59 protein-coding genes, 1 tRNA gene and 1 other RNA gene (1 of these 61 only partly in view) are annotated in these 55,863 nt (G+C 57.7%); 35 read left to right on the forward strand and 26 right to left on the reverse strand.

Going from position 1 to position 55,863, the window contains the following annotated elements; translation table 11 throughout:
• Together atpD and B2P82_RS03905 are read left to right on the forward strand one after the other, a co-directional pair.
• Positions 1–852, forward strand: an 852-nt coding sequence (atpD, locus tag B2P82_RS03900; protein ID WP_290495268.1) for a F0F1 ATP synthase subunit beta, incomplete at its 5' end; no start/stop codon positions are given.
• A gap of 20 nt (positions 853–872) precedes the next feature.
• On the forward strand, positions 873–1,280 hold the full coding sequence (locus tag B2P82_RS03905; RefSeq protein ID WP_206990671.1) for a F0F1 ATP synthase subunit epsilon: 408 nt from the start codon (positions 873–875) through the stop codon (positions 1,278–1,280).
• A 79-nt stretch (positions 1,281–1,359) separates the two neighbouring features.
• Here the strand turns inward: B2P82_RS03905 and B2P82_RS03910 are convergent, their stop codons facing one another.
• The 4 genes from B2P82_RS03910 to B2P82_RS03925 form a co-directional block, all read right to left on the reverse strand.
• Entirely contained in the window at positions 1,360–2,028 is a 669-nt protein-coding gene (locus tag B2P82_RS03910) for a DsbA family oxidoreductase (RefSeq protein ID WP_290495270.1), read from the reverse strand.
• Between the two features lie 43 nt (positions 2,029–2,071).
• The gene (locus B2P82_RS03915) at positions 2,072–3,538 is read right to left on the reverse strand and encodes a pyridoxal phosphate-dependent decarboxylase family protein (RefSeq protein WP_290495272.1); all 1,467 of its coding nucleotides are present in this window, start codon (positions 3,536–3,538) and stop codon (positions 2,072–2,074) included.
• Positions 3,539–3,616: 78 nt separating this feature from the next.
• Positions 3,617–4,747 (reverse strand): 4-hydroxybenzoate octaprenyltransferase, encoded by a 1,131-nt coding sequence (ubiA, locus tag B2P82_RS03920; RefSeq protein ID WP_290495274.1) that lies wholly within the window; start codon positions 4,745–4,747, stop codon positions 3,617–3,619.
• 98 nt (positions 4,748–4,845) lie between these two features.
• Positions 4,846–6,219, reverse strand: coding sequence for an NAD-dependent succinate-semialdehyde dehydrogenase (locus B2P82_RS03925; RefSeq protein ID WP_290495276.1), 1,374 nt, complete (start codon positions 6,217–6,219; stop codon positions 4,846–4,848).
• 47 nt (positions 6,220–6,266) lie between these two features.
• On the opposite strand from B2P82_RS03925, the gene B2P82_RS03930 reads away from it, so the two are divergent.
• The gene (locus tag B2P82_RS03930) at positions 6,267–7,037 is read left to right on the forward strand and encodes a 16S rRNA (uracil(1498)-N(3))-methyltransferase (protein ID WP_290495278.1); all 771 of its coding nucleotides are present in this window, start codon (positions 6,267–6,269) and stop codon (positions 7,035–7,037) included.
• Here the strand turns inward: B2P82_RS03930 and B2P82_RS03935 are convergent.
• Positions 7,034–7,666: a DUF6891 domain-containing protein gene (locus tag B2P82_RS03935; protein ID WP_290495280.1), complete on the reverse strand. Its 633-nt coding sequence runs from the start codon at positions 7,664–7,666 to the stop codon at positions 7,034–7,036. The genes B2P82_RS03930 and B2P82_RS03935 overlap by 4 nt on opposite strands.
• A gap of 108 nt (positions 7,667–7,774) precedes the next feature.
• On the opposite strand from B2P82_RS03935, the gene B2P82_RS03940 reads away from it, so the two are divergent.
• Together B2P82_RS03940 and B2P82_RS03945 are read left to right on the forward strand one after the other, a co-directional pair.
• Complete coding sequence (locus B2P82_RS03940) at positions 7,775–9,154, forward strand: glutamate--cysteine ligase (RefSeq protein ID WP_290495282.1); 1,380 nt, start codon at positions 7,775–7,777, stop codon at positions 9,152–9,154.
• Between the two features lie 110 nt (positions 9,155–9,264).
• A complete protein-coding gene (locus tag B2P82_RS03945; RefSeq protein WP_290495284.1) occupies positions 9,265–11,061 on the forward strand; it encodes a peptide MFS transporter in 1,797 nt (598 codons plus the stop codon).
• Positions 11,062–11,137: 76 nt separating this feature from the next.
• On the opposite strand, the gene B2P82_RS03950 is transcribed toward B2P82_RS03945, so the two are convergent.
• From B2P82_RS03950 to B2P82_RS03960, 3 genes are all read right to left on the reverse strand, one after another.
• Positions 11,138–11,578: a rhodanese-like domain-containing protein gene (locus tag B2P82_RS03950; RefSeq protein WP_290495286.1), complete on the reverse strand. Its 441-nt coding sequence runs from the start codon at positions 11,576–11,578 to the stop codon at positions 11,138–11,140.
• 109 nt (positions 11,579–11,687) lie between these two features.
• Positions 11,688–13,091: a metalloprotease TldD gene (gene tldD, locus B2P82_RS03955; protein WP_290495288.1), complete on the reverse strand. Its 1,404-nt coding sequence runs from the start codon at positions 13,089–13,091 to the stop codon at positions 11,688–11,690.
• A gap of 63 nt (positions 13,092–13,154) precedes the next feature.
• The gene (locus B2P82_RS03960; RefSeq protein ID WP_290495290.1) at positions 13,155–13,709 is read right to left on the reverse strand and encodes a tetratricopeptide repeat protein; all 555 of its coding nucleotides are present in this window, start codon (positions 13,707–13,709) and stop codon (positions 13,155–13,157) included.
• A 165-nt stretch (positions 13,710–13,874) separates the two neighbouring features.
• On the opposite strand from B2P82_RS03960, the gene coxB reads away from it, so the two are divergent.
• The 10 genes from coxB (at position 13,875) to B2P82_RS04010 (ending at position 23,224) form a co-directional block, all read left to right on the forward strand.
• Entirely contained in the window at positions 13,875–14,873 is a 999-nt protein-coding gene (gene coxB / locus B2P82_RS03965) for a cytochrome c oxidase subunit II (protein WP_206990660.1), read from the forward strand.
• A gap of 20 nt (positions 14,874–14,893) precedes the next feature.
• Complete coding sequence (gene ctaD / locus B2P82_RS03970; RefSeq protein ID WP_206990659.1) at positions 14,894–16,558, forward strand: cytochrome c oxidase subunit I; 1,665 nt, start codon at positions 14,894–14,896, stop codon at positions 16,556–16,558.
• Between the two features lie 104 nt (positions 16,559–16,662).
• The gene (locus tag B2P82_RS03975) at positions 16,663–17,616 is read left to right on the forward strand and encodes a heme o synthase (protein ID WP_290495292.1); all 954 of its coding nucleotides are present in this window, start codon (positions 16,663–16,665) and stop codon (positions 17,614–17,616) included.
• A gap of 1 nt (position 17,617) precedes the next feature.
• On the forward strand, positions 17,618–17,932 hold the full coding sequence (locus tag B2P82_RS03980; RefSeq protein WP_290495294.1) for a cytochrome c oxidase system small membrane protein: 315 nt from the start codon (positions 17,618–17,620) through the stop codon (positions 17,930–17,932).
• Positions 17,929–18,507 carry a cytochrome c oxidase assembly protein gene (locus B2P82_RS03985; protein WP_290495299.1) on the forward strand — a complete coding sequence of 193 codons (579 nt, stop codon included), beginning with the start codon at positions 17,929–17,931 and terminating at the stop codon, positions 18,505–18,507. The genes B2P82_RS03980 and B2P82_RS03985 overlap by 4 nt, the downstream gene beginning before the upstream one ends.
• 77 nt (positions 18,508–18,584) lie before the next feature.
• A complete protein-coding gene (locus B2P82_RS03990) occupies positions 18,585–19,457 on the forward strand; it encodes a cytochrome c oxidase subunit 3 (RefSeq protein WP_206990654.1) in 873 nt (290 codons plus the stop codon).
• Between the two features lie 86 nt (positions 19,458–19,543).
• Complete coding sequence (locus B2P82_RS03995; RefSeq protein ID WP_206990653.1) at positions 19,544–20,236, forward strand: SURF1 family cytochrome oxidase biogenesis protein; 693 nt, start codon at positions 19,544–19,546, stop codon at positions 20,234–20,236.
• Positions 20,233–21,612 carry a threonine synthase gene (thrC, locus tag B2P82_RS04000; protein WP_290495301.1) on the forward strand — a complete coding sequence of 460 codons (1,380 nt, stop codon included), beginning with the start codon at positions 20,233–20,235 and terminating at the stop codon, positions 21,610–21,612. The genes B2P82_RS03995 and thrC overlap by 4 nt, the downstream gene beginning before the upstream one ends.
• 3 nt (positions 21,613–21,615) lie before the next feature.
• Positions 21,616–22,185 carry a GNAT family N-acetyltransferase gene (locus B2P82_RS04005; protein ID WP_290495303.1) on the forward strand — a complete coding sequence of 190 codons (570 nt, stop codon included), beginning with the start codon at positions 21,616–21,618 and terminating at the stop codon, positions 22,183–22,185.
• A gap of 10 nt (positions 22,186–22,195) precedes the next feature.
• Complete coding sequence (locus B2P82_RS04010) at positions 22,196–23,224, forward strand: EAL domain-containing protein (RefSeq protein ID WP_290495305.1); 1,029 nt, start codon at positions 22,196–22,198, stop codon at positions 23,222–23,224.
• Here B2P82_RS04010 and B2P82_RS04015 read toward each other — a convergent pair whose 3' ends face one another.
• The gene (locus B2P82_RS04015; RefSeq protein ID WP_206990649.1) at positions 23,225–23,785 is read right to left on the reverse strand and encodes a YqgE/AlgH family protein; all 561 of its coding nucleotides are present in this window, start codon (positions 23,783–23,785) and stop codon (positions 23,225–23,227) included.
• 119 nt (positions 23,786–23,904) lie between these two features.
• Between B2P82_RS04015 and B2P82_RS04020 the strand changes: the two genes are divergently transcribed.
• The 3 genes from B2P82_RS04020 to B2P82_RS04030 all read left to right on the forward strand — a co-directional run bounded on the left by B2P82_RS04020 (position 23,905) and on the right by B2P82_RS04030 (position 25,914).
• Positions 23,905–24,387 carry a peroxiredoxin gene (locus tag B2P82_RS04020; RefSeq protein ID WP_034815591.1) on the forward strand — a complete coding sequence of 161 codons (483 nt, stop codon included), beginning with the start codon at positions 23,905–23,907 and terminating at the stop codon, positions 24,385–24,387.
• A 140-nt stretch (positions 24,388–24,527) separates the two neighbouring features.
• Positions 24,528–25,439 (forward strand): SPFH domain-containing protein, encoded by a 912-nt coding sequence (locus tag B2P82_RS04025; protein WP_034815589.1) that lies wholly within the window; start codon positions 24,528–24,530, stop codon positions 25,437–25,439.
• Positions 25,440–25,443: 4 nt separating this feature from the next.
• Complete coding sequence (locus tag B2P82_RS04030; protein ID WP_290479572.1) at positions 25,444–25,914, forward strand: NfeD family protein; 471 nt, start codon at positions 25,444–25,446, stop codon at positions 25,912–25,914.
• Between the two features lie 75 nt (positions 25,915–25,989).
• Here B2P82_RS04030 and B2P82_RS04035 read toward each other — a convergent pair whose 3' ends face one another.
• The 3 genes from B2P82_RS04035 to B2P82_RS04045 form a co-directional block, all read right to left on the reverse strand.
• Positions 25,990–26,511, reverse strand: coding sequence for a bactofilin family protein (locus tag B2P82_RS04035; RefSeq protein ID WP_034815584.1), 522 nt, complete (start codon positions 26,509–26,511; stop codon positions 25,990–25,992).
• The gene (locus B2P82_RS04040) at positions 26,495–27,718 is read right to left on the reverse strand and encodes a peptidoglycan DD-metalloendopeptidase family protein (protein WP_290495307.1); all 1,224 of its coding nucleotides are present in this window, start codon (positions 27,716–27,718) and stop codon (positions 26,495–26,497) included. The genes B2P82_RS04035 and B2P82_RS04040 overlap by 17 nt, the downstream gene beginning before the upstream one ends.
• 180 nt (positions 27,719–27,898) lie before the next feature.
• Positions 27,899–28,390 (reverse strand): peroxiredoxin, encoded by a 492-nt coding sequence (locus tag B2P82_RS04045; protein ID WP_290495309.1) that lies wholly within the window; start codon positions 28,388–28,390, stop codon positions 27,899–27,901.
• An 86-nt stretch (positions 28,391–28,476) separates the two neighbouring features.
• Here B2P82_RS04045 and B2P82_RS04050 point away from each other — a divergent pair, with 86 nt between their 5' ends.
• Complete coding sequence (locus B2P82_RS04050; protein WP_290495311.1) at positions 28,477–31,857, forward strand: YhdP family protein; 3,381 nt, start codon at positions 28,477–28,479, stop codon at positions 31,855–31,857.
• Here the strand turns inward: B2P82_RS04050 and tyrS are convergent.
• Positions 31,854–33,104 carry a tyrosine--tRNA ligase gene (gene tyrS / locus B2P82_RS04055; protein WP_290495313.1) on the reverse strand — a complete coding sequence of 417 codons (1,251 nt, stop codon included), beginning with the start codon at positions 33,102–33,104 and terminating at the stop codon, positions 31,854–31,856. The two genes, B2P82_RS04050 and tyrS, sit on opposite strands and share 4 nt — an antisense overlap.
• Before the next feature lie 59 nt (positions 33,105–33,163).
• Here tyrS and B2P82_RS04060 point away from each other — a divergent pair, with 59 nt between their 5' ends.
• Positions 33,164–34,282, forward strand: coding sequence for an anhydro-N-acetylmuramic acid kinase (locus B2P82_RS04060; RefSeq protein WP_290495360.1), 1,119 nt, complete (start codon positions 33,164–33,166; stop codon positions 34,280–34,282).
• On the opposite strand, the gene B2P82_RS04065 is transcribed toward B2P82_RS04060, so the two are convergent.
• Positions 34,279–34,956, reverse strand: a complete 678-nt coding sequence (locus B2P82_RS04065) for an alpha/beta hydrolase (RefSeq protein WP_034815576.1) — start codon at positions 34,954–34,956, stop codon at positions 34,279–34,281. The genes B2P82_RS04060 and B2P82_RS04065 overlap by 4 nt on opposite strands.
• Positions 34,957–35,066: 110 nt before the next feature.
• Between B2P82_RS04065 and B2P82_RS04070 the strand changes: the two genes are divergently transcribed.
• The 9 genes from B2P82_RS04070 to B2P82_RS04110 all read left to right on the forward strand — a co-directional run bounded on the left by B2P82_RS04070 (position 35,067) and on the right by B2P82_RS04110 (position 43,023).
• Positions 35,067–36,212 (forward strand): cysteine desulfurase family protein, encoded by a 1,146-nt coding sequence (locus B2P82_RS04070; RefSeq protein WP_290495315.1) that lies wholly within the window; start codon positions 35,067–35,069, stop codon positions 36,210–36,212.
• Positions 36,213–36,466: 254 nt separating this feature from the next.
• Positions 36,467–38,011 carry a Fe-S cluster assembly protein SufB gene (gene sufB / locus B2P82_RS04075; RefSeq protein ID WP_206990642.1) on the forward strand — a complete coding sequence of 515 codons (1,545 nt, stop codon included), beginning with the start codon at positions 36,467–36,469 and terminating at the stop codon, positions 38,009–38,011.
• Positions 38,004–38,399: a nuclear transport factor 2 family protein gene (locus tag B2P82_RS04080; protein WP_290495317.1), complete on the forward strand. Its 396-nt coding sequence runs from the start codon at positions 38,004–38,006 to the stop codon at positions 38,397–38,399. The genes sufB and B2P82_RS04080 overlap by 8 nt, the downstream gene beginning before the upstream one ends.
• Before the next feature lie 125 nt (positions 38,400–38,524).
• On the forward strand, positions 38,525–39,286 hold the full coding sequence (sufC, locus tag B2P82_RS04085; protein WP_034815776.1) for a Fe-S cluster assembly ATPase SufC: 762 nt from the start codon (positions 38,525–38,527) through the stop codon (positions 39,284–39,286).
• Positions 39,283–40,509, forward strand: coding sequence for a SufB/SufD family protein (locus B2P82_RS04090; protein ID WP_290495318.1), 1,227 nt, complete (start codon positions 39,283–39,285; stop codon positions 40,507–40,509). The genes sufC and B2P82_RS04090 overlap by 4 nt, the downstream gene beginning before the upstream one ends.
• Entirely contained in the window at positions 40,506–41,729 is a 1,224-nt protein-coding gene (locus B2P82_RS04095) for an aminotransferase class V-fold PLP-dependent enzyme (protein WP_290495320.1), read from the forward strand. Before B2P82_RS04090 ends, B2P82_RS04095 begins: the two co-directional genes overlap by 4 nt.
• Positions 41,730–41,737: 8 nt before the next feature.
• Positions 41,738–42,121 carry an SUF system Fe-S cluster assembly protein gene (locus B2P82_RS04100; protein WP_206990638.1) on the forward strand — a complete coding sequence of 128 codons (384 nt, stop codon included), beginning with the start codon at positions 41,738–41,740 and terminating at the stop codon, positions 42,119–42,121.
• Positions 42,122–42,156: 35 nt separating this feature from the next.
• Positions 42,157–42,513, forward strand: a complete 357-nt coding sequence (locus B2P82_RS04105) for a HesB/IscA family protein (RefSeq protein ID WP_290495322.1) — start codon at positions 42,157–42,159, stop codon at positions 42,511–42,513.
• Positions 42,514–42,528: 15 nt separating this feature from the next.
• The gene (locus tag B2P82_RS04110; RefSeq protein WP_290495324.1) at positions 42,529–43,023 is read left to right on the forward strand and encodes a DNA-deoxyinosine glycosylase; all 495 of its coding nucleotides are present in this window, start codon (positions 42,529–42,531) and stop codon (positions 43,021–43,023) included.
• A 26-nt stretch (positions 43,024–43,049) separates the two neighbouring features.
• Here the strand turns inward: B2P82_RS04110 and B2P82_RS04115 are convergent, their stop codons facing one another.
• The 7 genes from B2P82_RS04115 to purC form a co-directional block, all read right to left on the reverse strand.
• Positions 43,050–43,685 (reverse strand): hypothetical protein, encoded by a 636-nt coding sequence (locus B2P82_RS04115; RefSeq protein ID WP_290495327.1) that lies wholly within the window; start codon positions 43,683–43,685, stop codon positions 43,050–43,052.
• A 46-nt stretch (positions 43,686–43,731) separates the two neighbouring features.
• Positions 43,732–44,337 carry a hypothetical protein gene (locus B2P82_RS04120; protein WP_290495329.1) on the reverse strand — a complete coding sequence of 202 codons (606 nt, stop codon included), beginning with the start codon at positions 44,335–44,337 and terminating at the stop codon, positions 43,732–43,734.
• 96 nt (positions 44,338–44,433) lie between these two features.
• Entirely contained in the window at positions 44,434–44,949 is a 516-nt protein-coding gene (locus tag B2P82_RS04125) for a hypothetical protein (RefSeq protein ID WP_290495331.1), read from the reverse strand.
• Between the two features lie 94 nt (positions 44,950–45,043).
• Positions 45,044–45,850 (reverse strand): lysophospholipid acyltransferase family protein, encoded by an 807-nt coding sequence (locus tag B2P82_RS04130; protein ID WP_290495333.1) that lies wholly within the window; start codon positions 45,848–45,850, stop codon positions 45,044–45,046.
• Between the two features lie 27 nt (positions 45,851–45,877).
• Positions 45,878–46,480 (reverse strand): TetR/AcrR family transcriptional regulator, encoded by a 603-nt coding sequence (locus B2P82_RS04135; RefSeq protein ID WP_290495335.1) that lies wholly within the window; start codon positions 46,478–46,480, stop codon positions 45,878–45,880.
• A 142-nt stretch (positions 46,481–46,622) separates the two neighbouring features.
• On the reverse strand, positions 46,623–46,868 hold the full coding sequence (purS, locus tag B2P82_RS04140; protein WP_290495337.1) for a phosphoribosylformylglycinamidine synthase subunit PurS: 246 nt from the start codon (positions 46,866–46,868) through the stop codon (positions 46,623–46,625).
• Between the two features lie 213 nt (positions 46,869–47,081).
• Positions 47,082–47,855, reverse strand: coding sequence for a phosphoribosylaminoimidazolesuccinocarboxamide synthase (gene purC, locus B2P82_RS04145; RefSeq protein WP_206990630.1), 774 nt, complete (start codon positions 47,853–47,855; stop codon positions 47,082–47,084).
• A 169-nt stretch (positions 47,856–48,024) separates the two neighbouring features.
• On the opposite strand from purC, the gene B2P82_RS04150 reads away from it, so the two are divergent.
• On the forward strand, positions 48,025–48,351 hold the full coding sequence (locus B2P82_RS04150) for a DUF1476 domain-containing protein (protein WP_034815548.1): 327 nt from the start codon (positions 48,025–48,027) through the stop codon (positions 48,349–48,351).
• Here B2P82_RS04150 and B2P82_RS04155 read toward each other — a convergent pair.
• From B2P82_RS04155 to B2P82_RS04165, 4 genes are all read right to left on the reverse strand, one after another.
• On the reverse strand, positions 48,335–49,351 hold the full coding sequence (locus B2P82_RS04155) for a family 16 glycosylhydrolase (RefSeq protein ID WP_290495339.1): 1,017 nt from the start codon (positions 49,349–49,351) through the stop codon (positions 48,335–48,337). The genes B2P82_RS04150 and B2P82_RS04155 overlap by 17 nt on opposite strands.
• A 52-nt stretch (positions 49,352–49,403) precedes the next feature.
• A complete protein-coding gene (locus tag B2P82_RS04160; RefSeq protein WP_290495341.1) occupies positions 49,404–50,006 on the reverse strand; it encodes a 5-formyltetrahydrofolate cyclo-ligase in 603 nt (200 codons plus the stop codon).
• A 59-nt stretch (positions 50,007–50,065) separates the two neighbouring features.
• A non-coding RNA gene (gene ssrS / locus B2P82_RS17085) (6S RNA) lies at positions 50,066–50,224 on the reverse strand.
• 72 nt (positions 50,225–50,296) lie between these two features.
• Complete coding sequence (locus B2P82_RS04165) at positions 50,297–51,394, reverse strand: esterase-like activity of phytase family protein (protein WP_290495343.1); 1,098 nt, start codon at positions 51,392–51,394, stop codon at positions 50,297–50,299.
• A gap of 106 nt (positions 51,395–51,500) precedes the next feature.
• Between B2P82_RS04165 and B2P82_RS04170 the strand changes: the two genes are divergently transcribed.
• The 3 genes from B2P82_RS04170 to B2P82_RS04180 all read left to right on the forward strand — a co-directional run bounded on the left by B2P82_RS04170 (position 51,501) and on the right by B2P82_RS04180 (position 52,722).
• Positions 51,501–51,965 (forward strand): winged helix-turn-helix transcriptional regulator, encoded by a 465-nt coding sequence (locus B2P82_RS04170; RefSeq protein WP_206990626.1) that lies wholly within the window; start codon positions 51,501–51,503, stop codon positions 51,963–51,965.
• Positions 51,966–52,094: 129 nt separating this feature from the next.
• Positions 52,095–52,169 (forward strand) — tRNA-Gly (locus tag B2P82_RS04175).
• Between the two features lie 58 nt (positions 52,170–52,227).
• Entirely contained in the window at positions 52,228–52,722 is a 495-nt protein-coding gene (locus tag B2P82_RS04180) for a YchJ family protein (RefSeq protein WP_290495345.1), read from the forward strand.
• A 76-nt stretch (positions 52,723–52,798) separates the two neighbouring features.
• On the opposite strand, the gene B2P82_RS04185 is transcribed toward B2P82_RS04180, so the two are convergent.
• Positions 52,799–54,163 carry a spinster family MFS transporter gene (locus B2P82_RS04185; protein WP_290495346.1) on the reverse strand — a complete coding sequence of 455 codons (1,365 nt, stop codon included), beginning with the start codon at positions 54,161–54,163 and terminating at the stop codon, positions 52,799–52,801.
• A gap of 144 nt (positions 54,164–54,307) precedes the next feature.
• Here B2P82_RS04185 and B2P82_RS04190 point away from each other — a divergent pair, with 144 nt between their 5' ends.
• Both B2P82_RS04190 and B2P82_RS04195 read left to right on the forward strand, forming a co-directional pair.
• On the forward strand, positions 54,308–55,498 hold the full coding sequence (locus B2P82_RS04190; RefSeq protein ID WP_290495350.1) for an epoxide hydrolase family protein: 1,191 nt from the start codon (positions 54,308–54,310) through the stop codon (positions 55,496–55,498).
• A gap of 5 nt (positions 55,499–55,503) precedes the next feature.
• Positions 55,504–55,863, forward strand: the beginning of a protein-coding gene (locus B2P82_RS04195) for an epoxide hydrolase family protein (protein ID WP_290495352.1). Its footprint extends 420 nt past the window's final position; 360 of the gene's 780 nt are visible here — the first part of the coding sequence; its start codon is at positions 55,504–55,506; its stop codon lies beyond the right edge, outside the window.

Raw genomic sequence — 55,863 nt, forward strand, 5'->3', positions numbered from 1 at the left:
AACGACCTTTACCACGAGATGATCGAATCCAAGGTTATCAACCTGGAAGGCGAAAGCCGGATCGCACTGGTCTACGGTCAGATGAACGAGCCTCCGGGCGCGCGTGCCCGTATCGCCCTCACGGGCCTCTGCCAAGCTGAATACTTCCGCGATGAAGAAGGCAAGGACGTTCTGTTCTTCGTCGACAACATCTTCCGCTTCACCCAGGCCGGTGCTGAGGTGTCCGCACTTCTGGGCCGTATTCCGTCCGCTGTGGGCTACCAGCCCACGCTGGCAACCGACATGGGTATGCTGCAGGAACGCATTACCTCGACGAACAAGGGGTCGATCACCTCGGTCCAGGCCGTGTACGTGCCGGCCGATGACCTTACCGACCCTGCGCCTGCCACATCGTTTGCCCACCTTGATGCGACCACGGTTCTGAACCGCGCGATCTCTGAAAAGGGCATCTACCCCGCTGTGGACCCACTGGACTCAACCAGCCGTATCCTTGACCCGATGGTCGTCGGCGAAGACCACTACAACGTGGCGCGCGGCGTGCAGGAAATCCTGCAGCGCTACAAGGAACTGCAGGACATCATCGCCATCCTCGGCATGGACGAACTGTCGGAAGACGACAAACTGGCCGTGGCTCGCGCCCGTAAGGTTGAGCGCTTCCTGTCGCAGCCGTTCGATGTGGCTGAAATCTTCACCGGTTCGCCGGGCGTGCAGGTGAAACTCGAAGACACGATCACGGCATTCAAAGGCTTGATAGCGGGCGAGTATGACCACCTGCCAGAGCAGGCCTTCTACATGGTCGGCAATATCGATGAGGCGAAAGCCAAAGCTGAAAAGATGCTGGCTGACGCCTAAGCGATAACGGACAGGGACGAATGGCCAACAAACTCCACTTCTCACTCGTATCCCCCGCCAGAGAACTTTTCTCCGGCGAGGTGGATCACGTGATTGCCCCCGGCTCGGAAGGTGAGTTCGGCGTGCTCGCAAACCATGCTCCGTTCATGACCACGCTCAAGAATGGTGTTGTTCGTGTTCTGGAAGGCGACACTGTCAAGATGCGCATCTTTGTGCGTGGTGGTTTTGCCGATGTGACGGCCGAAGGCCTCACCATTCTGGCGGAAGAAGCCCGCATGCTGGACAAGCTGAAAGTCGAGGATGTCCAGAAGGAGCTCGACGAGACGCTTCTGAAAATCCAGTCGCTGGATAAGGGCGACAGCGCCAAGCTCGCATTGCAAGAGCACTACGATTATCTCGAAAGCCTCAAGGCGGCGATGGTTCACTAACCGAACCAACAGTTAGGCAAACAGGAACGCCGCCCTTTCGGGGCGGCGTTCTGCGTTTTGGGAGTGGTAGATCGTCTGATTAGCCCTGGGCTGGGCGTTCTTCCGGTAACTGCGTTGCGGCGTGTTGGAGAAACTTCGCCAACTTTTCAGCGGTCTCGGCCCCCTGAACGGCGATACGTCGATGCGCGATGTATGTCGGCACACCGCTTATGCCCATTTGCTGGAACAGGGCTTCTTCGTTGCGGACATTCTCGACGTCGGCATCGGTGGGCATCAATTCAGCGACAATGGATGGGTCGAGATTGATCTCACGCGCAATGTCGACCAGTACCTCGGTCTCTCCAATGTCACGTCCATCGGAGAAGTATGCCTTGAAAAGCGCTTCCTTGGCTTCTGAACCTTTCTGTTGGCCCTGTGCCCAGCGCACAAGGCGGTGCGCATTGAAACTGTTCGGGCGGCGCGTGATCCGGTCGAACTGGTAAGGGATGCCTTCTTCCTGTCCGTACTGGATCAGGGCGTCACGCATGGTGTTGGCGCGATCCCTTCCGGAATCAGAGCCAAACTTCTCCTTCATATGTGCCTTGTAGTCGACGCCTTCGACAGGAATTGTCGGGTCCAGTTCAAAAGGACGGAAGATCAGTTCCACGTCCAGTTCCGGGACCAGTTTGATTGCGTCGTCCATCCTGCGCTTGCCAAGCCAACACCAGGGGCAAACCAGGTCCGATACCATTTCGATCACAAGTGTCATGCGACCAATCTAGGTATGCATCTGCCCAGACGCAAATAACGTGTCAGTCAGAACTCAGAACTTCCCGCGCAATTCGCAGGATTTCGCGAGCAAGCAGGTCCAGGTCAGAGCGCCGGGTCCGGTGGTTTGTGATGTTCACGCGGATCGCCACGCGCCCATTTATCTTCGTGGTAGAAGGTGCGGCTATACCTTGCAGTTGCAGCTGGACGACAATCTCCGCGTTCAACTCGTCCAATTCTGTATCGGACAGGTCTTCGCGCAGATATCGAAAGCAACAAATCTGCATTGAGACAGGAAGCAGCAACTCCAGTTCAGGTGTGGTCCGAACCAGTTCGCCCAGATAAGCGGCTTGGTCGCAGTTCTGAGTGATCAGCCTGCCAAGCTTGGCTTCACCATGCTCGGCAATCTGCGCCCAGACTTTGAGCGCCCGAAACCCGCGCGATAATTCTGGCCCGAGTTCAACCGGCCAAGTACCACCCGCGGCCAGCCCGCGGTCTGCTGATTTGAGATAATCCGGACGGTCTGAGAAAGTTTTCAGGTGTGTCTGGCCCGAGCGGATCAGGATGCAACCTGCATCGTAATTCACGTGAAGCCATTTATGAAAATCGAAAGCAATTGAGTCCGCACGCTCCAGCCCGTTCAGACGCGGACGCAACCGGTCGCTCAACATGCCGAGTGCACCGAATGCGCCATCAACATGGAACCATAGGTCTTCTGCTTCCGACATTTCCGCCAGCGCGGCGAGGTCGTCGACGGTACCTGCATTCACCGAGCCGCACGTGCCTGCGACCAGAAAGGGTTCGAATCCTGCTGCGCGATCTGCTGTTATCGCCTCCTGCAACGCCGAGACATCGATTTGATGCGCTGGCGTAACCGGGATCTTGCGCAATGCAGCGGTGCCTAGGCCGAGCAAGTCGAATGCCCGCGCAATGCAGGCATGGGCTTCACTGGATGTGTAGCCGACCAGTCTGTGTGTCCCCATGCCTTCGGCGCGACTGTGAAAGTCGAGATGGGCATCACGTGCGGCCTTCAGTGCAATGATGGTCGCCATTGATGTGCCTGAAACGATCAGGCCGCTCGCATCCTGCGGAAAAGAGAAGAGACGCTTGCACCAGTCTATCAGTTGGCGCTCCACCTCAATCGCACCATGATTGCGACCGCCAGTATTCGCGTTGATCGCCGCTGTGATAATATCTGCAACCAGATTGGACGGTGTGCCTGCCCCATGCACCCAGCCGAAGAAGCGCGGATGCGTGTTTCCGACACCATATGGCAGCAACTCCCGCATAATAGAGTCTACACTTTCCGGCGGCAGGCCGGATTCCGAAAGACTGAAAGCGTCTTTCATATCCTCGGGAGGCGGCGTCCAGACTCTGCCTTCGCGCGTATGCTCCATCTTATCGACGGCAGTGTCGACCATGGCATGCAACCGCTTGCGAAAGGCATTCCAGTCAGATGGATCCAGGCTGTCTTCGGAAAATGGCGGCGGCGTTTGATCATAAGAGGTCATACTCTTCGATCTCGCCTTTTTGCTGCGGAGACAACGGGGTCGGACAGGGGCGAGCGCATGCGTCGCACCTTGAAGGGGTCAAGGTGCTGAGGGCGCGTCTTCCTCCGGTCCAATCACGCCTTCGCGCTTTAGGGCTCTGAGGGCTGCACTCGCAAACCAAGTCTCACCAGATTCTGAAGGAGACGGGCGTGCATGTTTCATCTCGAACCCGAAGGGCAGGCTCATCGTGGAAGGAGGACCGTCTGGAACAAGCTCATGGTCAGCAAATAGCGAACTCTGAGTCGGCTCCGGTGCCATGGCGGACAGGGCGAAGCCAAATGCAACAAGGGCGCCCGCCCAGACATTGGATTTGAATACGGCAAGCGCGGCTTGCTCACGGCTCGACTTCAGTCGCACTGACTGCCAGACGCCGTGAGCGAGGAATAGCAACGCGGTCAGCGCGCCTATTCGACCGGCCTCATTCATGGCAGCTGCGAGGGCGATAAGCGCCGCTGCGCCGAGGTGGAAGCAGAAGCTGATCAGTACAGCCCGCTTGCCGAAGAGGCGCGCGGTGGACCGGACACCAATCAGGGCGTCGTCTTCACGGTCCTGAAGCGCGTAGATGGTATCATAAGCGATCGTCCACAGTATCAGGCCAGCATACAGCACGATGACGGGAAAGCTGACATGGGATGCAACGGCCGCGCCAACTAGGACCCCCCAATTGAACGTCAGGCCCAACCAGGCTTGAGGCCACCAGGTCACGCGCTTCATATAGGGGTATGCGACGACCAGCGGTATCGATAGTAGCGCGACGAATTTTGCGTCCAATGGCAACAGGAGCCAGACGGTAAATCCGATCAGAAGTTGGGCTCCGAGAAAATAGTAGGCTTGTTTCAGCGTGACCGCGCCGGATGGAAGTGGTCGTAGTGCTGTGCGGCTCACGCTGGCGTCAAAGCCCCGATCGGTTATGTCGTTCCACGTGCAGCCTGCTCCGCGCATAGCCACCGCGCCCAGCAGGAACAGGATCGCCCAGACGAGATCAAATACATAAACGCCCGTAATCAATCGCTGGAATGCCAGACCGATCAAGCATGGCAGATAGAGCAACCAGATGCCCACCGGCCGGTCCCACCGGGCCAGCATGGCATAGGGTTGCCAGCCAAGCGGCAGGCCAGACAGCCATCCGGGCAGGGCGCTATCGGCTGGAATCGTGCGTGTGTCGTCCATCGCAGCGGCTTATACCGAAATTCTGTGTTTCAAACAGCCACAGACAAGCACGAGGCGAATAGTACCAGAAAATCCCTCTGGCGCTAACGCAGTCTGGTTCAGGCGATGAACACGGTCTTGCGATTTACGAAGGCCTTGATGCCGTCAGCGGCCAGTTCTCGCCCATAGCCGGACTGTTTGATCCCCCCGAACGGCATCCGAGGATCAGATGAGACCATCGCGTTGACGAACGTGGCACCAGCCTCCAATTCGATAACGGCCTGATCCATTTCGACTTTATCTTGCGTGAAAATGACTGATCCAAGTCCGAAAACACTTTGGTTTGCGCGGCGGATGGCCTCGTCCAGGTCATTCACTTTCCAGAGATTGGCGACTGGTCCGAACATTTCCTCGTCGGCTGACGGGCTGCCCTCCGGAGCGCCGATCACTATGCATGGATCAAACCAGTTTCCGGTATCGGGCAGGGTGTTGCCCGCGTGGAAAACGGTGGCCCCAGCCTTGACCGACTTTTCGACCTGTTCGACGAGCTCATCGCGAATGGACGCGGTAGCAAGAGGTCCAATATGGGTCCCGTCCTCGCTTGGGTCGCCGACTTTGAGGTTTTTGAAGCGAGCCTCAAAGCCGCTCTTGAACGCGTCATAAACGTCGGCGTGGACGAAAAAACGCTTTGCGGCGATGCAGGACTGACCATTGTTCTGGGTCCGGGCTTTGACGGCTGCGTCGAGTGCTTTTTCGAGGTCAGCGGAGGGCATGACGATAAATGCGTCGGATCCACCAAGTTCGAGAAGGGAGGGCTTGATGGCCTTGCCCGCAGTTGCTGCAACCGCTCCACCTGCAGGGCCGGAGCCTGTAAGTGAAACGCCTTTTACGCGATCATCCTTGATAACACTTTCGACGTGTTTTGACCCGATCAGGAGTGTCTGGAAAGCGCCTCGCGGAAAGCCTGCTTCCACGAAGACTTCTTCGATGTTGAGGGCAGAGCGGAACACGTTGGATGCATGTTTCAGCAGGCCCGTATTACCCGCCATCAGGATCGGGGCAGCGAAGCGAAACACCTGCCAGAAGGGAAAATTCCAAGGCATGACTGCGAGGATCACACCGAGTGGAAGGTGGCGGACATAGGCTTTTGTGCCGCTGCTCTCCATCGGTTCGTCGGCAAGGTAGTTCGAGGCCTGTTCGGCATAGTGCCGGCACACCCAGGCGCACTTGTTCACTTCGGCTCTGGCCTGGCCGAGAGTTTTGCCCATTTCGGCGGTCATGTCAGCGGCGTAACGATCGGCATTGGCTTCCAACACGTCCGCCGCCTTCAACATCAGCCCGGCGCGAAATTCGAAGCTGGTCTTGCGCCAGTCAGAAAAGCACTCGTCCGCTTTCACTATGGCGGCTGTTACTTGCGCTGGAGTGTGGGGTGTAAATTCCTCGATGACTGTGTCATTCGCCGGATTTACGGATTTAATAGTCTGGTCCGCCATTATCACCTCGTGCTGAGTTTCCTGCTGATAGAAGGTATGTCGTACATATGAGTTCAATACCGCGACTTTTTGTGTCGGCCCTTCTCGAGCCTTCTGTACCACTCCGGTTGGAAGAAGACGCGTCAAAATATCTGATGCGGGTCATGCGTTTATCTCCGGGTGACCGGCTTCGTACATTCAATGGCCTGAACGGAGAATGGTTGTGTGAGCTCGGGGCCCCTGAGGGCAAGACGGCCATTATCATCCCGGTCGAGCAAACGCGCGAACAGATGAGCGCAGACGCACCCCATCTCGCATTGTTGTTTGCGCCAGTGAAGAAGGCGGAAACTGACTTCATCGTTGAGAAGGCGACCGAACTTGGCGCTCGGTCCATTCAGCCTGTGATCACGCAGTTCACGCAAACACGAACTGTCCGGCTTGACCGTTTCAACAAGATTGCCCTCGAGGCTGCGGAACAGACTGAACGGCTTGATCTGCCGGAAATTTCTGACCTCGTGGTTCTGGAAGCAGCGCTTGCTCAACTGGACGACGACACGGCGCTGATCTTCTGTGATGAAGCTGGTGAGGACGAGTCCAAGCCTTGGGGCGGGGAGTCCGGACGGGCACGAGCCGCTCTTTCGGTGCTGGACTCCCTGAAAGATCGCAGTGCAGCGATCCTTATCGGCCCTGAAGGTGGATTCAGCCCGGATGAACGCCAATTCCTGCGTGCGCGCGCGTATACTTATCCTATAAGTCTTGGCCCCAGAATTTTAAGGGCGGAAACGGCGGCCGTCTCGGCGCTAACCCTTTGGCAAGCGGTGTGTGGTGACTGGACCTAGAAGGGCCACCGCTTCATGGGCTTCGGTACGGCACTTTCCCATCGACGTTGCCACTCAAGCGTAATCCCGATGCGATGTTCCAGCTTGCCGTCCCAGTGAGCGTTCAACCCGACGGCCTTCAGCGTATCGAAGATTTCCTGGCCAATCTGGAGGAACACCGCGTCCGCCGTATTATTTGAGGCTCCGTAGCTGAGATAGAGATTGCCGGATTTGACCGCGCTTTCCGTGTCCTGCTGGTGAAAGAAGACGTAGCCGCGTGCCCGACGGCCATAGGCTTCGAACTCCTCAATTTCGAGATTGATCTCCGCAGCTCCGCATGTGCCGCAGCACGTGAAATTCTGTCGGGCGACAATATCCTTGTCATCCAGCATGTCGAAGGCGAGTTCCAGACGGTCGAAGTCTGTCAGCACTGGCCACTTGGCCTGCTCTGACTGCACGGCCTCGATTTCCTGAATCAGCGCGGACCGAATCTCGGATTGCCGGTCACGCTCTGAAATAGGCGACTCGAACTCCTCGGTCAGATCCAGAAGGATTTCCTCGATTTCCTCGACGGGTTCATAGCCACCACGCACATGGATGCGTGCCCAGACTTTGAGGTCATCGCGTTCTTCTGTGGTAAATCGCGTCATCAGTCTCACCTGCGGGAATAAACGAACTTGTGAGAATAACCCGGTTGGCGCTCGAGCGAAACATCCCTATGTGCACTCACAGCAAGAGTTTGAGGGGAGGCCTCCATTGTGACCACGCCGACGTCGGATATCGACGAAAACTCCCAGCGTATCTCGGGGAAATCCGAGCTGGTCGAGTATTTCGAGGCTGGCAACAAGCCGAAAGCAGATTGGCGCATTGGGACTGAACATGAGAAGTTCGGCTTTCTGCGCGATGGTTTGCGCCCGCTGCCCTACGAAGGTGAGGCCTCCGTTCTGGCAATTCTGGAAGGCCTGCGCGACCGGTTTGATTGGCAGCCAATCGTCGAAAGCGGCAAGCTGATTGGTCTGAAGAAGGATGGCGCGAGCGTATCTTTGGAGCCGGGCGGTCAGTTCGAGTTGTCAGGTGCGCCACTCGAAACCATGCACCAGACCTGTAATGAAGTGGGCTCGCATTTGCGCGAAGTCCGAGACATTGCCGATCCGCTGGGCGTTGCCTTCATGGGCCTCGGTGCGAGCCCGGTCTGGAGTCTCGCCGAAACGCCGGTGATGCCCAAAGGCCGCTACCGCATAATGATGGACTATATGGACAAGGTCGGCCGTCTGGGACGGCAGATGATGTTTCGCACATGTACGGTTCAGGCCAATCTCGACTTTGCCTCCGAAGCGGACATGGTGAAGAAGTTCCGCGTCTCGCTGGCGCTACAGCCGCTCGGCACGGCGCTGTTTGCGAACTCGCCCTTCATGGAAGGTCGCCCGAACGGCTTCCTGTCCTACCGGTCGCAAATCTGGACTGACACGGATCCCGACCGTACGGGCATGCTGCCCTTCGTGTTCGAGGACGGGTTCGGATTCGAGCGTTATGTGGATTATGCGTTGGACGTGCCGATGTATTTCGTCCGGCGCGGCGGCAAATACCTAGACGCAAGCGGTCTCTCTTTCCGTGACTTCATGGATGGGAAACTGCCCATTCTGCCCGGCGAGAAGCCGGCGATGGACGATTTTGCGGACCATCTCTCGACGATCTTCCCTGAAGTCCGTCTCAAGCAATTTCTGGAGATGCGCGGTTCTGATGGAGGTCCATGGAGTCATCTATGTGCATTTTCCGCCTTCTGGACCGGATTGCTGTATTGCTCAGAAAGTCTGGATGCCTGCTGGGACCTGGTGAAGTCCTGGTCAGATGCGGAACGCGAATCGATGCGGCAGGGAGTACGTACGCTAGGCCTGCGTACGCCTGTGCCGGGTGGCCGCACCATGCAGGACCTCGCGCTTGGCGTGCTGGACATTTCCCGGGCCGGTCTGAAACGTCGCGCAAATCTTTCTGTGTCGGGCGATGATGAAACGGGCTATCTCAGTGAACTTGATGAGATCGCGCGGACAGGACTCACGCCCGCCGAGCGCCTTCTCGAAAAATATCATGGCGAGTGGCAGGGCGATCTGAGCCGCATTTTCGTCGATCAGGCCTATTAAGGGAATAAATTCCCTCATCGGGGCTTCTCAATTGGCACAAGCTGCCTTGAGAGCTTGGCGTTTGCGTGGTCAAACTACCGGTTCGTAAGAATTTCCGGGGAGTTGAGCGCGTGACAAACATCACTGCGAATGGTGCAGCGGGCAAACCCCGCGATACCTCATTTTTCGGCCATCCTAAGGGGTTGGCCATTTTGTTCTTTACCGAGATGTGGGAGCGTTTTTCCTATTACGGGATGCGCGGCCTGCTGGTCTTGTACCTGACCCAGCATTTCCTCTTCTCGGATGAGAAGTCGTCGATCATGTATGGGGCCTATACGGCGCTCGTTTATGTCATGACGATTATCGGCGGGACACTGGCCGACCGATACCTCGGCCAGCGCAAGGCGGTGACCTTTGGAGCGATCCTGCTCTGCCTCGGTCATTTCGGCATGGCGTTCGAGGGCAGTGGCTCAAAGGAATATGTGGTCACGGGTGGCTCCGAGATCGAGATCCAGCATGAGGGCCGCGGTGACCAACGCCAGCTGTTTGTCGACATGGATGGAGAAACCCGCCGGATCGTTTTCGAGCAGGGCAGTGGGGATCTGCAGATCCTGGAAAGCGCTGATGATGCCAAAGAGCCGACTGCGGCCGTCTATCAGCAGATCGCAAAAGACGCCTACACGACACGGATCGAGCAGCAGGAACTCTATACAAACATCCTGTTTCTCTCGCTGGCTTTCATCATTGCAGGCGTTGGCTATTTGAAGGCCAACATCTCCACGATTGTGGGCGCGATCTATGAGTTTGACGATCCGCGGCGGGATTCCGGATTCAGCCTCTTCTATATGGGCATCAATCTCGGCTCGCTGCTCTCATCTCTGAGCTGCGGCATCATTGGCATCCTCTGGGGCTGGAAATACGGCTTCGGACTTGCTGGTATCGGTATGCTGGCGGGTCTGCTCGTTTTTCTTTGGGGCCAGAAATACCTGGATGGAAAAGCTGAGCCGCCGAACCCGGAAGCGTTGAAGAAATCCTTCCTCGGCCCGATCAATGTCGAGATGGCCTGCTATCTTGCCGGCGCCCTCGTGATCGGTGTGGCCATGCTGCTCGTCATGAATGCTGAAGTGATTCCCGACTGGTTTGTCGGCTCACTTGGTATTGCCATCTTCGTTGGTCTCGTGGGGTATTCCTTCGTGCAGCTTCAGGGGACCGAGCGGAAACGCATGTTTGCGGCGATCTACTTCGTGCTGGCGCAGATTCCATTCTGGGCCCTGTTCGAGCAGGCTGGCTCATCGCTGACCCTGTTTACGGACCGTCTGGTCGACAAGGAAATGTTTGGGATCAACGTGCCGACGCCGGTCTTCCAGTTCCTGAACGCGGGCTACATCGTCATCTTCGCCCCGATCTTTGCCTGGATGTGGATTGCCCTGTCCAAGCGGAAACTGGAGCCGTCGACGCCGGTGAAATTTGCGATCGGCGTGTTCCTTGCTGGCCTTGGCTTCCTCTCTCTCGTGGGCGGCATCGGCATGTCCGGCGCGGGGATGACCGCCGTCGGCTTCATCTTCCTGATCTATTGGGTTCACACGATGGGTGAGCTGATGGTGTCACCGGTTGGCCTGTCCGCTGTAACCAAGCTGGCCCCGGCGCGCGTGGTCGGCATGACGATGGGGGCATGGTTCCTGTATTCCGGACTGTCGAACTATCTCGCGGGCGTGATTGCCCGCACGACTGGCGCCGAAACCATCGGGGGCCAGATCACGGATGTTGCGGCGGCGAAGGCCACCTATGTCAGCGTCTATGCGAATGTCGGCTATGTCGCGATGGGGATTGGCGTCTTCATGCTGATCATCTCGCCGATCATCAAAAGCTGGATGAAGGGTAGCGAACTGCCAGCGGAATCTTCCATGGTTTCGGACGAGATGTTCTAAACATTCCTCCGCAAGCAAACAAAAAGGGCGGCTTCCATCGGGAGCCGCCCTTTTCTTTAGTGATCCTGTTTTAGTGTCAGCGATCCGGCGGCAGGAACTGGTCTGTCGGCAGACCGCGCTTGATCCAGCCGTCACCAATCCCTTCCAACCCGGCCATGCCTTCGACAATCTCGTAGATATCTGCAAAGCCGGCCGCTTCGAGTTGCGCCGCCGCCAGGGTGGAGCGGTTGCCCGCCCGGCAGATGACGGCGACAGGGTAGTCGAGATCTCCCAGAACCGCGCCGCGCGCCTGAGCCAGGAAATCCACGTCTTTCACATTGGCGCCCACGCTGTCGCGCGGCATGCCGGTCATCGCCCATTCGGACGGAGTGCGCACGTCCAGCAGAATAAGTTCTCCGCGCTGGACGAGGGTGTGGGCAGCATCTGCGGATAGGGTTTGCACATCGGCGGAGGCGGGCAGGGCAAGCGCGAAAACTGCTGACGCTGCGGACAGAATAAATGTAACCGGACGGGCCATAGGAAACTCAATTCTAACTTCACCGCATTGAGCCAAGACTCAATTATGGCGGCAAAGTGTCAAAGGGCGCGGTTCATCGCAAGTCCGATTACCCAAGATGACGGCAAATTTAGCCAGCGCCGCCTACAGTCAGGGCACCTACTTTGAGCGTTGGCTGGCCCACACCCACAGGTACGGACTGCCCGGCCTTGCCGCAGACCCCCACGCCATCATCCATGGCGAAGTCGTTGCCGATCATGGTGACATCCTGAAGTACAGTCGGGCCGTGGCCGATCAGGGTCGCATTCTTGACCGGTGCAACGATTTTGCCGTTTTCGACGAGATAGGCCTCGGTGCACTGGAACACGAAATTTCCGGACGTGATATCAACCTGGCCGCCGCCGAAATCCACGGCCCACAAGCCGCGTTTGATGGAGCCGACGATTTCGTCCGGGTCCTTGTCGCCGCCCAGCATCACGGTGTTGGTCATGCGCGGCATGGTGGCGGATTCATAGCTTTCGCGGCGGCCATTGCCGGTCGGGGCCTGACCCATAAGGCGCGCATTCATCCGGTCCTGCATGTAGCCTTTCAAAATGCCGTCTTCGATCAGAACGGTCTTCTGCGTCGGCGTACCCTCATCATCAAAGGAGAGTGAGCCCCGGCGGCGTTCGATGCTGCCATCATCAATAATGGTGACACCCTTGGCAGCGACCTGCTCACCAATGCGACCGGAGTAAACGCTTGTGCCTTTGCGATTGAAGTCACCCTCAAGGCCATGACCTACTGCTTCATGCAACAGAACGGCCGGCCAGCCTGGCCCAAGCACGACTTCCATCTGTCCGGCAGGCGTGGGGATGGATTGGAGATTCACAGACGCCTTCTTCACGGCGCGCTGGACCATTGCCTTCCAGCGATCCGGTTGGATCCAATCTTCATAAGCAGCACGGCCACCGGCACCGGCGCCAGCCGATTCGCGGCGTCCGTTTTCTTCCAGTGTCACCGAGACGTTCAAACGAACGAGCGGCCGGACTTCCGAGAAGACTGCACCATCCGGGCGAACAATGTCGATTTCCTTGTGACTGCCCGCGAGCGAGACCGAGACCTGAACCACGCGCGGGTCATAGGCGCGTGCCCAAGCATCGATTTCAGCCAGCAGGCCGGTTTTCAAGGAGAAGTCTGGCGCAGAGGTTGGATCAATCGGGTTGTAGAGCCGACGATTTGTTGGAGTCGGTCCAGTCGCGAGATGGCCTGAATAGCCGCGCTTGGCTTGCGAGGCTGTTTCGCCCGCGCGGCGAATCGCATCCAGCGACAATTCGGAAGCATAGCCGGAGCCGGTCGTCTCACCTGCGACGACTCGAAGACCGAAGCCCTGATCGGTATCAAACGCGGCGGACTTCAGCCGCCCATCATCAAATACGAAGCTTTCTGATCGGGAGCGCTCAACAAAAAGGTCACCATCGTCGGCGCCTTTTGCGGCGTCGGACAGGATTTCAGAAGCCTTGGTCAGGTCGAAGGGCAGGGATGTCTGAGTCATCTTGAATAGATGCGTGACACCCCGGCGCGTCGCAAGGGCAAAGGCGCAGAAACCCGTTCCTGATCAGTTCGTGCTGACCTCGAAGCGTGACAGCTGCCATTCGGCCAACTCCCAATCAGGCTTCAATTCCAACGCTCTGCGAAAGTCGTAATAGGCGCCTTCCACATCATCCAGTTTTTCCTTTGCCAGCGCGCGATTGTAGTAGGCGGCGTGCAAATCGTTTGAACCATATGCGATGGCCTGGTCCAGGGATTGGAGCGCCTTGTCATACGCTTCGATGAATATGTAGGCTGCGCCCTCATTAAGGTAGGTTTCGCCAGTGTCAGGGCTGATGCGCTTGGACTTCTCATAGTCGGAAAGCGCTTTCTCGTAGAGCCCGGCGCGCATGTAGAGCACGCCGCGATTCGTGTATGTGGCGGCGCGATTGCTTAGCTTCATCGCTTCATGCTGGATCGCCCGGGTGCAGATTTCAGCGCCTTCTCGTGGAGATACGGATCCAAACTTCGCGGCTTCATAGCAGTCCTCGGCAATTCCTCCCCCGAGTACCAATACCTGCGCGTTGGCGGGTCCGACGCCCAGTCCGAGCAGAAGGAGGGCGGTAAGAATTGAGTTTTTCATTGTTTTTGACCTTTCATTTCATGTGCCGGTCTTAGGGAGAACATACCACAGATCGAAGGCATCGCCGACAACCTGCGACAATATTGAGCGCGTAAAGTGGTAGGTTGCGGCTATCACGTATTGTAGATAGAGGGACACAGATTCCAATGAGACGAGGATAACTTCGTGCGACACCTTATTGCCGCCTTGTGCGCTGCCGTCATGGCCGGTCCGGCGCTGGCATTCGTTCCTCAAGACGGTGCGCTGGGTTTCCAGCCTGCCGCAACGCGCATTGCAGAGCGCATTCACACCTTCCACCACTTCGTTCTGATCATCATCGTCTTGATCACTCTGCTGGTGCTTGGCCTGCTGATGTGGATCATCTTGCGTCACAATCGCAAGGCCAATCCGGTGCCGAAGAAGTTCAGCCATAACACGCTGATTGAAATCATCTGGACGGTTGTTCCGGCGCTCATCCTCGTTGCAATCGCGAGCCAGTCTTTCCCGAACCTGTATTATCAAGACGTGGTTCCCAACCTTCAGCAAATTACCGATAAGTCGGATGCGATGATTGCTGACGGCAAGACGGCTCAGCATGAGCGCTTCGCCAAGGATTATTTTCCGGAAGCAGCTGAAAAAGGCTTCGTGAACGTCAAGGCGCAGGGCAATCAGTGGAACTGGACCTACACTTATCCGGACCTGATTGATGATTCGGGTTACCCGCTGGAATTCGTTTCCAACCCGGTTCATGTCGGTGTTTCGACAGATGGCGACAACTATGCCGCGGCAACAGGCCGTACCGATTTCGCGTCCAAGCCCAAAAATCTCGCCGTCGATTACCCGATGGTTATCCCGGAAGATCGTTTTGTGCGTTATTACACGGCCGCAGCTGACGTGATCCATTCCTGGACCGTTCCAGCCTTCGGTGTGAAGACGGACGCCGTTCCGGGCCGCCTGAACGAGGGCTGGTTCCTCGTCGAGGAGCCGGGCATCTACTACGGCCAGTGCTCTGAGCTTTGCGGCGTGAACCATGCCTTCATGCCCATTGAAGTGCGCGTGGTCAGCCAAGCGCAATTCGACAGCTGGGCCGAGTTTATGCTCGCGGGTGACTATGAAGCCGCCTACGCGACCGTCGACGTTTTTGCATCCACTGAGCAGGCGACCCAGTTCGCCGCCAAACAGTAATTAGGGAAGAGTGACACGCCATGCCTATGGATGAAGTGGCCATCGACCATCACGACTCACACGATCACAAGCCCGGCTTCTTTACGCGCTGGCTGTTTTCGACCAATCACAAGGACATCGGTACGCTGTACCTGATCTTCGCCCTGATCGCGGGGGTTGTGGGATACACGCTGTCTGGCCTGATTCGTTGGGAACTTGCTGAGCCGGGTATCGGGGTGATGACGCAATTCGTTGCCGGTGAAGGCGACGTGGCCATTCAGAATGCCAAGCATTTCTACAACACGGTGATTACCTATCATGGTCTGATCATGATCTTCTTCATGGTGATGCCGGCGCTCATTGGTGGCTTTGGAAACTGGTTCGTTCCGTTGATGATCGGCGCGCCAGACATGGCCTTCCCACGCATGAACAACATCTCGTTCTGGCTTACCGTTGCAGCTTTTGTGCTTGCCTGTATCTCGATGACGGTTCCAGGCGGACCCGGCGACGGGTTCGGAGGGGGCTGGGTGCTTTATCCGCCGCTATCGTCCACCACAGGCCATCCCGGCCCGGCAATGGATGTGCTCATCCTGTCGCTCCATACGGCGGGTATCGCGTCGATCCTCGGCGCCATCAATTTCATCGTGACCATTCTGAACATGCGCGCGCCTGGCATGACCATGCACAAGATGCCGCTGTTCGCTTGGGGCGTGCTCATCACGGCCGTCCTGCTGCTGCTGTCGCTGCCGGTGCTTGCTGCCGCGCTGACCATGCTGTTGACCGACCGTAACTTCGGATCGCAATTCTTCGCACCTGCGGGTGGTGGTGACCCGATCATGTTCCAGCATCTGTTCTGGTTCTTTGGTCACCCTGAAGTCTACATCATGATCCTGCCGGCCTTCGGCATCGTCAGCCACATCGTGTCGACCTTCTCCAAGAAACCGATCTTCGGCTATCTTGGTATGGCCTACGCCATGGTCTCCATCGGGGTGATCGGCTTCGTTGTGTGGGCACACCACATGTACACAGTCGGTATGGATGTGGATCTGAAAGCCTACTTCGTTGCGGCCACGATGGTGATCGCCGTTCCGACGGGTATCAAGATCTTCTCTTGGATCGCGACCATGTGGGGCGGGTCCATCGACTTCACGGTCCCGATGCTCTGGGCGATTGGCTTCATCTTCCTCTTCACTGTGGGCGGTGTGACCGGTGTGGTCTTGGCTAACGCCGGTATCGACCACGCCCTGCACGACACCTATTACGTCGTCGCGCACTTCCACTACGTGCTGTCGCTTGGCGCCGTGTTCGGCCTCTTCGCAGGTTGGTATTATTGGTTCGAGAAGATGTTCGGCATCAAGTATAATGGCATGATCGGCGGCCTGCACTTCTGGCTGATGTTCATCGGATCGAACGTATTGTTCTTCCCGCAGCATTTCCTGGGCCTGCAGGGCATGCCACGCCGCTACATTGACTATGCTGACGGCTTTGCCACCTGGCACATGTGGTCGTCGATCGGGTACGCGATCACGCTGGTTGCGACGCTGATCTTCTTCGTCGGCCTCGTCGAAGCCATGATCCGCCGCCGCAAGGGTGAAGCCAACCCATGGGGCGAGGGCGCTACGACGCTGGAATGGACGCTGCCTTCGCCGCCACCATTCCACCAATTCAATGAGCTGCCGCATGTCACCAACAAGGGCGGCCACTAACAGCCTAAAGGGAAGGGCCCGGCCTTCCAGACAGTCTGAAAACCGAGGCGGCCCGGCGCAAGATGCGCTTGGGCCGTTTCGCTTGAAGGGACCCGACAGAGATCATGACCGACATGAGTGCATCGCAAACGAAACGCTACGCCACCGCAGGCGATTATGTGCAGCTGCTGAAGCCGCGCATCATGATGCTGGTTGTGTTCACCGCAATTGCCGGTCTCGTCGCTGCAGTCGGCGTTACCGGCGTTTTGATAAACCCTGTCATGGCCGCGATTGCGACGCTGGCCATCGCGCTCGGGTCGGGCGCAGCTGGCGCCATCAATATGTGGTATGATGCTGATATCGACCAGATCATGACCCGCACATCGACACGGCCGATTCCGTCGGGCGCTGTGCCGAAGGAAGAGGCCCTTGCAATGGGTCTTATCATGAGCGGCGTATCGGTGCTGCTCATGTGGCTGGCCTCCAACTGGTTGGCGGCTGCGCTCCTGGCATTCTCGATATTCTATTATGGCGTCATCTACACAATGTGGCTGAAGCGCTCGACACCTCAGAACATCGTCATTGGTGGTGGTGCCGGCGCGTTTCCGCCTGTTATCGGATGGGCAGCGGTCACGGGCAACACACCGGTCGATGCGTGGATACTGTTCGCGATTATCTTCTTCTGGACGCCGCCGCACTTCTGGGCGCTCAGCCTGTTGGCACATGGTGAGTACGAGAAGGCGGGGGTTCCCATGTTGCCTGTCACGCACGGGGCAAAAGCCACGCGAAACCAGATACTGCTTTATACGATCTTGCTCGTGCCGCTCGCATTGCTTCCGGTTGCAACCGGTCTTGGCGGGTGGATTTATGGCTTGGTTACGTTGGCTCTGGGGCTCGTCTTCCTGGCTTATGCAGTCCGTGTTTGGCGCTCGAGGGCGGGCGATGCCGGAGCTAGCGCTGCCGACATGAAACTCGCGCGCAGCATGTTCTTCTTTTCCATCCTGTACTTGTTCCTCGTCTTCGCGGCCCTGATTGTTGAGCATGCCGCAGGTTTGCACTTCCCTGTAGGAGGGGCCTGATTTGTCTGACGAAAAAGAGAAATATGCCGGTGAATTCACCGACGCCTACACGCCGGAAGAGGCGGAATTGCGCGCCCGCAAAAGCCGGAATCTCTGGTTGGGTTTGGCACTTGCAGGCTTTGTGATTCTCGTGGGCGTTGTCACTTTTATTCGCTTGTCGTCATCTGATTTGAGCCAGAGTGGTTTCTATTATTCGGTCGACGACAAGGGTGAGCGCATCAATGACCTGCCTGAGGGCATGACGCCGGATCAGGCGGCACCACCCCCAAATCTGACGCCGATCGACGAAACGCAGCCGGAAGAGGGCGAGCCATGAAGCTGTCAAACACAAAGGTTGCACTTGTTTCACTGGGCGTTTTCACGGGCATGCTCGGGCTTGGTTTCGCAGCGGACCCACTCTACGACACGTTTTGCAAAGTGACGGGATTTGGCGGCACCACACGTATTGCCACGGCCGCACCGGATAGGATGGTCGAACGGGAAGTGATGGTGCGTTTTGACGCCAATGTCGCCGATACGCCGCTGACCTTCCATCCGCTCCAGACAACTCAGACTTTGAAGCTCGGCCAGCATGGCCTCGCTTTTTACGAGGTTTCCAACCCGACTGATCAGGAAATCCGGGTCATTGCGAGCTATAATGTGACGCCGCACTATGCGGGTCTCTACTTTAACAAGCTTGAGTGTTTCTGCTTTGAGGAACGGGTGGTTGCACCTGGCGAAACAAAGAAACTGCCGATCGTCTATTTCGTCTCTGCTGACATGCTTGAGGACCGGGTGGCTAAATCCCTGGAGACGATCACGCTCAGCTATACGTTTTTTGACAGTTCCAGCTATTCGGGCGAGAAAAAAGCCGCCCAGAAGGGTGCGGCGAATTCAGCCAATGCCGGCTGATGTAGTTGCACATACAGGCCGGAGCGGTCTAAAGAGCGCTCTGATTCATGTGATTTTTTAGAGGGGTCAAAAGGGCCATGGCTCACGACGAAGTCAAACACGATTTCCATCTGGTCAATCCGTCTCCCTGGCCATTGCTGGGGTCATTGGCGGTAATCGTTACCGCACTCGGTGGTGTTACCTATATGAAAGGCCTGTTTGGCCTCGAAGCCGGAACCTGGTGGCTGCTGGCCGTAGGCTTGGCGATGGTCATATGGGTAATGTTCGGCTGGTGGCGCGAAGTCATCAAGGAAGGCGGTATTGGCGATCACACGCCCGTCGTCCAGATTGGCCTGCGTTACGGCATGATCCTGTTCATCGCGTCTGAAGTGATGTTCTTTGTCGGCTGGTTCTGGAGTTTCTTCGAGTTCGCCATCTATGAAAGTGCGCGCGTCGGTGAGACATGGGATTCGGCCAACGCGCTATACGCAGACGGCCTGTCGCGTTTTGCAGACTGGCCGCCAGTTGGCGTCGAGACCTTTGACCCGTTCCATCTGCCGCTGATCAACACGCTGATCCTGCTTCTTTCGGGCACCACAGTCACTTGGGCGCACCACGCGCTGCAGCACAATGACCGCGCCGGTGCCAAGCTTGGCCTCGTCTTCACCGTGCTGCTCGGCATGGTGTTCACGATGCTGCAGGCTTACGAGTACAGCCACGCGGCTTTCACCTTTGACGGCACGCTTTATGGCTCGGCCTTCTTCATGGCGACGGGCTTCCACGGCGCGCACGTCGTGATCGGTACGATCTTCCTCGCAATCTGCCTGATCCGTCTGTTGATGGGCGGCATGAGCGCAGAGAAGCATCTCGGCTTCGAATTTGCGGCTTGGTACTGGCACTTCGTTGACGTGGTCTGGCTGTTCCTGTTCGCCTTCGTCTATGTCGTGCCATTCCTTGTCTATGGCGGATAGACTGGCACCGGCCATCGTAGCGTAATCAACAGGCCCGCCGGCGCACAGCCTGGCGGGTCTTTTTTCAAGACCTTTCGGACACGCCCATGCGCTTTCGCCCCTATCCCGTTTTGACCCTGTTTACGGTGGTATCGCTTGCGATCCTCGTCATGCTGGGGAACTGGCAATATGGTCGGTTCAGCGCGAAGATGGCATTGGATGAAACAGAGCCAAACTGGGTGAGCCTGGACGGTCGGGTCGTGCCGGGCAGTGAAGCCATGGTCTATGCCTATGCCGACGGCGCATCGTCATGGCGACGCGTAGTGGCGATTGATGAAGGCGAACGAGTCATCTTTACGACCATCGAACTTCTCTATCAGGTGGAGCCACCAACGCCATGTCAGGGGCCCGAATGCGGGACCAATCTGAATTTCTCGGCGCGTGGCATCTACAAGACCCCAGGCAGCCGCAATGCCTTCGCGAGCCCCGATGCGCCGGAGGCAGGTGTTTTCTACGCCTACAGTATTGATGATCTCGCAGATCTTTTGCCGGCGGATGTCGCCGAGCGCGTGGTGCCGGAAGCATTCGAGCCCCAGACGTTGCGGCTGATTGAAAATGGTCGCGCAATGGCAGGGCCAAATCCGTTTGCGCGATTGCGCATGGATGATGATCTGCCACCACAGCGGCATTTCGGATACGCGATCACATGGTGGGGGCTCGCCATGGCGCTGTTGGGTGTGTATCTGGCCTTCCATTATCAAAAGGGCCGGTTGCGGTTTCGCAGAAGGAACGGGGAATGAAGTATATTTCCACTCGGGGGCAGTCAGAGCCCGTTGATTTCATCGGTGCATGCCTTGCGGGGCTGGCGCCGGATGGTGGCCTCTACATCCCCGAATCTTATCCTGCCATCGCGCCAGCCAAACCCGGAGAACCCTATTCCCAGGTCGCCGCGCGGGTCATTTCGGCCTTTGCGGGCGATACGCTGACGCAGGAAGAAGTACTGGGCCTGTGCGAACGCGCCTATGCCACCTTTGCTCACCAATCGGTGACACCGCTGACCCAGTCAGGCCCGAGCAGCTGGCTCCTGGAACTGCATCACGGCCCGACCCTCGCCTTCAAGGATGTCGCCATGCAGCTGATTGGTCAGCTGTATGATCTTGTGCTCGGCAAAACAGGACGGCGTATGACGATCATGTGCGCGACCTCTGGAGATACAGGCGGCGCAGCCGCGGCGGCCTTCGCAGGTGCCAAGCATGCCGATCTCGTGATCTTGCACCCATTCGAACGTGTCTCTCCCATCCAGCGTCTGTTCATGACGACAACCGGTGCGGACAATGTTCTCAACCTCGCCCTTGATACCGACTTTGACGAGTGCCAGACGATTGTGAAATCGCTGTTCGCAGATCGCGATTTTGTTGATCGCATCAGCCTGTCGGGCGTGAACTCGATCAACTGGGCGCGCATCGCAGCCCAGATGGTGTACTATGCCACTTCGCAAGCTGCCCTTGCAGGCCAGCAAATCCGCTTTGTTGTCCCAAGTGGAAATATGGGTGACGCTCTGGCTGGATACGTAGCGGCGCGTTGCGGACTGTTGCCGGGCGGCTTGGATATTGTTTGCGCGGTGAACGAAAACGATGCGCTTATGCGGTTGTTCAATTCTGGCGTCATGTCCAATCGACCGACTGTGGCGACGCCAAGCCCGGCCATGGATATCTCCATCCCGTCCAATTTTGAGCGGATCCTGTTCGAGCTGTCGGGTCGCGACAGCGATGCGGTGCGCAGCGTCTACGAGCGGTTCAAACAGGCGGGTGAAGCGGAGTTGCCAGAGACCGCAACGGGTCGACTGGGCTGTTCAGGCATTCGTGTGCAAAGTGTCAGCAATGCAGACACGATCGAAGAGATGCGCCAATTCGAATCCGATACAGGCTGGCTGATCTGTCCGCACACTGCCGTCGGCACGCGTGTCGCCCGCCTCGCACTCGATTCGGACGTGGCCACGGTGGTTCTTGCCACGGCATCACCCGCCAAGTTCCCGGAAACGGTACTTGAAGCGACAGGGCGCGAGGCGAGATTGCCAGATTTTGCCACAGGCGTGATGTCCAATGAAGAAATGTTCGAACGGGCAGAGCCGACCCTCGGTGCTGTGCGCTCGCGCGTGGAACGATTGGCCGAATAGGTCATGGCCGCGCACCGCAAGGACACGGTCATTGTTTCAACCCGCCTGGTCATCGAGCCTGCGCGCAAGAAGGACTTTGAGGATTGGTCCGGCCTGCGCAAGCGTAGCCGTAAGCACCTGCAACCCTGGGAGCCGACATGGCCAAAGGATGCAAACTCCCGCGCAGATTGGGCGCGTCGGTTGCAAGCCTGGAAGAATGGGTGGAAGTCCGGTCGCGCTTACGTGTTCATGATCCGGCGATTGAAGGACGGAAAGCTTGTCGGTGGAATATCCTTGACCAATGTCCGTGGCTGGCCCGCCAACAGTGCCAGTCTTGGTTACTGGCTTGGACAGGATCATCAGGGGCAGGGACTGATGCAGGAAGGCGTAGGCGCGGTCTGCGACTGGGCGTTCCGGGAATTACATCTTTACCGCGTCGAGGCCGGAATTCTGGCATCAAACCTGCGTTCCCGCAAAGTCTTGGAAACAAACGGCTTTCGGGAAGAAGGACATGCTAAAGAATATCTCGAGATCGCGGGCGTACGCCGCGACCATGTCCTTTTCGCACTCGTCAGGTCCAGTGCTTCGCGATAGGTTGCACGAGATGATGTCAGATCAGTCGACCCAGCCTCAAGGTAGTTGGCACTGGAATGCCGCCAGCAGGCATCTCCTGATCGAGGCGCCAAAGGGTAGCGATCATTCTGATCTGGCCGGACAATGGTCTATCGATGCCATTGAGCAGATGTTCGAGGGGCTCAGCCGAGGGCGACTGGCGCAGGCATTCAGCACGTCAGACGGACCCGTTCGTTGCGATTTGAGACTGTCCAGCGGGGCCGATATTCATCTGGTCGGCGCTTTCATCAGTGAAGAAGACGCGCACGGCATGCTTCTGGCCGGGAACGAGTTTGCGGAGATTGATCCGTCTGACTTGCAGCCCGGTCCCGATCTCTACCCAGTTTTCCAGCCCATTATCTCACTTGGCAGCGGGCATATTGCCGGTTTTGAAGCGCTGGCCCGCTGGGATGATGGTGAAGTTCGCAATCCACCGAGCCGGTACGAGGATGAAGCCCTCGCGTCCAACATGTTGATACGCTCTGCCGAGACGCTTTCAAAATTACGGGAGTCTTCCGGTAGATCCGATCTTTTCATGCACGTGAATCTGACGGCACGGGATTTGTCGCGCAGCACGCTACCAGCGCTCGTAGAGGCGCTGATGCAAGGATACGACTTGCCAGAGAAGGCAATCCGCATCGAATTGACGGAACAAGCTGCACTCCGCGACGAAAGCCACGCACTTGCGGCTGTCATGGCCTTGAAGGCCGTGGGGGCGGGATTGGTGCTGGATGATTTTGGGACGGGTCATTCGTCTTTCGCCTGGTTGGCGGATTTTCCAGCTGACAGTCTGAAGGTGGACCACGGGCTCACGCGCCGTCTGGGCCAGCACCGCACCGACACGATACTGGGCACGCTAACCTTGCTGGCGGCGCGGCTGGACATGACCACAACGGCGGAAGGCGTTGAACACAAGGACGATGCAGCAAAGCTGCGCAGTCTGGGCTTTGACTTCGCTCAAGGCTTTGCTTTCGCGCGTCCGATGGAGGAAGCCGCAGCGATCGCCTTTCTGATCAATTGATCAGGCGTTTCCAGGCAGTATCTGTAATCGACCGCTGTCTATTCCCAGATGGCCAAGTGCGGCTTCCCATTTAGCCTCATGGCTTTCGCCGAATACCAGTTCCGTATCGGGTTCGCCAATCAACCAGGCATTCTCGGCCAACTCGTATTCTAGCTGACCAGCGCCCCAGCCTGAATAACCCAGCGCGAGAACGGAGCGCTTTGGCGCGTCCCGAGTTCCTATGGCGTGCAGGATGTCGCGGGTTGCCGTCATGCAGAAAGTACCGTCGATCTCGAGCGTAGCACCCTCGCTGATGATGTCATCAGTGTGAAGAACAAAGCCGCGATCACTGCTCACCGGGCCTCCGTCGAGCACCAGATCTTCCGAAACGTCAATTTCCACTGGGACATCAAGCTGTTCAAGTAATTGCGGCAACGTCAGCCCGACCATTGGTTTGTTGAGTACAATTCCCATGGCGAATTCGGGAGAGTGGGCGCAGACCAGAATAATCGAGCGCGCGAAACGCGGATCGCCGATACCGGGAAGGGCGATAAGCAGTTTGCCTGTGAGGTCGGCGTCCATCTGGTGACCCTTTCGAGGATAATGCTGGGCGAATTGTATTGCTTTGGCAAGGTGTGGTGCGCTTGTCGTGGAGGCATTGGCGTCCTATCTGGGCAACACAGCATCAAGGAGACCAGCTGATGAGCATCAAAGTCGGAGACAAGCTTCCGGAAGCCACATTCATGGAAATGACGGCAGACGGCCCACAGCCTCGCACAACCGAACAGGTGTTTGGCGGCAAGACGATCGCCCTGTTTGCGGTACCTGGCGCGTACACCCCAACCTGTTCCGCACGCCACCTGCCGGGCTTCGTCGACAAGTCCGGAGATTTGAAATCCAAGGGCGTGGACGAAATCGTCTGTACCTCGGTGAATGATGTGTTCGTCATGGGCGCCTGGGGTAAGGATGCCGGTGCAGGAGAGACCGTGCGCATGCTGGCTGACGGTAACGGCGCCTTTGCCAAGGCCCTTGGCCTGGAAATGGATGCAAGCGGTTTTGGTATGGGACAGCGTTCGCAGCGTTATTCCATGATCGTCAAGGATGGCGCGGTTGCCGAGCTCAACGTGGAAGACGGCGGCGAGTTCAAGGTTTCCAGCGCGGACTACATGCTGAACCAGCTCTAAATCAGACAAGGTTTCTTAAGTAACTTATGAGAAGAACGGCGCGTCTGGTGGGGCTGGGCGCGCCGTTTTTCGTCAAATATTTATTGAAAAACGGAAAACCTCTCCCACATTAATTCTGAGTAACAGAAGGAGAGGAATACATGGATCCGTTTTTTGCTGTGGTCGTTCTGGTGGCCGTCGTAGGCCTGATTGGCCTGACATCTGCGTTCAAGTTCGTGCCTCAAGGCTACAATTACACGGTGGAGCGGTTTGGACGCTACACTCGCACACTCAATCCGGGCATGTCGATCATCACACCCTTCCTGGAGCGGGTGGGCCGGAAGATGAACATGATGGAAACCGTGCTCGATGTGCCGCAGCAGGAAGTCATCACCAAAGACAACGCAATGGTGTCGTGCGATGCGGTTGTGTTCATCCAGGTGGTTGATGCAGTGGCGGCGGCGTATGAGGTCAACAACCTCAACCACGCCATCACGAACCTCTCTCTCACCAATATCCGTACTGTTGTCGGCTCAATGGATCTTGATGAAGTCTTGTCCAACCGGGATGATATCAATGCGCGCCTTCTGACTGTTATCGATGCGGCGACCAATCCGTGGGGCGTGAAGGTCACCCGGATTGAAATTGCCGACCTGAGTCCGCCGGCCGATATTACCGAAGCCATGGCGCGCCAGATGAAGGCCGAGCGCCTGAAGCGGGCGGAAATCCTGACCGCTGAAGGCGATAAGCAGTCGGCTATCCTGAAGGCCGAAGGTCAGAAACAGGCGCAAATCCTCGAAGCCGAGGGACGCCGGGAGGCTGCCTTTCGCGATGCTGAAGCTCGCGAGCGCGAGGCTGAAGCCGAAGCCAAGGCCACAGCCATGGTGTCTGAAGCAATTGCGCGGGGCGACGTCAATGCGGTCAACTACTTCCTTGGCCAGGCTTATGTCGAAGCGTTCGCAAAACTGGCGGAGTCGGATCAGCAGCGGACGGTTATCATCCCGGCTGAATTCTCGAGCCTCATCGGAACACTTGAGGGCATCAAGGGGCTGACCGGCAACAAGGGAGATTAATCCAATGGAACAAGTCTTCTCTGAACTCACATTCTGGCACTGGCTGGCCTTGGGGCTGATCCTTTTCGGGATCGAGATGATGAGCGGGACATTCGACCTGCTCATGGTTTCCATAGCCGCTTGGCTGACGGCCGCTTTCACCTATTTTGCCCCAGATTCATTGTCGGGCTGGCAGGGTCAGATGATCGTATTCGGCATGGCCGCAACCGTGCTGGTCATCCTTGGACGCACGGTGCTATCCGGGATTCGAAAAACGTCACCTGAGCATCCGACGCTCAATCGACGCATGGCTTCCCTGGTCGGCCAGCGAGGGCTTGCAATGGGTGACTTCATTTCCGGGACCGGGCAGGTTCGGATAGGTGATACCGTGTGGCGTGCCGAAGCCGTGGAGGGCGAATTGGTACGAACAGGCGACACCGTAGTGGTCGAAGGTGCCAAGATGACGACCGCGATTGTGCGTCGCGTAATGTCATAGTCGATAGCTGAAAACAAAACGGAAAAGGCCAGCTAGTTCGAGCTGGCCTTTTTATTCAATTGGGTACTGAAATGATCAGGAAGCGGACGTCGAAATTCCGTATGCCGATGGGCCGGAAGACGCGACAGGCTTGGATTCATTGGCGGCCGCCGCTGCTTTGGGGGAGGTGTCCTTCAGCGGATCATCCGCATGTTTGACCTGACCTTCGAAAACGGCGTTCGACTGGATCTGGAGCGACGAATGAACGATGTCGCCTTTGACGTGGGCACCGGTTTCGAGTTCAACCTTACGCGCTCGGATGGAGCCTTTGATGCGGCCTTTGACGCGTACGACTTCGGCTTTCACTTCGCCGGTTATGTGACCGCTAGCGCCAATCGTAATGTCTGTCGCGGCGACATCACCGTCGACAGTGCCGTCGATTTGGAGGGCGCCTTCGGAAGAGACAGACCCATTGATCTTCATGTCGGCGCAGATGATGGAAGCTGCACGGGCGGCAGGCTTGGAAGACGCGCCGCGGATCGCATCCTGCGCGGGCGCCGTCTTCATGGGTTCTGGTGGGGTAGGGGTGTCATTGGATTTGCTATTCTTCGTGAACATGACGGCCTGCTTTCAAAAACTTTACTGGATCATATGCTTTACCGTTGAAAAACACCTCAAAGTGAAGGTGATATCCGGTACTTCTTCCGGTCGTGCCCATCTTCCCCACGAGATCGCCCACTTCGACCGTATCGCCCTTTGATACAGTAATCGAGCGGAGGTGACCATAGCGCGACTTGAAGCCGTATCCATGATCCACTTCGACCACGCGTCCATACCCTGACCGTGCGCCTGCGAAGCTGACGGTGCCCGGCCCGGACGCCACGATCGGCGCCCCACCATAGGCCGCGACATCAATTCCGTTATGCCAACGCGGTCTCTTGATGAAAGGATCTACCCGAATGCCATAAGGGCTGGTGTACCGGAAGGGTACGCCAACCGGAGCACCAAGGGGCAGGCTTTCAACAATCTGTTCGTAATACTGCATCTCGGCGACGCGAGCCTGGGTCTCGGTCAGCCGGTTGTAGAAGCTGGCGTCCTGCGCTGACAGCGTCTCGCCGCCAGCCGTCAGGTTTGCCATTGAGACAAGCGGACCGCCCATCTCTGCGCTTTCCATGATGCGGTCGCTGCCAATCGTGGTCAGCTGGATCACGCTGCGAGCGCGTTCAGCGCGCTCAATGGCGAGGTCTTCCGCCTCGTCGAGCATGCGTTCCTGATTGTATTTGAGGTTCTTGACGCTGACGCGATTGCCTCGCGTGTCGAGTGTGGCCGTCATGCGGAAACTGTCACGAGACTGACGGTCGTCGGCTTCTTCGATAGACGCCCGAACCAGCAGGTCCGCGCCATCGCCTGTAAGGGCCGAGACATCGAGCGTTTCATCGCCCTTCAGCTGCTCAAACAAATCCTCGAGCGCTTTCTGGCGATCTTCCCATTCGGCCGTTTCGCGCTGAAAGGCATCTGTGCGCTCTTCCAGCAGTGAACGCGACAGCGCATCCTTGGCGCGAAGCTCCTGAACCCAGCGCTCATACTTGGCAAGTTCGCGATCATCGGAGCTGCCGGTAAGCGTGCCGGTTGAGCCGCCAAGGGCGAAGGTGCCGGTCAGAAAAATTGTCCATCCAGCAAGCGCCGTGGCGCCGAGGGCGCAAATTGCCTGTTGCCATGGAGAAATGGAAATGTACCGGACGGTGCCGCCGCTCCGGTGATATATTTGTCGTTCAGGAAATGCACGATCGAACGTCGCCTTGAGGTTCGCACTCCATTTCGCCATTAACGCCACCCGTCGACTGGAATCACACACCGCCTACTGCAATCACACCTACAGCAAGTTCCCAAACCCGTAGAAATATAAATACCGAAATCACTAAGGGACGGAACCCCTTGCGAGCATAATTCCTGAAAATATTCCCCCATTAGGGTAAATCTCTCGTTAATACTCGTTTTAAGGGGCTTAAACCTTGTCCTGGCTCGTTTTTGTTCCGTCCGGCAGGTGGCTCAACACATCCTCTGCGTGGCCTTTCACCCGGACTTTTTTCCAAGATTTAATGATTGAACCGTCCGGTCCGATCAGAAAGGTCTGTCTGGCGATGCCCATATAGGTCTTTCCATACATGTTTTTCTCGACCCAGGTGCCGTACATCTCCGTGGTTTCGCCCGACTCATCGCTGGCAAGAATTACTTTAAGGTCGTGCTTGGCCGAGAACTTTTCGTGTTTGGAAAGCGGATCGCGCGAAACGCCGACGACTTTGGCATTCCGGTCTACGAATGCGTCGATCAACGCTGAAAAGTCTTTCGCTTCGTTCGTGCAACCGGGTGTGTCGTCCTTGGGGTAGAAGTAAAGAACCAGATAGCTGCCCGAGAAGTCCTTGAGTTTGATCTGCCCGGTCGTGGAGGGCATTGAGAAATCCGGAGCCTTTTCACCGTCTTGCAGTACTTTCGCCATGTATTCCTCCTATGGTGCGGTCAGCTTGGTGTGCATATATCGCCATAGAACGCAATTTTTTGACGTAGATTTTCGGAGTCCCTGATTTGGTCCGCCAGAGAGCCTCACTTGTAATTCTTGAAATACTCGGCGGACTTATCCTGGTTGTTCTGGTTCTGGCAGGGTTGCTCGTCTTCCGTTTGTCCAGTGGGCCGATCGAATTGGAGATGTTCCGAGACGATATCGAGCAGGGCCTGACCAATTCGCGCAATGGCAGACCGGTAACTGTCGGCGATGTTTTTCTGCAATGGTCGTCGGAAGACAAGCGCGTTCTTGTCACCGGAAATGACATCAAGATGCTGGATGGTGAAGGTAATGTGGCTGCGGAGGCCGAGCGTGCCCGCATCGTGCTGTCCACCTCCGCGCTCGTAATGAGTGATGTGGAGGTCCTTGGGCTCGACCTGGTCGATGGCTGGATCAATGTTGCTCAAGCTGACGATGGCATTTGGTACATCGCGGGCGATCCACTGCCTGAAATTCCGGTCGGTGAAATGCCACAAAATCCGAGCGAATGGCTGGAACGGATAAACGCCGTACTTCCCCAAATTCTTGTGGTGCTACAAGAAGAGAAGGCTGACATCAGTCTCGAGCGCTTGTCCTACGAGGACTTTGAAATGCGCGTCTTCGCTTCTGACAGATCGCCTCTGTTTACCTTGACGGAGTCGAAAGGGCTGCTCTCCGTCACGGAAGACGGAGTAGATTTGTCCATGTCCGGCAGTGGCGTGGGGGCCGGTTTGCCGGCTGGGTTGGCGCTGGATATTGATACGAGCGATTTGGGCAGCCGTATGCAAGCCTCTCTCGCCGTCGCTCAATGGTCTCTTGCCGACCTTGCTGCGCGGCTGGGTACCGACAGCGAATTCCTGTCCGGTGTGCCAGCAGACATTACCGTTGAGTTTGACACGTCCAGCGCAGCGGGCGTCGAGAAGATTGTGGTGAAGGCCATCCTTGCTGAGGGCGAACTACCGTTCGGTGAGAGCGGCATGAATGTGACGGATCTCGATCTCGAGATGACCTATGCGGCGATGGGCGATGAATTGCTCATCTCAGGGAATTCACTGCGATTTGGCCCGTTCGCTGGTTCAGCAGACTTAACACTTCAAAACGCGCTGAAAGGGACCGGACCACGCCCGTTCAAACTGCGAAGCAATGCTGCGACGCTTGATTTCACACCATCCTTTGCAGAGCCACTTGGTTTGCGCGATCTCCGCGCTGATGGAGAAGTGAATTTTCCGGATCGCAGCTTAAAAGACACCCGGATTTCGTTCGTATCCAATGACGCACAGTTCCAGTTCATCACTGATATCGCGATGACCCCAGATCGTGAGAAGAATGAATCTCCGATTATCGGAACCATCGAGCTGGAAACTGAGGGAACAGTCACGAAGGACACCGTGCTCGCCTTTTGGCCCGTATCGCTGGGCACGGGAGCGCGATCCTTTACGGCCAAACGGATCAGCAATACGGACGTAGACAATTTGCGTGCGCAGATGACGCTTCAACGCGATAGTTTCGCGGAAGGTTATCTGAGGGATGAAGACCTGAACCTTACCTTCGATATCAACTCGGCGGACGTTAAGTTTCTCGATGACTTGCCCGCCGCCCGGAATGCCGTCGGCAAGGGGCGCCTGACGGGCAACAGTTTCAGGGTAACTGTTGACCAGGGTGACTATGGTGGTTGGGACATTGACGAGGCCCTGGTCGACTTTCCAGCCTTCAATCCGAAAGGGGAAGATTTCCGCGTATTTGCAAAGGGGCACGGCCCTGCAGCAAACGTTATCACGACGTTGAATGAATCCCGGCTCGATCTAGGCTTTGATGAGGAGCGTTTAAGTGGCGATGCCGAGGCGACATTCGAGTTGTTCCGACCGGCACTCGATAATGTCCCAGACGAAGCGGTTCGCTACGCGGCAATCGGTCGGCTGACCAATGGTGGCCTCAAGCGCGCCGCGCTCGGCCTGAATCTGGCAAACGCTACGGCTGACATCAAGGTTGACCAAGATGGTATGACCATTACCGGCTTGGGTGATCTTGGTCCGTCACCTGTCCAGTTCAGCTGGCGCGACGGATTCAAGGATGGTGAGGCTCCGTCGGCGCTGTCGGCACAAGCGGTTATCACGCCGGATGTGTTGAATCGGTTCGGCCTTCCGGGGAGGGCGTACTTGACTGGCGAAGTACCCACAGAAGTTCAGGCGACCGTTGAAGGTGAGGATGTGTCGGTTGCAAACATTGTAATGGATATGACCAATGCCCGTCTCGACCTGTCCGAAATCGGCTGGGTGAAGACCGCAGGCAAGGAGGGGAAGGTGACCGTCCTGTATGAGCGCGCCGAAGAGGGCTTCTCCTCCGACGTACTCTTTACCAGCGAAGAAGCTTATCTGGATGGAAAGTTTACACTGGGGGGAGATTCCCGTTTGGTCTCGGCGGATCTGAGGCGGGCCTTTCTCGCAGACACTGCAGACGTGAACGGACAGATTTCGCGAGGTCCGAATGGCAATTTGCAAGTTGCCTTGACCGGCAGCTATCTTGATCTGTCGGGCGCATTACCAGGCATCGGTGCGCTGGGCGACGCGAATGACAGCAATGGTACGCCGCTGAGCGTCAGGGCCGACGTCGACACACTTACCCTTGGCGCTGGCCTTTATGTGCGAAACGCAGACGTCACGTGGCGGTCAACAGTGAACGGAATGCAGAAGCTCTCAGCGACCGGAAACACGGATGACGGGTCAGCCTTCAATATCGATTTGGATGGCTCGTCTCCGGAGGGCACGGCGATCAAAGTTGTCAGCAGCGATGCCGGCTTCATTACCAGCGCATTTCTCGATCTCGACTTCATCGAAGGAGGGAGGCTGGACATAGATGGCACGCTTGCACGCGATGGAGCGCCGTCTCGGTTCAACATTGTTGTGACGGACGGGCGGTTGCACAATGCCCCGTTCCTGACTCAAATTCTCTCTCTCGCCTCTCTTCGTGGACTTGCAGATACTTTGGGAGGTGACGGCGTTCTGTTCTCGCGGATCGACATTCCATTGACCGTGGCGGGGGATCGTTACGTTGTGACTGGCGGGAAAGCGCAGGGCCCGGCGCTAGGCCTGACCGCCAACGGCTATCTTGGCGCCGACAGCGAGATCAGTGTCGATGGCGTGCTGGTACCAAGTTTCGGCATGAATTCAGCCCTTGGGGGTATTCCGATTATTGGGGACCTTGTGGTGGGCCGGGATGGTGAGGGCATCTTCTCGTTGACCTATAGCATCCGCGGCAGTCTCGAAAAGGCGAACGTGTCGGTCAATCCTCTGTCTGCTCTCGCCCCGGGTGTCATCCGACGGATATTTGAAAACCCGTCGGATACGGATATTCCGGAGGCTAAAGCGCGACCGGAAGATGAGCCTATCCCGTCCGAGCTGCCACCGATCCCCGAAGAGGAATTCTAGATTGCCTTGACCAGCGCATGGCGCTTCTTGCCGGCGGACAGTTTGATTGTCCCGTCTACAAGGTCGTCCGCTGACAGGGATGCATTTTGATCTGATACCGGAGTATCATTCACCTTTGCTGCGCCTTGCTTGATCAAGCGGCGCGCGGCGCCGTTGGATTCTGTGAGACCCGCCGCTGTGAATGCGGCGGCTACGAGCATGCCACCATCAAGATCGGATGTTGCGATTTCAACAGTTGGCAGCGCGTCAGCTTGGCCGCCCGCAGCAAATACTGCGGCTGCTGCAGCTTCCGACTCTTTCGCGGCCGCTTCGCCATGCAACAGCTTCGTGGCCTCATTGGCCAGAACGACCTTCGCCGTATTGATCTCCGCGCCCTCGAGCGCTTCAAGACGGGCAATCTCGTCGAGCGGTAGCTCTGTGAACAGCCGCATGAATCGTCCGACATCGGCGTCTTCTGTGTTGCGCCAGAATTGCCAGTACTCGTAGGGGCTCTTGCGGTCCGCGTTCAGCCAGACTGCACCATCTGCGGTCTTGCCCATCTTTCCGCCGGACGCGGTTGTGATGAGGTGAGCCGTAATTCCGAATGCGTCGCCGCTGGCGGCCTTGTGAACCAGGTCCACGCCACCAACGATATTGCCCCATTGGTCTGATCCGCCAATCTGCATCCGGCAGTCCAGCCGGCGGTAGAGTTCGAGGAAGTCGTAGGATTGCATGAGGAGATAATTGAATTCGAGGAAGGTGTAGGGCTGCTCTGCCGAAAGGCGGCGGGCGACCGTGTCCTGTTTTACCATTGTATTGATGGTGAAGTGCACGCCAACTTCGCGCAACATTTCGAGGTAGCCAAGCTTGCCGAGCCAGTCGTCATTGTTGACCATGATCGCATCGGTCGGCCCGTCGCCGAAGGTCAGGAAGGGCTGGAAGGCCTTCTTGATGCCTTCCATGTTGGCCGCGATCTGCTCGTCGGTCAGCAAGGGGCGCGACTTTTCCTTGTCGGTCGGGTCGCCCACCTTGGTCGTGCCACCGCCCATCAGCACGATGGGTTTACCGCCGCTCTTCTGGAGGTGGCGAAGCATCATGATCTGTAAGAGCGAGCCGACATGCAGGCTGTCAGCCGTCGCATCAAAGCCGATATAGCCAGTCGGAATCCCCTTGGCGCAATAGGCATCCACCTCTGCCGGATGGGTGACCTGTTTCAGGTAACCGCGCTCTGACAGGGTTTTCAGGAATTCTGACTTGTATTCGCTCATCTTCTCGTGTCTCCGTGAAGCTGCCGCGCGTAACATGGAAAACTGATATCTTGAACTCTGTGAGTGAAAAATCTGAACCGTATTGGGTGGCGGGCTTCATGTCTGGCACGTCGCTGGACGCCGTCGACGCAGCGCTGATCCTGACTGATGGTGAAAAGGTTCTGGAATTCGGAGCGACTGCGGAGCGTAAATACGCACCTGAAGAGCGCGCCGCACTGCAGCGCGCCACCGATGCTGCACGCGCGTGGAATTGGGTTGGCCCTCAGCCGGACGGTGTTTTCAATGCGGCGTGTTTGGTTGTTACCCGCACCCATTTTGAGACATGGGAGCGGCTGCTCGAGACTTGGACGGGGCCTGCGCCCCGTCTTGCGGGTGTCCACGGTCAGACTGTGTTGCATCGCGCACCCAAGGGAAATCAGGCCGGGGCAACCCTCCAGCTGATCGACGGCCCCGCTATGCAGGCTGCGCTCGGTGTCGCGCTCGCTTATGACTTTCGGTCTGATGATGTGGCCGCCGGCGGGCAGGGCGCACCCCTTGCACCCGCGTATCATGCCGCACTGCTAGAGCGCCTCGGCGGCGACGCGGCATGCGTTCTCAATCTTGGCGGTGTTGCGAACATTACCGCTCGTATGAGCAGTGGCTCCCTCGTCGCGTTTGACACAGGCCCGGCGAACGGACCCATCGATGAATGGATTGAGGGACATGGCCTGGGGACTCATGATGAGGGCGGTCGTTTTGCTGGGGCTGGCCGCGTGCATGATGGCTTACTCGTTCAGCTCCTGGATCATGATTGGTTTGACCAACCGCCGCCAAAATCTCTGGACCGATACGACTTCAACGCCAGTATGGTGCGCGGCCTATCCGTCGAGGACGGCGCGGCTACGCTGACCGAGTTTACGGCACGCGCCGTCGCGATTGGTCTTTCCCAGCTGCCGGAATATCCAGCGCGCCTGATCGTGTGCGGTGGCGGCAGGCACAATCCTGTCCTTATGGCTGCGTTGGCACGCGCGGCTGGGTGCGATGTGCATTCGGCAGAAGCGGTTGGTTGGCGGGGAGATTCGATCGAGGCGGAGGCATTTGCCTTCCTGGCCGCGCGAACTGCGCGCGGATTGCCGATCAGTTGGCCATCGACCACTGGTGTTCCCGCCCCGATGCGGGGCGGGAAGCTGATTTTCTAGTCTTCCTCGGCTTCGAGGCGGAGCTTTTCTTCTGCGGCGGCAAGGCGCTGTAGCAGGTAATCTTCGCAGAGCCCGATCAGTTCGTCGCGCTTGTCCTGATAGAAGTGGTTCGCACCTTTGACCGTCGTGCGGTCGATCTGTTCGCCCTTCTGAACGCGCACTTTGGTCAGCGCACGCTCAACATCTTCAGGTGATGAGATCGAATCGGAATCGCCGGACACAATCAGGCCGGATGCCGGACATGGTGCCAGGAAGGAAAGGTCATAGTGGTTGGCCGGGGGAGAGATGGCGAGGAATCCGTCAATCTCCGGGCGGCGCATCAGCAACTGCAACGTGATCCATGCCCCGAAGCTGTAGCCGGCACACCAGACAAAGCGCGGGCTCTCTGCGAGGTTTTCGACATAGTCCAGAACGAAGGCGGCATCTTCGAGTTCACCAATGCCCTGATCATACTGACCTTGGCTGCGGCCTACGCCACGCGAATTGTAGCGCAGCACTCCGAACCCATGACGCTCGAACATTTGATACAGCATGATGGAGATAGGATCCTGCATCGTGCCGCCCGCTTTCGGGTGAGGATGGAGGATTAGCGCAATCGGCGCGCCGGGAAGCGGCGGCTCGGTGTAACGGGCTTCGATGCGGCCTTGCGGGCCCGGAATGATGAGTTCTGCCATGTTATACTCGCTGGTCTCGGGGGAAGGGCGCGGTCATAAGCCATTTGAACTGCGAAATGCAAATTTTTCTACACCTGCAAAATCGCCCAAAAGTGAGTATATCCAGTCCTATGATATATGCAGATCACAATGCGACCTCGCCTTTGAGGCCTGAAGCGCGCCAGGCGATGCTGGATGTATGGGGCATGGGCGCGACCAATCCGTCGTCCGTCCATACGGCCGGAAGGGCGGCGCGCGGCGTATTGGAGCGGGTCCGCTTGGCCATTGGCGGCGCGATCGGTAGCCGGGCAGAAGACATCATCCTGACAGGTGGTGGCACCGAAGCAGACAATCTGGCGATTCATGGTGTTGCCGTAGCGCTCGATGGACATTGCACCTTCCTGGTTTCAGCGATTGAGCATGAGGCCGTCACCAAGGCTGCCGCCCATTCTGGGGTGCAAGTGCGGACCGCCTATGTGAGGCCCGACGGGACGTTGGACCTGAACCAGTTGCAAGATCAGCTTTCGGATTGGGATCACGCCAAATTGGGCACACCGGTTCTGTGCCTGATGCTCGCGAATAATGAGACCGGCGTGGTCCAGCCCGTGGCAGAGGCGGCACGGATCGTGCGAGAGGCCGGCGGGCTTGCCATTTGCGACGCCGTGCAGGGTCTCGGCAAGATTCCTGTCAATGTCGGCCTTCTGGGCGTCGATTATCTCAGCCTGTCGGCGCACAAGATTGGCGGCCCGCAGGGCGCAGGCGCGCTCTGGCACCGGGCGGGTGCGCCGCTGAAGGCCGTGACCCATGGCGGCGGGCAGGAGCGTGGGTTGCGGTCCGGCACTGAGAATGTTGCTGCGCAAGCGGGCTTTGGCGCGGCGGTGGAGGCTGCCGTGAGAGATTTGCCGAAATATGCTATGCTGGCCGCGTATCGAAATGATATGGAGGCGCGTCTCGAGCGCGAGGCGGGCGTGACGATCATGGGCAAGGCCGCCGAGCGGCTGGCTGGGACATCGAACTTCGCCAAGCCCGGCTTTGCGGCGGAAACGCAGGTCATGGCGATGGATCTGGCAGGTGTGTGCATTTCGGCCGGATCTGCATGTTCGTCTGGCAAGGTGAAGCGCTCGCTCGTATTGCTGGCGATGGGCGCATCTGACGCCCTTGCGGAATCGGCAATCCGCACCAGCTTTGGATGGAACAGCACACCGGAGGATTTCACCGGTGTGGCAGATGCCTGGCTCGACGCAGCCCGGCGGACGGTATTGAAGGAAACGGCCTGATGGTCTCACTCAAACGACACGCTCTTCCCTTTGGCATACTGGCTTGCGCAGTAGGCTTGTCCGGCTGCGCGATGATCAAGCCGATCGGAAAATTCACTCTTGGTAGCGCCGCACACCGCGATTGTGCGGAGGCTCGTTCGGTTGACGCGCGCAGCATGTGCCATCGCGGGCTTGAGGAACCGAACCGGCCGTATGATGCGGGCATCGCGCTCCGGGACCCGGGAAGGTAGGATAGGATGGATTGCTGCGGCGGTATGGAAGATCATGATGAGGACTGCACCGAAGTGAAGGTGAAGGACAGCATTGACCAGGGCACGGTCGAGGCCGCGAAGGCGCTCGAGTCGGAGAATTACTCTGCGGGGTTTGTCACAGACATCGAAATGGACATGGCGCCAAAAGGCCTGTCCGAAGATACGATCCGCTTCATTTCGGCCAAGAAGGAAGAGCCGGAATGGCTGCTCGAATGGCGCCTGGCCGCTTACAAGCGCTGGCTGACCATGGAAGAGCCAACTTGGGCGATGGTCAATTATCCGACCATCAATTATCAGGATTACTACTACTACGCTGCCCCCAAATCCGGCGCGAAGTATGAGTCGATTGACGACGTACCGAAGGAAATTCTCGAAACCTACGAAAAGCTCGGTATCCCGTTGCGCGAAGCTGAAGTTCTGCTCGGTGTCGAAGGCGCGGCAGAAACCGCAGCCACCGCACGCGAAACGCCCCGCGTTGCCGTCGATGCGGTGTTCGATTCTGTCTCTGTTGCCACGACCTTCCGCAAGGAGCTGGAAAAGGCCGGCGTGATCTTCATGTCGATTTCCGAGGCGGTTCACGAGTATCCAGATCTTGTGAAGAAGTATCTCGGCACTGTCGTGCCCCAGTCGGACAATTTCTTTGCGACGCTGAACAGCGCTGTCTTTTCTGATGGAACATTTGTCTATGTGCCCAAGGGCGTCCGCTGCCCGATGGAGCTGTCGACTTATTTCCGCATGAACGCCGAAAACACCGGCCAGTTCGAGCGAACGCTTATCGTGTGCGATGAGGGTGCCTACGTCTCTTATCTCGAAGGGTGTACCGCGCCGATGCGCGACGAGAACCAGCTTCACGCTGCCGTGGTTGAATTGGTCGCGCTGGAAGATGCTGAGATCAAATATTCAACGGTGCAGAACTGGTGGCCGGGCGACGAGAATGGCAAGGGCGGCATATACAATTTCGTGACGAAGCGCGGCGATTGCCGGGGTGATCGTTCCAAGATCAGTTGGACGCAGGTCGAGACGGGCTCTGCCGTGACCTGGAAGTATCCGAGCTGTATTCTGCGCGGCGATGACAGTGTGGGCGAATTCTACTCCATCGCTGTCACAAATGGCCGTCAGCAGGCCGATACTGGCACCAAAATGATCCATCTCGGCAAGCGCACGCGCAGCCGAATCATCTCCAAGGGCATCTCGGCTGGCAAATCCAACAACACGTATCGCGGCCTCGTCTCGATCAACCGCAAGGCCGACAAGGCGCGCAACTTCACCCAGTGCGACAGTTTGCTGATCGGGGATCGCTGCGGCGCGCATACTGTGCCCTACGTCGAGAACCGCCGGGCTGATGCCCAACTGGAGCACGAGGCGACGACGACCAAACTGTCGGACGACCAGATGTTCTATGTCCGCCAGCGTGGCATCGGGGAAGAAGAGGCGGTTGCGCTCCTCGTGAACGGTTTTGTCCGCGAAGTGCTGCAGGAATTGCCAATGGAGTTTGCGGTCGAGGCCCAGAGCCTGCTCAAGGTGAGCCTGGAGGGCAGCGTTGGCTGATCCGGACGCATTCGGAGACTGGCTCAATGCCTATGCACGGGCGCATGAGGGCGGAGATGTCGCGCTTCTCAAGTCCCTGTTGAGTGAAGACGCAAAATTGTTTGAAACGCCGTTCAACGCTCCGATAACCGGCGTAGAGAAGATCGTTGCTGTATTCGCCGAGAATTGGTCGCGGATCGTGGACGTGTCGTTCAAGGTGGAAAAAATTGCGAGTAACTGGGCCCATTGGACGGCCGGGGGACTGATTGCGGCCCTGGATGAACCGTACCGCACTGACGGTATTCTCAAGGCCGACCTGAACGCCGCAGGTCTATGCACGTCACTGACGCTCTGGACCGAAACCCTTTCGGTCCGCGAATCTGACATGCTGTCCCAGCGTGACGCCTGAAAAACCCGAGGCCAGGTGCGGCAAAACCGAAGAATCGGACCGCCAGACCTGTTTCAAGCGGTTATACGGGCCATTTCCTGCATCCGGGGCTTTTCGCACCGGGCTAGGGAGCTTACATGCGCACCATGTTGAAGATTGAAAACCTGACCGCGACTGTCGGTGAAGACGATGACGCCAAGACGATCATCAATGGCTTGACGCTGGACGTGCCGAAAGGCGAGGTCCACGCAATCATGGGGCCGAATGGTGCCGGGAAGTCGACCCTGTCCTATGTGCTGACAGGCCGCGATGGCTATGAGGTGACGGGCGGAAGCGCGACGCTGAATGGCGAAGACATTCTGGATATGGATCCGGAAGAGCGGGCGGCCAAGGGCCTTTTCCTGTCTTTCCAGTATCCCGTAGAGATTCCCGGCGTCCCCGTCATGACCTTTGTGCGGGCGGCCATGAATTCACAGCGCAAGGCTCGTGGCGAAGACGAGATATCTGCGCCGGACTTCATCAAACAGTCCCGCGAAATCGGCAAGGCCTTGAAGCTGGATGCAGAAATGCTGAAGCGCTCGCTCAATGTCGGTTTCTCTGGCGGCGAGAAGAAGCGCCTGGAAATCTACCAGATGATGATGCTGGAACCGAACTTCCTGATCCTGGATGAAACGGATTCCGGGCTCGACATTGATGCGCTGAAGACGGTGGCTGACGGCGTGAATGCGATGCGCTCGCCAGATCGCGGCATGCTGGTCATCACGCACTACCAGCGCCTGCTGGACCACATCCAGCCGGACAAGGTGCACGTCCTCTCCAAAGGCCGTATCGTGGCAACCGGTGGCCCGGAACTGGCGCATCGGTTGGAAAAAGAAGGATATGAAGGCATCCTCGGGGAGGTGGCGTGACCACAGCCCTGCGGGACATGATTGCCAATCCGACGACGGCGGAGCTGGAGCTGGTCGCGCGCTATGGCATGCAACCGGCAGATTCCCGCCGCGAGCGGCTGTTTGAGGCGTTTTCCAAGACGGGACTGCCGCATCGCCGGCTGGAAGCGTGGAAATGGACCGACTTCAAGGTAGCGCTGCAGGGGCTCGACCGTCCCTCCACGCCGCCCGCGCAAGATCCGATCCCGCATGCTGGCGCACTGGTCTTCCGGTTCTCGCCAAATGGCTATTTCCCGCCAGACCATATTCCGGACGGGCTGAACGTTTTCGAGAAAGACGAAGCTCAGGCCTTGGGAGCGGCCGAAGACGTGCCGCTCGGTGCGTTGGCAGCATCCCTGTCTGGCGGCAAGGCCAGACCCGCAACCCTGTTACTGGAAGTGACCTCGAAAGAACTTCCGCGTCTCCATTTCCAGTTCAGCGGCGAAGGAGAAGCGAATTTCGCGCGTGTTGTTGTCGTGGTTCGCTCCGATATGGCACTCACCGTATCGGAGAGCCATCTGGGCGGGGCGGGGCTGACATCCTCCGTGATCGAGTTTGGTCTCCAGAAAGGCAGCACGGTCAACCGGACGGTCTATCAGCGCGGTACGTCAGAAGAGACGATTGCTTCAACGGCGCTCGTCCATCTCGATGCGGATTCGCACTATACACAGACCTCACTCGCCTTTGGCGCCAAGGTTGCGCGGCTCGAAACGCGCGTTACGCATCAAGAGCCAAGTGCAAAGGTGACGCTGAATGCCGCCTATCTTGTCGGCAAGGATCTGCATACGGACTTTACCACCCATGTGCGTCACGGGGCCAACTCCTGTGTAACCCGGCAGCTGACAAAGGGCGCTGTCCTGAATGGCGGCACCGGCGTGTTCCAGGGGAAATTCTTTGTTCCCCGTACGGCAGGCCAGTACACGGATGCCGACATGCAGCACAAGGCGTTGTTGCTGGAAGACGGCGCGGTTGTCTTCGCGAAGCCCGAGCTTGAGATCTATGCGGACGATGTCGAGTGCGCGCATGGCAATACGAGCGGCGCGCTTGATGATGATCAATTGTTCTACATGCGCCAGCGCGGCTTGCCGGAGAAGACGGCCCGCGCCCTGCTGACACAAGCCTTCGTCGCCGAAGCATTTGCTGAAGCCGGCGCGCTAGAGGAAGTGCTGCGCGCGGAAGCCGAAGCCTGGCTGGCCGCTGTATGAGCCGTTCCTTCGACATCGATGCGATCCGCGCGGAATTCCCGATCCTGTCACGTGAAGTGAATGGCAAGCCGCTGGTGTATCTGGACAATGCTGCCAGTGCGCAAAAACCGAATGCGGTGATCGACAAGATCGCAAACCAGTCGCGCACGGCATATGCCAATGTTCATCGTGGCATTCACACCCTGTCGAACGAGACCACCGAGGCCTATGAGGCCGCGCGTGAGAAAGTCCGAGCATTTCTCAACGCGCCGTCGACAGAAAATATCGTATACACCAAGGGGTCGACGGAAGGCATCAACCTTGTCGCCTCTGCGCTCGCCGCCCGGATTGAGCCTGGCGACGAGATTGTCCTCTCCATCATGGAGCATCATTCCAACATCGTTCCGTGGCATTTCTTGCGGGAGCGCCATGGCGCTGTCCTGAAATGGGTGGGCCTGAACGAAGATGGTTCGCTGGACATGACAGACCTGGCGGAAGCAATTGGTCCGAAAACGCGTATGGTCGCGATTACCCATATGAGCAATGTGCTCGGCAGCGTGACGGACATGGCCGAGATTTGCCGCCTCGCGCATGAAGTTGGCGCTGAAGTGTTGGCCGATGGCAGCCAGGCTGCGGTCCATTTGCAGGTCGATGTTCAGGCGCTCGGGTGTGACTGGTATGTCATGACCGGGCACAAACTCTATGGCCCGACGGGCATCGGCGCGCTCTATGGGACAGCAGAAGCGCTGGATCGTGCGCGGCCCTATCAGGGGGGCGGCGAGATGATCGAAATCGTGTCTCGCGACCGGGTGACCTACAATACGGCGCCTCACAAATTCGAGGCAGGTACACCGCCAATCCTCGAGGCTATCGGCCTGGGAGCAGCGCTGGACTGGATGACGGCGTTCGATCATGCAGATGTGAAGGCGCATGAAGATGCGCTGTACGCGCGCGCTTATGAGGGACTCAGGGGCGTAAATGGCCTGACCATCCATGGTGAGACGCCGCACAAGGGTGCCGTGCTGGCGTTTAGCCTCGAAGGGGCGCACCCTCATGACATTGCTCAAATTCTCGACCGGTACGGTATCGCTGTCCGCGCCGGCCACCATTGCGCCCAGCCCCTGATGGAGCATCTGGGGGTCAGCGCAACGGCGCGGGCGAGTTTCGCAGTTTACAACACTCTCGCCGAAGTGGACGCGTTCATTGAAGCGCTCGCCAAGGCGCGGGAAATGCTGGTATAGGTGACGGCATGGCAGACGATATGACATCTCGCGACATGGTTGATGTTTCCTCCGAGGAAGCAGGGTCGAAGATTCCGCAAGATGAGCTGAACCGGATCACCGATGATCTGATCACAGCGTTCAAAACGGTGTTCGATCCGGAAATTCCAGTCGACATCTACGAACTCGGCCTGATCTACAAGGTCGACATAGATGACGACTACAAGGTCGATATCGACATGACATTGACGGCGCCGGGCTGTCCAGTTGCCGGCGATATGCCTGGCTGGATCGAAACTGCCGCGCGCACCGTTGATGGTGTGCAGGATGTGGAGGTTCGCCTTACCTTCGATCCGCCCTGGGACCCGTCGCGCATGTCGGACGAAGCCCGTCTTGCGCTAAACATGCTTTAATTGAACCGGAACGCTTTCGTTCCTATGTGATTGTCATGGCCAGAAGACCCAGACCCAAGCCCGTGAAGCTTTCCGACGCTGCTGCAATGCGCGTGAAGGAGATCATGCAGGACCGCGGCGCAGGATTTCTGCGTGTCGGCGTCAAGAATGGCGGCTGTGCGGGCATGGAATATGTCATGGACTATGCCATGGCGCCCGAGCCGCTGGACGAAGTGGTCGAGGATAATGGGGTCACCATCCTGATCGACGCCAAGGCTGTGCTGTTTTTGCTCGGCAGCGAAGTGGACTATGAAGTCACGCCGCTGCATGAGAAATTTGTCTTTCGTAACCCGAACCAGACCGATGCCTGTGGTTGTGGAGAGAGCGTGACGATTATCCCGGCGACGGTATAGCCTGCGGGGCAGGTAATGCCGATGATTGTTCAGGGCTTTGATCCCATAGCCGATTCAGATGCGCGTATCCTGATCCTGGGCAGCATGCCAGGCATCGCCTCACTGGAAGCCAATCAGTATTACGGACACCCCAGGAACGCTTTCTGGCGCATAATGGGAGATGTCTATGGGGCCGGGTTGGAGCGGCCCTATGCCGAGCGCACGACGATCCTGAAAGAGCAGGGCGTGGCAGTCTGGGATGTGCTGAAGCTTTGCCATCGCGAAGGCAGTCTGGATTCAAACATAAAGGACGAGGTGCCAAACGATTTTGCGACGTTTTTTGAGGTGCATCCGGGAATTGAGCGTGTCCTGCTGAATGGCGGCACGGCGGCCCGCAGCTTTAGGAAACATGTCCGAGCACTCTGTCCGGGACTTCCAACCGTTGCGCTTCCCTCGACCAGCCCTGCCTATGCCGCGATGCGTTTTGAGGAAAAGCTTCGTCGTTGGCGGGACGCCATGTTGGGGGCGTGATCAGAACCTGATGCCTTCGGGACAGTCTATTCGTTGGCCGAGTCCAAGGTTGCGACGAACGCATCCCAGGGCTCGAGATTGCCACCATTGGTAACAGGGCAGGTCTTGGCGAACTCGGTGAAGGCGCTGTCGCGTTCTGGCAAACTGAGTGCGTAGGTGTTTTTGGCGATCTTCAAGGATACAACGGTTCCTCTTAACACTGCATTGTACAGTTTGGCCGGGATATTGATCGGCCGGTGTCCGACGAAGGCGAGGTTGGAACGACGTCTGACGGTGATTGGTACCAGAAAGGATTCACCGTCAATGTAGAACCGGCCATAGCGTGCGGCGACAAGGCTCGGTAGTTTGATGTCCCGGTGAGTGGGATCGCCAGTATGGAGCTGGATTGCCGCGGTCATCTCATAGCGTCGATACGACGTCATCATGCATGTGAGAATGACGGGGTGCTGGTTTGTCGACGTGGAATGGATCGACAGGTTAATGCCGCTGAAGTCTGGCGCATTGCCGATATCCCACCCGTCATATGTGTAGTGAAGAGGTTTGGCCGAAACCCAGGAAGCGGGACGAGGTTCGCTGTCGGCGAAAGGTTTCTCTGCACTCGCACCATTGATGCAAACGGCACTCCACAGGCCAGTGAGCAAAAGACGAACTGTAAGCGACATGTCTTCCCTTCGCTATGTAAAGCGCCGCATGAACCCTGAGCCCATACTACAGGTTTGGTTCCAGAGAGGAGCTGTTCAGCGCTTCGAACGCGGACGGATCGAATTTCCCGCCATTGGTCACCGGGCAGAATTTGGCAAAGGCGACGAATACGTCGTTCTTTTCCGGCAAGGCAAGATCGCGCTTCTTGCCCTTTACCTTCAGCTGCACCTGGTCTCCGCGCACGACGGAATTGTAGATGCGCGAAGGCACCTCACGGCTAAGCGGGATCAGCTTGGTTGATTTGGCATGAAACGCGTATCGGTCCGGAAATTTCTCGTCGCGGATCTCCATTATGCCTGAGATATGATGGAAGCGCGGACTGCGATCAGCATCATCTTCATAGGTGTTTTCCGGATCGAGCTGGACGCTGAAATTCAGGGCTTTGTATCCACTCGTCGTAATCTGGCAGCTCAGCTGGATGGTCGGGTGGTCACCGCCTTCCGCCTTTATGATCCGAACCAGGCTTTTGAAGTTCGGGTCCTTGCCGGCATCTGAACTGTCGACCCTGATCAACTGATCTTTTTCCTGGGTCCAGACGCGTGGTGCTGAGTCGGCGAGTGCAGGTGTAGCTGCCATCACCATGGCAGCTACAGTAATCAGGTATTTGAACATTGGGCTTTCCTTGAGGCGTGCTTCCCCAAGATTGGGCATGAGCCATGCGGGCTCGTCAACCCTTAACCGAACCGATACGCACTCTTTGAGAGAAACCTAGTTCGCACTCGCCGCGCGGGCGGCATTGCAGGTTTTTGCGAATGCTTTGAACGCATCATCCGGCTCTGGGTATCTCGTCTCAACTTTACCGGCATGTTCAACTGAGACACTGACAGTATCTCCCCGAATGACGGAGTTGTAGATCTTGGCAGCCGGGCTGTGCGATCCGATCTCGATTGTGCTGTTTGCCGGAGCGTATTGAACAACTGTTTCGACGCCGGGTGTGTCGCCCGCCGTGATTGAAGCGGTCTCTCCTCGTCTGTATGTGGCATGCTTGTCGATTTGATCAGAAATATCGCCCGCCTCAAGCGATAGAATGGCGGACATCTGGCCGTTTGGCGCGCATACGAGCACTGCGCCAGCTTGATCGGCGGTGGTCGTCAGGATGGCGCGAGGCGCCTTTTCATTGTGTCCGTCCCAAACTTTCCATCCGGTCGCGGAGGCAGGCAGATAAGCGGTTGCAACAACGGCTACCAACAGGCCGATTGCTGTTTTCGATTTTGATTTCGTCATTTGTTCAATCCCGATATGGCCCCCGGGATCGCCTGAGCAATTATTGTTTATCAATAATTTTTGTGTGTGTAAAGCTTAAGGTGAGCGGTGAGTCTCACGGCTTTCCAAAAGCCGCCAGGTCGTCGGAGCTAGGGCTTGCTTCCATGCCCTTTGGAGGGTCCGGAATGAGGATGCTCGGCTCTACCGGCGCACCAGTTGCCTCGGCCACGAGTCTTGCTGTGCGCAGCTCCACGGTCTCGGTCAGGGTCTGTAGGAATTCTACTTTAGGCAGATTCGGATCCAGAGGGGGCAGGAATTCAATGATCGCGGTGCCGGCAGTTTTGTCGCGTTCCTGCTGACGCCAGAACACGCCAATATTGGTGGCGACGGGAATGACCGGAACATTCATTGCCTGCGCCATATGCCAGACCCCCGCCTTGTAGCGAAAATGGTACCCCACCGGCGCGAGGTGGCCTTCCGGGTAAATCAGCACCCGTTGGCCTTCGTCACGGGCGCGAACCATGCCTTCCTTCAACGAGGCCGCTTTGCGATCCCCGCCGCCGCAAGTATCGATGACGATGGCACCCAGCTTTCGGAGAATTCCGCCAACCAGCGGGAACTTTTCCAAATGATCGCCGGTCACGAACGCAAGATTCTTCACTTCCGGGTAGATGAGGTATCCGTCGCCCCAGCTTTGGTGCTTCGCCGCGAGGATGAAGGGACCGTCCGGAAGGTTGCTTCGTCCACGTACTTCCTTGCGAATCCCGGCGACGATGCGAAGGTTCAGATTCATCGCCCGTGTATAGCTGCGGATGATCATGCGGACAGGGCCTCGCCCCGGCAAAATCAGGAAAGGCAACGATACCAGCACGTAAAGAACAGAGAGAATATAATAGACGACTGTGAAGACGAGGCCGCGCATTGCAGGGGCTCCTTCGTTATCTGATCACTAGGAATTCAAGACGCACAGAACCGCGCGAGACAACGCGTCAACGTGCTGGGAAAATGGTCCGGGCAGGCGGTTGTAAATCTTGTTCTGGCCAGCCTGCATGACCACGCCAAGCGCCATGGCGGCTTTCAGCGCCGGGTCGCCCTTTGGAATATGTCCGTCCGCAATCAGGCCGGCAATTATCTTTTCAGTGATTGAGACCGGATCATCTTCGCGGCGCTTGTCATAGGGAAGGAAGCGATTGAGCGAGACGAGGTGAAAAGAGAACAGCAGGAAATCTTCGTCCGCCAGCGCACAATAGGCTTCGACAGCTGCATGAACCTTTTCTTCGAGTGAGCCATCCGCCGAGAGGGCCTGCGCCATCATCGCGCCCAGGCGATTATGAGTTTCCATGAACAGGGACAGTGCAAGTTCGTCCTTGCCCTTGTAGTGGCGATAGAGTGCCCCTTCCGAAACGCCGGCCTTTTCGGCGATTTCGCGTGTCGTGGCAGCATCGATGCCTTCATGAATGAACAGTTTCAGCGCTGCGCGTTCGATCTTCGGCCGCGCATTCCGGGCGCGAGGCTTTGTCTTGGATTGATCTGTGCGTGATGGTCTCGCCATCTGGCCCTCCATGTCTCTGACACCAATCTAGGCACAGATCCGATCCGACGCAAGTGATTATTCGCTCACATATGTGTTTAGCATGAATAGGTGTCGTCGTGCATGCGACAGGAGGTAGTGTCTTCGCTGGTGAAACGTCAGCCTAACTGACGAGATCGAATCGATAGCTTTCGATAACGGTGTTTGCGAGCAACTTCTCGCACATTTCTTTAACGCGGGCTTCAGCCGCATCAGACGAAAGCCCGTCCTCCAGATCGAGTTCGATCACTTTGCCAATCCGGGCGGCCTCGACTTCCTTGTAGCCCATACGCGCGAGCGTATCTGCAACGGCCTTGCCCTGCGGGTCCAGAACACCATTCTTCAGCGCGACGTGGACGATGGCTTTCATGAGAGGTCTCCTGGGAAGTCTGAGTCGGGCCCCCATAGCCCGATTTCAGTCCTATTGAAACAAGCTTACCGCGTAAGCCATGCCGACAAGAACAAGGGCCATGGCAAAGACCGGCTTTCGACCATTCATGTATGATAGTTTGGAGCGGATCTTGGTTTTTGTATCTTGGCTCATTGGGTAAGGTCTCTTGCTCTGCGGCGTGGTACAAAGAGCTTACTTGCCGTTGGTGAAGCTCACCACATTGTCACTCTCGCCGGACTCTTTCAGGATGCCGAGACGCCGGGCTACTTCCGCGTAGGCTTCCGTCACGCCGCCGAGGTCACGACGAAACCGGTCCTTGTCGAGCTTGTCACCGGTCTCGAAATCCCAAAGTCGACAACTGTCGGGGCTGATTTCGTCAGCCAACAGGATGCGCGGCACATCGCTATCGCCCTCATAGTGGCGGCCGAACTCCAGTTTGAAATCTACTAGCCGAATGCCGACCGCTGCGAACAGGCCCGACATAAAGTCGTTTACGCGGAGCGACATGGCGATCAGATCATCATATTCCTGAGCCGCGGCCCATCCAAAGGCGGCGATGTGCTCTTCTGTGACCAATGGATCACCTAGCGCGTCGTCCTTCAGATAGAACTCCACCATGGGCCGGGGCAGGACCTGGCCTTCCTCAATTCCGAGACGCTTGGAGAGCGTGCCAGCCGCCACATTCCGCACGACTACTTCCAGTGGAATGATGTCGACCTTCTTGACCAGCTGCTCGCGCATATTGAGGCGGCGGATGAAATGGGTGGGGATTCCAACGGCCGACAGGCGTGTCATCATGAATTCGCTGATGCGATTGTTCAGAACACCTTTACCATCCAGAACCGCGCGTTTTTGCGCGTTGAAGGCGGTTGCATCATCCTTGAAATACTGGATGAGGGTGCCTGGCTCCGGCCCTTCATAAAGGATTTTCGCCTTGCCCTCATAGATAATGCGCTTCTTGCTCATGCGGACGGATCTCCTGACGGTACCGGATCGCTGTAACAGGAATCGTTTTCAGCCACCCCAGAAAGCGCGACTGTTACGCCAATCTGGGCAAAGAAACAATTATTGCGCACACCTTAACTCAACGACTATATGCACTGGTGAATTACCACCGTTCAGAAAGGCCATTCTCATGAGCACATTTGACGATCGCGAACGCGCTGAAGAGGCTCGATACGCCTTTGATCAGGAAACCCAATTCAAGGTCATGGCGCGCCGAAACAAGCTGCTCGGTCTCTGGGCCGCCGATCTCATGGGTCTGACAGGCTCAGATGCTGAGGCTTATGCCAAGACGGTCGTACTGTCCGATCTTGAAGAAGCGGGCGATGACGACGTGTTCCGCAAGGTACGCGGTGACTTCGATACGGCTGGCATAGATCGCACCGATGCTCGTATTCGCGAGCAGATGGCAGAACTGCTGCCGGTTGCGCGCGAGCAGATTCTCAAGGACTCAAAGTAGCGTAGATGTGGTTTTCGGCCGTACCTGCGAGGGGTGGCCGGAAACTGTCCCCGCATGTCTGGGTGCTTTCATTGACTGGCGTGAATGACGTGCAGCTCACGATGGTGGCTTCACCGGATTTAAATTTGGGCTTCCCGTGCCATCCCTGCATCTTTGGTACGCCGGTCCAATGACTGAAATAGAGGCGTCCGGACGTGCGCGGAATCAACGCGTCATCTGGTTCGGTGGAGTAATAGGCAACCCCGTCGACATACCAGGTGATCCGATCAGGCAACCACTCGAATGCGTAGAGGTGTGGCGCGGCTGACGCATCGAATGGCAAATCGAACTTGGCATTCTTTCCGTGCTTTCCATTCCGCCAGTAATTGAACTCCACTTTTGATGTGTCTTTGCCCAGAAACTCGATATCCACTTCGTCATGTGGGTCGCCTGCATAGGGTCCGGTATACGTGAAAAAGGCCGAGACCAGCCCTGACCCCTTACCGATCTGCATCACCGCCTCATAACGTCCATAACCGACGCGTTGCTTTGATCTTGCTTCGGCAATGGAAAACGGGATGTCCTGGCCCGGCTCGCGTTTGACTTGAAGTGCCAAACCTTGAGGTGTTGTGATGGCGTTTTCGGGAGCCCACCTGCCACCATAGAAGCTGTCGACCGCATGTGTCTCAGACAACCAGAATTTGTCCTCGATGGATTCTGATCCAAATGTTGACCGGAATCCATGACCGGATTTGGCGAGCTGCTTGATTGACGGGGCGCTCTCGACCGGTGCTGCGGGTCTGATAGACAGGGGCTTCGGAACTGCCGCAGCAGTGGACTTTTCAACGGGATAGTAAATCTGCGCTTGTTGATGTGAAGATGCGAGCGGGTCCTGGCCACCGGCGACACTCACGGCGAAACCTGTAACAAGTGCAGCAGCTACGACGGCAAACAGCATAATGTCCAGAACTGACACAGTCCGTCTGGCGGTGGTTACCGAAATGAGGCCGAAATGGGACATCGCTTTACCTTCCGTTTACCTTTAACGGAAAATTAGCAATACCCAAGCCGATTTAGCCGCTTTCTTGAGGGGGTGTCAGACTTTTCATGTTGCGCATCATGAATAACGGAATTGAGCCAATCGGTGTGACGGCCCAGTCGAGCGGCTGATCATGTGGTTCGCTGGGGACGGAGTCGATATGCTGGGCCGGGTAGGCCAATGCACAGGCAAATGCCCGGCCGTTTGCCCGGAGCTTTTCAAACGCCTTGTCATAATGCCCTTTGCCATAGCCAAGCCGATTGCCCATGCCATCAAAGGCGAGCAGAGGCGTCAGAATCAACGTCGGATGAGCCAGCGGTGCATCTTCTGACGGTTCGGACAATCCAAATGGCCGGCGCTCCAGTGGTTCGCCGAAATGCCATGTGCGCCAGGTCAGTTCGCCAGTGTCCTCTATCCGGGGCAGACACAATTCCGCGCCAGCCTTTGCCAAACGCATCATCAGGGGCGCGGGATCGAGCTCTTCATTGATCGCGACATATCCAGCGACAACCGGCCCGTAGCGTTCAAGCAGCTTCATCGGAAATTTTTCAGCCACAGAGTCTGCGCCATCAGGATCGCGCGCGGCCGCTTCGGCCCGCAGGGTTCGCATCCGATGTCGCAGGTCGGTCTTGTCCATCAGAGTATCCATCGGGTTGGCTGTTCGGCGCCTGACTATGGCACACAGAAAAATAGCGCATGAGAACCACGAACGCCGCGGGGCATATTCACTCCCGTCAACCTAGATACTAGGTGGGCGCCGGATGAGCCCGGACCACGGCCCAAGCCAGAATGCCAGCTCCCTGACGGAAATTAAGGTCGCCGGAGATCAGTCCGTCGCAAACGAAGCAGCCCTCATGCTGGTTGATGATGTAATTCGGTGACGCGCTGATTGTAAGGGGCCAGCATGCGGTCACGTGTTGAATTGTCTCAGTGTGCTTCCCCGACAAGATCGAAGGCAAAAAGTAGCGTGCGCTGGCGATCCGAGAAATTGTCGTCAGAAACAATCCAGAGGCGGTGGACACCGTCTGGCAGGGTTTCAACCGTGATGCCTTCGAAATTGTCGACATTCATGGGTCGGGACAGCGTAAACAGACCGCGTCGGCTTGACCCGCCAGCATCCTGATATTCGGCTTCCACGGCCAAACGGTTACCGAATACGGGATTATAGTTGCGGCGTAGACTGTAAACCACGGATCCGGCCATCGACTGATCGCCGAGCGCAATCCGGTTTGTCATGCCCACGAGCGGACTGTCAAAATCGGTATTGAGCGGTTCGAGAAGCGTAACAGCATTGCCGATCGGGACAAGCTCGACGATCGGCGACTTGCCATCAATGAGCTGTTCGTATCCTGCACGAAGTGATTTTCCGAAAGATAGCGCTTCTGCGCCGGAATTCTCGCGGATTTCCGTGCCTTCGATCTCGCTCGGCAGATCCGCGACCAGCGTGGCGCGTGCGGCGGCGCCACAAGTGCTCAGATCGAATGCCTCGATACGGTGCCGACGTTCGAAGCTGACATATGCAGCGCCATTCTTCAGGGCGAGCCCTTCGGAGTCGCCCTCGGTCTTGCCCTTGAGCAACTCGTTGTCCTGTCCCCGCATGTACGCAATTCGGCCCGTTCCGGTCAGCTCACCACCGTCACGATCAAGCCAGACAAATGCGCCCATGTCGGAAACCGCCAGGAAGCCTCCGTCGGCAAGTAGCTCAATACCCGACAATCCGCCAAAGTTCTTATTGGGGGAAGTGAGCGCCCAGCCCTGCGCGAAGCGGACGCCTGGGAACAGTGAAATGTTGGCGCGTTCAGAAAGCGGCACGGATTCCGCAACAATGGAGATCTCCGCCGGTGCCACATAAGATGTCCCGCTGGGGCAGGATAGCGCCTTCAGCGTACCCGGCGACAGTGCAGGATGGCCCCGGCCTTGATTTGTGCCGGTCGTACCGATTGCCGGAGGATCGGCTGGAACCGCGCAGGCTACAAGCGCGGCTGCGGCCAAGCCAAACAAGGGAGAGTAGATCGATTTCCGCATGATATGTTTCGCCTTGTGGTGAGTCTCTGGGCATTTGCCTTAAAATATGAGGCAGGAATAGGGAAACTGGCTGGATTTCAAAAGCGAACTTATCCAGATATGAATTATGTCCCAGATTCCGCTCGTTCGCCGCTCGCCAGTCCCGCCAGACACCTGCAATTTGGCCAAAGCCATAGACCTCATTGGTGACAGGTGGACTTTGCTCATCCTTCGCGCAGCTCTTTATGGTGTGCGGCGCTTCGATGACTTCCAGTCTGAGCTGGGATGCCCAAGAACCGTGTTGTCAGGGCGGTTGAAGAAACTGGTGGATGCCGGCCTGCTGGCCAAAAAGCCTTACAAGGCGCCTGGCAAGCGCGCCCGACCGGAATATGTTCTGTCCGCCACGGGCCTTTCGCTGCGGCCAATCCTGATCGGCCTGACGCAATGGGGCGACGCTTGTCTCGGACAGGGTGAGGCGCCTCCGATCAGCTTTACGAAGGCGGGATCCAAGAGCGCCATTCGAGCGGCATTTGTTGATGTTGAAGGCCGGGAAGTGCGCCCCGACCAGATACGTCCAGTGTTGCGGGGATAGGTTTGCTCAAGTCTCCGACCGACAGTTTGGAAATTGTGCAGTTTCGCAGAATTTCCGTCTTGCAAAGCCGGGGCTGATGCGCTTTATCACGCCTCTCGGCGGCAACGCCGTGAATACCCTAATAAGGATGCGGGCGTAGCTCAGGGGTAGAGCACAACCTTGCCAAGGTTGGGGTCGTGAGTTCGAATCTCATCGCCCGCTCCAATTCGAGAAGCCGCCTTGAGGGCGGCTTTTTCTTTGCCGATACAGCGAGGTGATGGAGATGATTTCGGGTTCGGCCGCCTGTCCCTGCAGTTCGGGGCTCGATTTCGCCAGTTGCTGCGAACCCTATCTCACGGGCGCGAAGCTGCCGCCGGCACCCGAAGCGCTGATGCGCTCGCGCTATTCGGCGTTTGCCACCGGCAATATCACCTATCTCGAGGAAACGCTGCTGCCGGGCACGCGGGAGGATTTCGATGCCAAGGGCGCGGCCGACTGGGCGGCGGCGAGCGAATGGACCGGGCTCGAGGTGCGCCACACCGAAGGCGGCGTCCCCGGCGAGACGGAGGGCGTCGTCGAATTCGTCGCGCATTACCGGCAGGCGGGAACGGAGCGCCTCCACCACGAGACGGCCACCTTCACGCATAAGGACGGGCGCTGGTGGTATGTCGACGGCATCATGGGCGTGAAGCCGCGCCGTGCGGAAAAGATCGGCCGCAACGATCCCTGCTCCTGCGGCTCGGGCAAGAAATACAAGCATTGCCACGGCGCGCTCTGACGGGCGCGGCAGATGCCGAACAAAAAAAGGGCCGCTCCCGAAGGTGCGGCCCTTTTCATTTGCGCCGAAGCAACCCTCAGGCGCGACGACCGTCCGACGCCGCCTTCTTCAGATGATGGCCGGCAAGGAAGTAGTGCGCCGCCGCCCAGATGTTCAGCATCGCCGTGCCGAAGAGCGCCCAGCGCAGCGACTGGTTGCCCATGCCCATCGTGTAGTTGAAGAAGTCCGACAGGATGCCGACGAATTGCGGACCGAAGCCGAGGCCGATGATGTTGATGATGAAGAGCATCACGGCGGAGGCAAGCGCGCGCTTGGCCGGCGGCGTCAGCGTCTGGATCATCGCGAAGGACGGCCCGAGATAGAACGCGCCGAGGAACGAGATCGGCACGTAGAGAACCCAGAGGATCGAAACCGGGTATCCCGCGACATGGAAGGCCGGCCAGTTGTCCATGAGATAGAAGGCGACGATGAACGGCACCACCAGAACCTTCGCCCAGGCGACGACCCAGGTGTTCCAGCGCACATCCTTCGCGGCCAGCCTGTCGGTCAGCCGTCCGCCGAAATAGGCGCCGAAGCCGCCTACAATACCGACCATCAGGGCGAGAAAGGTCGAGACTTCGCCGATGGACATGCCATGCGTGCGGATAAGAAAGGCCGGGCCCCACATGACGCCGCCATAGCCGACGAAGGACGTGATGGTGACGCCGCAGACGACATGGCGCGCCGCCGCCGTGTGCCAGAGATGGTGGAACCCTTCCTTGACGATGACGAGACCCGTCTTGAAGTTGAGCGGCGCGTCTGATTTTTCCGGCGCCATGCCGTCGGCGCCGCCACGCTCCGGCTCCTTGAGCGTGAAGCGGACAAGGAGCGCGAGCACAAGGCCCGGCAGACCGACCACGAAGAAGGCGGCGCGCCAGCCGTACCAGACCGCGACCCAGCCCCCGACCAGAAAACCGATCATCACGCCGAAATAGACGCCGAGCGAATAGACAGCCATCGCGCTGGCACGTTCGTTTGGCGCGTACATGTCGGCGATCATTGAATGGGAAGGCGGACTCGATCCCGCTTCGCCGACGCCGACGCCGATACGCGCAAGCGCCAGCTGCCAGAAGTTTCCGGCAAGACCGCAAAGCGCCGTCATGCCGCTCCAGATCGCGATCGCCCAGGCGATGATGTTGCGCCGGTTGCCCCGGTCGGCGATGAGGGCGATCGGAATGCCGAGTGTCGCGTAGAAGATCGCGAAGGCGATGCCTGAGAGAAAGCCGAGCTGCGTGTCGGAAAGAAGGAGATCCGCCTTGATGGGTTCAAGAAGGATTCCCATGATGTTCCGGTCGACATGGCTCGACGTGTAGCCAAGCACGAGGATCATCAGCGCATAGCGCCTGTACCCCGGTGACAGCGTGGCAGGCGTCGCCCCTTTCGCCATTGTGGCTTCGGCCATTCCCTCTCCCCTCAAATATCTTTTCTTTGGTGCGGCAACTCTAATGGCGCTGGCGGGGCACCGCAATCGGCACACCTTGCGATGCCACGTGCCCCTGCCATAATCCCCGCAACCAGAAACGCCCATTCACCCGGAGACGTTCAGATGTCCGCAAGCAAACCCGTTCCCTTCACGGTCGATATTCCGCAAGGGAAACTCGACGCTATCCATGCCAAGGTCAGCGCCTATGAATGGCACGAGATGCCCGAGATAGACCCGGGCGCCGACCGCTGGGCCTATGGCACCGACATGGAATACATGCGTGAACTTTGCACCTATTGGACGACGAAGTTCGACTGGCGTGCGGCGGAAAGGAAGCTCAACGCGTTCCCGCAGTTTCATGCCGAGATCGACGGCCAGAAGGTCCATTTCATCCACGTGAAGGGATCGGGCGAGAAGCCCGAGACCGTTCTCATGACGCATGGCTGGCCGGGCTCGGTGTTCGAGTTCAATGCGGTGATCGAGCAGCTGGCGCATCCCGAAAAGTTCGGCGGCAATGCCGAAGAGGGAATGAACCTCGTGGTGCCGTCGCTGCCGGGCTACGGCTTTTCCGGAAAGCCGAAGAAGCCCATAGGCCCGAAGGGAACCGCTGCGCTCTGGGACAAGCTGATGCGGGAGGTGCTCGGCTACGAGACCTATATCGCACAGGGCGGCGACTGGGGCTCGGTCGTCTCGGGCTGGCTCGCCTACGAGCATTCCGTGACGAAGGGCGGCGGCTGCAAGGCCGTGCATCTCAACATGTATGGCGTGAGGCCCGCGGCTCTCCCGGAAACCGAAGAGGAAAAGCAATGGGCGGCGGGCGCCGCCATGACCTTCGAACTGGAAAGCGCCTATCTCCGGCTTCAGATGACGAAGCCGCAGACGCTTTCCTACGGCATGATGGATAGTCCCGTGGGCGCGGCTGCCTGGATCGTCGAAAAGTTCAACGGCTGGTCGGACCGGCGCGGCCCCGACGGCAAGGAGCACATCGAAAACGCCTATACCAAGGACCAGTTGCTGACCAACGTGATGATTTATCTCGTCACCGGAACCTTCAACACGGCCACCTGGTTCTACCGGGGCATGTTCGAGGAAGGCGGCACCAGCATGGCACCGGGAACGAAGGTCGACGTCCCTACGGGCATCGCGAACTTTCCGAAGGAGTTTCTCGTCTTCCCGCCGCGCAGCATGGTGGAGAAGGGATACAACATCGTGCGCTGGAGCGACTTCGAGCATGGCGGTCATTTCGCGGCACTTGAAACCGGTGACGTCTTTGCGGACGACGTCCGCGCCTTCGTCAACCAGGTGAAAGGCTGAAGGCCATGACCCATCGCATCGTGCCCGCCGATCCGTTTTCGATCCATGTCCCCGATGCCGAGATCGAAGACCTGAAACGGAGGCTGCAACGCACGCGCTTTCCGAACGAACCGCTCGGCAACGAACACTGGGAATACGGTACGAGCCTTCCCTATATGGAGCGGCTCGTCGAATACTGGCGTGACGATTTCGACTGGCGCGCCGCCGAAGCGAACCTCAACCGCTTTCCGCAATACCGCGCAACGCTGACCGACGACGAGGGCGAGGATCACACGATCCACTTCATCTACGAGCGGGGCTCGGGCGACAATCCCGTGCCGCTGATTCTCACCCATGGCTGGCCGTCGACCTTCCGGGAATTCCTC

This window comes from Hyphomonas sp. UBA4494, assembly GCF_002388935.1.
In the GTDB taxonomy this organism is placed as follows: domain Bacteria; phylum Pseudomonadota; class Alphaproteobacteria; order Caulobacterales; family Hyphomonadaceae; genus Hyphomonas.

Coding starts and splice junctions, on each gene's coding strand:
- B2P82_RS03905 (WP_206990671.1), top strand. CDS start 873: ATGGCCAACAAACTCCACTTCTCACTCGTATCCCCCGCCAGAGAACTT.
- B2P82_RS03910 (WP_290495270.1), bottom strand. CDS start 2,028: ATGACACTTGTGATCGAAATGGTATCGGACCTGGTTTGCCCCTGGTGT.
- B2P82_RS03915 (WP_290495272.1), bottom strand. CDS start 3,538: ATGACCTCTTATGATCAAACGCCGCCGCCATTTTCCGAAGACAGCCTG.
- ubiA (WP_290495274.1), bottom strand. CDS start 4,747: ATGGACGACACACGCACGATTCCAGCCGATAGCGCCCTGCCCGGATGG.
- B2P82_RS03925 (WP_290495276.1), bottom strand. CDS start 6,219: ATGGCGGACCAGACTATTAAATCCGTAAATCCGGCGAATGACACAGTC.
- B2P82_RS03930 (WP_290495278.1), top strand. CDS start 6,267: ATGAGTTCAATACCGCGACTTTTTGTGTCGGCCCTTCTCGAGCCTTCT.
- B2P82_RS03935 (WP_290495280.1), bottom strand. CDS start 7,666: ATGACGCGATTTACCACAGAAGAACGCGATGACCTCAAAGTCTGGGCA.
- B2P82_RS03950 (WP_290495286.1), bottom strand. CDS start 11,578: ATGGCCCGTCCGGTTACATTTATTCTGTCCGCAGCGTCAGCAGTTTTC.
- tldD (WP_290495288.1), bottom strand. CDS start 13,091: ATGACTCAGACATCCCTGCCCTTCGACCTGACCAAGGCTTCTGAAATC.
- B2P82_RS03960 (WP_290495290.1), bottom strand. CDS start 13,709: ATGAAAAACTCAATTCTTACCGCCCTCCTTCTGCTCGGACTGGGCGTC.
- ctaD (WP_206990659.1), top strand. CDS start 14,894: ATGCCTATGGATGAAGTGGCCATCGACCATCACGACTCACACGATCAC.
- B2P82_RS03975 (WP_290495292.1), top strand. CDS start 16,663: ATGACCGACATGAGTGCATCGCAAACGAAACGCTACGCCACCGCAGGC.
- B2P82_RS03985 (WP_290495299.1), top strand. CDS start 17,929: ATGAAGCTGTCAAACACAAAGGTTGCACTTGTTTCACTGGGCGTTTTC.
- B2P82_RS03990 (WP_206990654.1), top strand. CDS start 18,585: ATGGCTCACGACGAAGTCAAACACGATTTCCATCTGGTCAATCCGTCT.
- B2P82_RS03995 (WP_206990653.1), top strand. CDS start 19,544: ATGCGCTTTCGCCCCTATCCCGTTTTGACCCTGTTTACGGTGGTATCG.
- thrC (WP_290495301.1), top strand. CDS start 20,233: ATGAAGTATATTTCCACTCGGGGGCAGTCAGAGCCCGTTGATTTCATC.
- B2P82_RS04005 (WP_290495303.1), top strand. CDS start 21,616: ATGGCCGCGCACCGCAAGGACACGGTCATTGTTTCAACCCGCCTGGTC.
- B2P82_RS04010 (WP_290495305.1), top strand. CDS start 22,196: ATGATGTCAGATCAGTCGACCCAGCCTCAAGGTAGTTGGCACTGGAAT.
- B2P82_RS04015 (WP_206990649.1), bottom strand. CDS start 23,785: ATGGACGCCGACCTCACAGGCAAACTGCTTATCGCCCTTCCCGGTATC.
- B2P82_RS04020 (WP_034815591.1), top strand. CDS start 23,905: ATGAGCATCAAAGTCGGAGACAAGCTTCCGGAAGCCACATTCATGGAA.
- B2P82_RS04025 (WP_034815589.1), top strand. CDS start 24,528: ATGGATCCGTTTTTTGCTGTGGTCGTTCTGGTGGCCGTCGTAGGCCTG.
- B2P82_RS04030 (WP_290479572.1), top strand. CDS start 25,444: ATGGAACAAGTCTTCTCTGAACTCACATTCTGGCACTGGCTGGCCTTG.
- B2P82_RS04035 (WP_034815584.1), bottom strand. CDS start 26,511: ATGTTCACGAAGAATAGCAAATCCAATGACACCCCTACCCCACCAGAA.
- B2P82_RS04040 (WP_290495307.1), bottom strand. CDS start 27,718: ATGGCGAAATGGAGTGCGAACCTCAAGGCGACGTTCGATCGTGCATTT.
- B2P82_RS04045 (WP_290495309.1), bottom strand. CDS start 28,390: ATGGCGAAAGTACTGCAAGACGGTGAAAAGGCTCCGGATTTCTCAATG.
- tyrS (WP_290495313.1), bottom strand. CDS start 33,104: ATGAGCGAATACAAGTCAGAATTCCTGAAAACCCTGTCAGAGCGCGGT.
- B2P82_RS04065 (WP_034815576.1), bottom strand. CDS start 34,956: ATGGCAGAACTCATCATTCCGGGCCCGCAAGGCCGCATCGAAGCCCGT.
- B2P82_RS04070 (WP_290495315.1), top strand. CDS start 35,067: ATGATATATGCAGATCACAATGCGACCTCGCCTTTGAGGCCTGAAGCG.
- sufB (WP_206990642.1), top strand. CDS start 36,467: ATGGAAGATCATGATGAGGACTGCACCGAAGTGAAGGTGAAGGACAGC.
- sufC (WP_034815776.1), top strand. CDS start 38,525: ATGTTGAAGATTGAAAACCTGACCGCGACTGTCGGTGAAGACGATGAC.
- B2P82_RS04095 (WP_290495320.1), top strand. CDS start 40,506: ATGAGCCGTTCCTTCGACATCGATGCGATCCGCGCGGAATTCCCGATC.
- B2P82_RS04100 (WP_206990638.1), top strand. CDS start 41,738: ATGGCAGACGATATGACATCTCGCGACATGGTTGATGTTTCCTCCGAG.
- B2P82_RS04105 (WP_290495322.1), top strand. CDS start 42,157: ATGGCCAGAAGACCCAGACCCAAGCCCGTGAAGCTTTCCGACGCTGCT.
- B2P82_RS04110 (WP_290495324.1), top strand. CDS start 42,529: ATGCCGATGATTGTTCAGGGCTTTGATCCCATAGCCGATTCAGATGCG.
- B2P82_RS04115 (WP_290495327.1), bottom strand. CDS start 43,685: ATGTCGCTTACAGTTCGTCTTTTGCTCACTGGCCTGTGGAGTGCCGTT.
- B2P82_RS04120 (WP_290495329.1), bottom strand. CDS start 44,337: ATGTTCAAATACCTGATTACTGTAGCTGCCATGGTGATGGCAGCTACA.
- B2P82_RS04125 (WP_290495331.1), bottom strand. CDS start 44,949: ATGACGAAATCAAAATCGAAAACAGCAATCGGCCTGTTGGTAGCCGTT.
- B2P82_RS04130 (WP_290495333.1), bottom strand. CDS start 45,850: ATGCGCGGCCTCGTCTTCACAGTCGTCTATTATATTCTCTCTGTTCTT.
- B2P82_RS04135 (WP_290495335.1), bottom strand. CDS start 46,480: ATGGCGAGACCATCACGCACAGATCAATCCAAGACAAAGCCTCGCGCC.
- purS (WP_290495337.1), bottom strand. CDS start 46,868: ATGAAAGCCATCGTCCACGTCGCGCTGAAGAATGGTGTTCTGGACCCG.
- purC (WP_206990630.1), bottom strand. CDS start 47,855: ATGAGCAAGAAGCGCATTATCTATGAGGGCAAGGCGAAAATCCTTTAT.
- B2P82_RS04150 (WP_034815548.1), top strand. CDS start 48,025: ATGAGCACATTTGACGATCGCGAACGCGCTGAAGAGGCTCGATACGCC.
- B2P82_RS04155 (WP_290495339.1), bottom strand. CDS start 49,351: ATGTCCCATTTCGGCCTCATTTCGGTAACCACCGCCAGACGGACTGTG.
- B2P82_RS04160 (WP_290495341.1), bottom strand. CDS start 50,006: ATGGACAAGACCGACCTGCGACATCGGATGCGAACCCTGCGGGCCGAA.
- B2P82_RS04165 (WP_290495343.1), bottom strand. CDS start 51,394: ATGCGGAAATCGATCTACTCTCCCTTGTTTGGCTTGGCCGCAGCCGCG.
- B2P82_RS04170 (WP_206990626.1), top strand. CDS start 51,501: ATGTCCCAGATTCCGCTCGTTCGCCGCTCGCCAGTCCCGCCAGACACC.
- B2P82_RS04180 (WP_290495345.1), top strand. CDS start 52,228: ATGATTTCGGGTTCGGCCGCCTGTCCCTGCAGTTCGGGGCTCGATTTC.
- B2P82_RS04185 (WP_290495346.1), bottom strand. CDS start 54,163: ATGGCCGAAGCCACAATGGCGAAAGGGGCGACGCCTGCCACGCTGTCA.
- B2P82_RS04190 (WP_290495350.1), top strand. CDS start 54,308: ATGTCCGCAAGCAAACCCGTTCCCTTCACGGTCGATATTCCGCAAGGG.